Below are 43,605 nucleotides of genomic sequence, written 5' to 3'. Positions count from 1 at the left end.
CAAAACTAAAAGGATTGTCCCCTGTGCAATACAGAGTTCAATCCTTAGTAGCTGCTTAATATATTTGTCTAATTTTTTGGGTTCAGTTCACTTGTGATGGCGCTTTTTTTATTGAAGACTATATATTTCTTAAGGGGCTTCAAAATTTTTAAATTAACGTGCAGTATAGCCTCCATCAACAAGAAGTGTTGTACCGTTAACAAAACTAGCTTCATCACTTGCTAAAAATAAGACAGCTTTAGCGACTTCTTCTGGTGTTCCAAGTCTGCCTTGTGGATGAAGTGAAGCTAAATATTCTTTCTGTTCAGGATTAACACTACCAAGTAAAGGGGTGTCAATATAACCGGGGCACACCGCATTAATACGTATTCCATATTTAGCGTAGGCAGTACATAAATTTTGAGTTAATAGTTTCACACCACCTTTTGCAGAGGAGTATGCTGTTGGGGTAGGTAATGAAACAAAACTATGAATCGAACCAGCGTTAACGATGACACCACCTGTACCTTGTTTAAGGAATTGTTCAATCGAATATTTATTAGAAAGGAATACTCCAGACAAATTAATATCAATAGTTTTTTTCCACTTTTCATAGGATAATTCGTTTGCTGGTGCATCATCAGCAACGCCGGCATTGGCATACATAATATCTAATTTACCGTATGTACTTACTGTCTCATGAATTAGCTGTTTAATATCTGCCTCTTTTGTTACATCAGTTTTAATAAATAACGTATTATATCCATGTGCATTCAATTCATCTGATAGTTCTTTTCCACGTTCAGAAAAGTCAGCAATAACTACTTTTGCACCTTCTTCGATAAAAAGACGAACAGTAGATTCGCCAATTCCACTTGCTCCACCAGTTATGATTGCTACTTTGTCTTTCAATTTCATATAAACCTCTCCATTCATCAATGAATTTAAGTCGAATTTTAAAATCTGGTTATGTCACTATTAACCTTAAATAGTAAGTAGATAGAAGAAAAAGCTCGCGTTTACTTAATTGTGAGAGTGCTATTTTTTCTTTAGTGTACTTTTTGATACAGTTATGGACGAAAATATTAATTTGGTCAATCTTATCATTAGATTGAATATTTGGTAAAGAGCTCTCGAACAGAGCGAGTACGGATGCTGAAAAATTAAAATAAATATGAAGTATTATTTGTAGGGTAAGGAACAAGGGGAGAGAAGCATAACGAAAACTACTACTCTATTTAAATAGGAAAAAACCTTGCAGGGGGGCAAGGCTTTAAACAGGGTATTAAAAATTATTGATTTATTAAGAAGAACTTCTTCTTGTGAATAAACTAATTTTAGCATGATAACTCATATGTATGTGTTACGAATTTGTGAATAAAAACTCAATGATAAAAGTATGAGTGAAAGGAAATAATGTATTTGAAATATGTATTATTACAGAAAGTTTAGTTGAAATAGTGAGGAAAATAAAAAAGCGCAATGAGCAAAATAATTAAGAGACGAATTATATGAAAGATTAGTGGAACGCCTACTATTTAATTCTTTAGAACTGATTTTTAATAATGCATATAAGAATCGTATATTTTGAATTATTTAATAGAATAATATATATTTATATTGATTTAGTGATTTTAGTTTGTTAAAAATGGGGAAATCGATATGAAGGTTAAATTTGCCGTAATAAAAGATGAGAGCTTTGATTGTAGTTTATTGGAAACAAAATTATTGAAAACTTTTAAAGAAGTAGATTGTGAAGCAGATATTGTAAAGGTTGAGGATGAAATTTTTGAAAACAATGATGTACAAACACATTTATCAGAAATAACCATTCATGTTACTGGAAAAAATATCGGATATAGATCCGTTTCAGCCAGTATATTTATTGTTCTAGAGAGTTTATCAATACAGCTATTTCGTATTCATATTAGTATACTTTAAGCAGTTCAAAAATTGGCTTCTTCAGAAAATCATACTGATTATATGGAGTTGTAAATATGAAAACAATAGAAATTATCGTAGGTGCTTCCGAATGTTGGATTGCACCTTGTTTGTTGTTAAATAAACAAGGGGTTCCTTTTAAAATTTTAATGTATCTTAACGCTAATTTATAAATAGAAGAATAGAAACATGTGAGTAATTCAATTAGATTGTACAAATAATTTGGTACGCGGATATACGCAATGTATTCACAGGTAAGAGGGTTGTCTCATAATATATATAGATTTTTCTATTAAGATGAACAGAGGGTGTGAATATATGGAAGATGTTTACGCTAAAATTGACAGTCTCAAGGCGGAGCAAAAAGAAATTATGAGAGACATTCGAAATTTAGAAACGCGTACCACTATTAATGAGAAAGACATAGCAACAATCAATAAGCAATTAGAAAAAATAAGTACAAACACAACTTGGATTTTGCGAATTATTATTAGCGCGATAATAATGTCAGTTTTAGGATTAATATTAAAAGGAATGATTTAGTCTTGTGAAATAGGACGATATAAAAGAAAGAGGGGAACTCCCTCTTTCTTTATGTAAATGAGAAACTATAAATTTTCCGTTTCCTTTTCGTCTGCATACTTATCCTCTAAGGAAATTAATAGAGGGATTGATACGGTTACTAGAATGATTAAAGTAGTTATAAAAGATTTAGAAAGAGAAAAAGAACCTTCAATTAAAGGTGATAAAAACTTGAATGAAAGTATACTTGTTATTAAGGAAATTACTAAAAAGCTCAAAAGAGATATATTTTTATTCTTTATAGATGTCTCTATAAAGTCTTTAACACAGGTTATTACGACAAATATAGTTAATATGATAAGAGAAACAAAATAATGTGTTACATTTGTCATACTAATAGTAGGATCGTCTATTATGTAAGCAAGTAACTTAGATACTAATATTCCTCCAAACAATAAAATAATAAAAGCAAGTAATCCTTCCGATATATAAGTGCTGAAATTGTCTTTCTTGTTAAAGAGTTTATAGTTCAGAGTAGATTGGATTATTTGAATTAGGAATAGGCTAATAATCCATACATAATATACAAATGGTAATTCTCCTGAGAATAGAGAAATTAGGAAATTTAATACTGTCCTTAAAATTTCAATCATTACGAAAGTCCTCCTGTTTGTAAGCTTGTGACATTAAAATATGCTAGTCTATCGTTTAATAATTAAGGTTATGAATTCAAACTATTTCTAATTATTCCATAAAAAGGTGAATGCATCAAGTTATCTTTTTAACAATCCTCCAAGGCCGAGCACTAGTAAAAGAAACGCAATATGTAATATAATTGAAAAAGTATATTTAAAAATCGATGTTAATATTACCCTCCTATAAGTATTAACATACGTAATTGAGGTGTTTTCTTTGTTGTTTTATGACCGGATTTCTATAATGGCCCCTCCTGTTCCGTAGCTAAGGAAAGTCTTTTTATTTCTGAGATTTTCAAAGTTATAGGAGGGTATGAAAAATGAAAAAAGTCTCAGTACCATCACTTTTGTTAATGATTATTCTTGTCGCATTTCCGCAAATTAGTGAAACGATTTACACACCGTCGTTACCTGACATTTCAAAGGCGTTACATGTAAGTAATAATGAGGTGCAGTTAACGCTTAGTGTGTATTTTGCTGGATTTGCTTTAGGTGTATTTTTTATTGGATGGCTATCAGATATAATTGGGCGTCGCCCAGCAATGTTATTTGGAATTGTCGTATATGGCGCTGGGAGTTTCTTGTGCTTTATTGCAAATTCCATTGAAGTTTTATTGGTAAGTCGTTTTATTCAAGCGTTTGGAGCAAGTGCAGGATCAGTTGTGACGCAAACGATTCTTCGTGAAAGTGTAGAAGGGCATAAGAGGCATGTTATGTTTGCTCAAATTTCAGCAGTCATTGCTTTTACACCAGCGATAGGACCGTTAATTGGTGGCTTTCTTGATCAAATGTTTGGATTTAAAATAGTATTTTTAAGTTTAGTAGTTATGAGTATCGGTATTTTTCTGTATACGTTTGTTTCTCTTCCTGAAACAAAAACGGGCTCAGTAACGAATAAAATAAATGTATTTTCAGTCTTGAAGAGGTTAATTACAAATCCAAAAGTGGTAACATATGGGCTGTTAATTGGAGGAGCAAATGGTGTTTTATTTAGCTATTATGCAGAAGCGCCGTTTATCTTTATTGAATACTTTCAGTTATCGCCTAGTATGTATGGCTTTCTAGGAATTGTTGTAGCGTCTGCTTCTATTGTTGGAGCGAAAATTTCAAAACGTTTACTTGCTACTTATAAACCAGAGAAAATTATATATATCGGTTGTCTTGTAATGACAGGGGGAGCAGTCGCTTTATCTATTATTACTTCAGTTGGATCAAATCCAAATATAATATATATGATTGTATTTTTAATAGCGATGTTTATATTGCTATTAGGAATTGGAGTAGCGTTACCTAATTGTTTAAGTTTAGCGTTAGTAGATTTTCAAGATGTCATTGGTACAGCTGGTGCATTGTTTAGTTTAGGTTACTATGTAATTGTAACGATGACAATTTTGGGAATGAGTCAGCTGCATACAGGCTCGTTAATGGTGATGCCACTTTATTTTCTGGTTATTGTAGTTATAATGGCAGTGTTTACTAGGGTGTTTATCTTTGGTAAGCAAACTTCGAAATCGATTTAAATATGAAATCGTAAAAGAGTCTCATTTTTTAATGAGACTCTTTTATATTTTATCCCGTTGTTTTGAGGCAGAAAGGTTTCTGCCTCAAAATTTGGCTGGAGTAAAGAAGTTAGTAGTTTATTAATATATTAAATTTCTTATTGGTATATGAATCGAATGTGTGGGAAATTACGTTATCAACTATAAAGGTTGAAGTATTTGAGATATGAAACCGAGGAAGATAGCATCTCCTTGTTTATTTATATTGTAATAATATACATGTCGGAATCATATTGAATAGATGTATTTTATTGTTAATTTAGTTAAAAATTAATCAGACTTATGTATAATAATTTATTGAAAAAATAATTGAATTTTTCAGATTAATGAATTAATATAAGGTAAGTAATTTTAAGATTTATAGAATATTGGAAGATGAAAGGTTCTGAGAATTTTATTAGGAGCACAAAACGATTTTAGGATAGCTTTAAAGCTAGTGTAAAATGACGTTTGCTTCATCATTTTCAGGGTCGAAAGGAATTAGGGGAAAGCATCTTGTGTTAAAATGCGGCTATGAATCATCTAAGAGGGGGAAGTGAAGTGGCAAACAAAGAATTGAAAAGAGGTTTAGAAGCACGTCATATTCAAATGATTGCTTTAGGCGGAACGATTGGTGTTGGTTTGTTTATGGGATCAGCCAGCACAATTAAATGGACAGGTCCGTCAGTAATGCTTGCTTATGCAATTGCAGGTATTTTCATCTTCTTCATCATGCGTGCCATGGGAGAAATGTTGTATATGGAGCCAAGTACAGGCTCATTTGCGACATTCGGTCATAAGTATATTCATCCACTAGCTGGTTATATGACAGCGTGGAGTAACTGGTTCCAGTGGGTTATCGTTGGGATGTCAGAAATTATCGCGGTTGGAGCGTATATGCAATATTGGTTCCCGGATTTACCAGCTTGGATACCAGGTATAATTGCAATGGTTATTCTTGGTGTAGCTAACTTAATTTCTGTGAAGTCATTTGGTGAATTTGAATTTTGGTTCGCGATGATTAAAATCGTTACGATTCTATTAATGATTATTGCGGGATTTGGCCTTATTTTCTTCGGAATTGGTAACGGCGGAGAAGCGATTGGCATATCTAATCTTTGGTCAAATGGCGGTTTCTTTACAGGTGGTTTCTCAGGATTCTTCTTTGCTTTATCACTTGTAGTTGGTGCATACCAAGGTGTGGAATTAATCGGTATTACTGCTGGTGAAGCGAAGGATCCAAAGAAGACACTTACAAGAGCGATTCAAAGTACAATTTGGCGTATTTTAATTTTCTACATCGGTGCTATTTTCGTTATTGTAACTGTGTATCCGTGGGATCAATTAAGTACAATTGGTAGTCCGTTCGTAGCAACTTTTGCGAAAGTTGGTATTACGGCAGCAGCTGGATTAATTAACTTCGTTGTTATTACAGCAGCAATGTCTGGTTGTAATAGTGGTATTTATAGTGCGGGTCGTATGCTTTATACGTTAGGTGTAAATGGACAAGCACCGAAATATTTCACGAAACTTTCTGGAAATGGTGTGCCTTTATTTGGTACAGTTGGCGTAATTATCGGTCTGGCGGTTGGTGTTGTTTTAAGTTACATCGCACCGAAAAACTTATTCGTATATGTATATAGTGCGAGTGTACTTCCTGGAATGGTACCATGGTTTGTCATTTTAATTAGTCAAATTAATTTTAGAAAAGAAAAGGGAGCAGAGATGAAAGATCATCCGTTCAAAATGCCATTTGCTCCTGTTACAAACTATTTAACGATTGCCTTTTTAATTATGGTATTAATCGGAATGTGGTTTAACGATGATACTCGTATTTCATTAGTTGTAGGTATTATTTTCTTAGCTATCGTTACAATTAGTTTCTATGCTTTTGGAATAGGAAAGCGAGCTCCGTTAGACGTTCAAAATAATAAAGAGATTTCAAGTAAATAAAGAAAAGGCTGTTCATTTGGAACAGCCTTTTCTTATTGTTGTTATTTGTCGATAAATCGGCACACCTTGTCGAATTGTTGATATAATTTGATTTGTGATGGATATATTTGAAAAATCGTTGGTATAATTTCACATACTATCTGTCGCTATCATGATTAAAATTTCTCTAATACGATTTTCCCAATGGTGTGCCCGCTTTCAAGTAGTGTATGTGCTTTCTTTAAGTTTTCAGCGTTAATCGGTGTTAATGTTTCATTTAAAGTAAGAATCCTTTACTTCTATATTATAGATGGTGAAATACTGCTATGTAAAAAAATACCCTTTTTTTATGCAAGCTGTACTGATAGCCTAGAAGGAGTTTATTTCTAAAAAGAAGAATTTTTTACTGTATTACTTTATCCAAAACTAAATGTAAAGGTGGATACATAATGACAGTAAAGAAACTTTATTTCATCCCAGCAGGTCGTTGCATGTTGGATCATTCGTCTGTTAACAGTGCGTTAACACCGGGGAAACTATTAAACTTGCCGGTGTGGTGTTATCTTTTGGAGACGGAAGAAGGTCCTATTTTAGTAGACACAGGTATGCCAGAAAGTGCAGTTAATAATGAAGGGCTTTTTAACGGTACATTTGTTGAAGGACAGATTTTACCGAAAATGACTGAAGAAGATAGAATCGTGAATATATTAAAGCGTGTAGGGTATGAGCCAGACGACCTTTTATATATTATTAGCTCTCACTTACATTTTGATCATGCAGGAGGAAACGGTGCTTTTACAAATACACCGATTATTGTGCAGCGAACCGAATATGAGGCAGCACTTCATAGAGAAGAATATATGAAAGAATGTATATTACCGCATTTGAACTACAAAATTATTGAAGGGGATTATGAAGTGGTACCAGGTGTTCAAGTATTGTATACGCCAGGTCATTCTCCAGGCCATCAGTCGCTATTCATTGAGACGGAGCAATCCGGTTCAGTTTTATTAACGATTGATGCATCGTACACGAAAGAGAATTTTGAAGATGAAGTGCCGTTCGCAGGATTTAATCCAGAATTAGCTTTATCTTCAATTAAACGTTTAAAAGAAGTTGTGGCGAAAGAGAAACCAATTGTTTTCTTTGGTCATGATATAGAGCAGGAAAAGAGTTGTAGAGTGTTCCCGGAGTATATATAGTGCAAAAAGTCATGAGTTCGCGTGCTCATGACTTTTTCATTTAAATAATTTTTTTAAATAAATTATAAACTTTTTTTGAACTATCTTCGTTTAACTGATAGTACGTAAGGTTTACATCATCAGGAGTATCTTGCTGAGCAATCATCACTTCGCTGCTGTGATGATCAACTATCCATATGAAATATTTTTTATAAGTTCCATCCTCGAAAGTAATCCACATATCACCATCTATTAAATCTGATCCTTCTTCATCCAATGTTAATTTGCCTTTTTTTGCGGTATTCATACTGTTAATAAATGTTTTTAATTCATCTGTTTTTGTGAGAAAGATATCCTTTTTTGTTTTAATTGATTCTACATGTATATCTTTTATTTCCTGCTTTTCTAAAAAAACAGGGGGCTCATTTGGATCTCGCGAGCTTGAAATAATAGTAGCTTTCTTTTTCGGTTTGTTTGCAGTATAGAGATCTTGAATAGATTTTCCCGAGTTTACAAACCATACAATTCCACAAATAATTAATACGCTACCTAGCAATAAAATACTTTTTTTAATAGGATTTTCTCCTCTCTATTACTTCGTGTGAAGAGCTTTTCTATTAATATATGATAGGTAAGCGTAAAGTATTATAGTTGAACTTGGTTATGCTTCACAGTTTTTATCGGGCGATCTATGAGTAAATTGTAAGTGAGCCCAATTAATACGAAAATGCCACCGATAACTTTACCAATTGAGAGTTCATTTGTCAGGAAGAAATCAATAATAGTCCCCGCAAATAATTGTCCGATAAAGATGAGTAATGTTAAATAAAAGGCTGATATTTTAGGAGTAATATAGTTGGATAATGAAATAACGATAACGCCTACTAATCCGCCTAAGTACACAGCAATAGGAATAGATTGTAACGTCTGCATTGGAATATACAATGAATCTGAACTGAAAATTAAAAATAACATAGAGAAAAATAATCCAGTAATATAATTAAAAAACGTGCCTTCCCAATTTCCGATTTTCGCTGCTAAATTCGCGTTAATAATTCTAGCAACAACGATAGAAACACCAGCTAAAATAGCGATCGTAATATATAACATTTTCTTGCCCCCATTAATAAATTGTCATGATTATAATTCCAGAAGAGATGAAACATAATCCAATTAGTTTTTTCTTTTCAAACTTTGCAACTTTCATTCCTAATAAGCCGAAATGATCGATAATGATGGAAGCAATAGATTGACCGAGTAAACTTAATGCGATCGTAATAGAAGCACCAAGGACGGAGAAACTTATATTGTTAAAAAGAACAGTGAATACTCCAATCGCTCCAGCGCTATATAAAAAAAGTGGAATACTTTTATCGAAACGAATTTTATTTTTGTTTATAATTAAAATGAAGATAACTGCAATTAAACCGACAAGGTGAATGACAACGCTTGCTGTGTACTTGCCAATTAACTCAGATAAAATCCCATTCAGTGGAAGCATAACGGCGAGGAGCACACCAATAAAGACAGAAAGAAAGTTATACAATGTAATATCCCCTTTGTATTTCATATTTGTAATGACTGTATCATGCTGAAATTGTGTATTGTTATGACATATGTCATAGTGGAAGAAGAAAATTTTTATTACAATGGGGATGAGTTGTAAAGGTGGGAAACTATGAAGAAAGTATGTAATTCTATTAAATTAGCAGAGTATATGAAGAAAAATAATATTGATTCATTTTTTAGTCATGATATGAAGCCATATATGGAACTTATATTTTTTAAAAAGAATGAGTTTATTTGTAGAGAAAATGAAGAGATAGATTATTTATATTTCTTTGTTGAAGGAAAAGCGAAAGCGTTTAACACATTAAGTAACGGGAAATCCGTATTACTGTGTTTTTATGATAGTTTGCAGTTACTTGGAGATGTGGAGTTAATTCATTCCCAAAGGATTACTTCAAATGTACAAGTGATGGCAGATTCATATTGTGTTGGTTTACCATTAGGAAAAGTGAGAAATCAGCTATTTCATGATGCGAAATTTTTAAGATGTATTTGTGGATCGTTAGCACATAAGTTAAATCGACTTTCAAAAAATAGTACAATTAATTTATTGTATCCGCTTGAAAATAGACTTGCGAGTTACATGTTAGCAGCAGGGGAACGAGCAGTTCAGCATGAAAATAGAATTGTATTTAGTGGGAATTTAACGGAAATAGCGGAATTGTTAGGAACGAGCTATCGGCATTTGTCGCGTACTTTGAATCTTTTTTGTGATAAAAATATAATCAAGAAAAACAATGGTTGTTTTGAAGTAGTGAATGTAGAAGTTTTGAGGGAATTGGCTGCGGATGTTTATAAATAATATATTAAAGTAGGGATTAAGATGAAAATAGCTATAATTTCAGATATCCACGGAAATAGTCACGCTTTAAAATCGGTATTAAAAGATATTACACGTCGCAAGGTCGAAATGATAATAAATTTAGGAGATAGTGTGTATGGGCCGTTAGATCCTTTAGAGACAATTGAAATATTAATGAGTAGCGAGATGATACATATTAAAGGCAATTGTGATCGAATGCTTTGGGAACCTATACAAGAGCAATCTGCTACACTAACTTTTGTTCAAAATCAATTAACAAATTATCATATAGGTTGGTTAAAACAACATCCTTCACAATTTATTGTAGACGATATGTTATGTTGTCACGGTACGCCAACTTCAGATGAAGTGTATTTGTTAGAAGAGATGAATGAGAATGGTGCAATATTAAAGAATGAAAAAAATATAATGGATCAACTCCAAAATATAGAACAAAAAATAATAGTATGTGGTCATACACATATTCCTAGAGTTGTTTATTTTGCGAACGGAAAGATCATTATAAATCCAGGAAGTGTAGGACTTCCAGCATACAAAGATGAGTTACCTGTTATGCATAAAATGGAATCAGGAACTCCGCATGCAAAATATGTAGTGATAGAAAAGGTTTTGGGAGAATGGACAATTGAACAAATTTCAGTTCCTTATAATTGGGAAGAAGCTGCTGGATTGGCTGTTCAACAAGAAAGATATGACTGGGCACAGGCGCTAAAGACTGGGAAGATAGAATGAAGGGGAGTTTACTTTATGGTAAACTGCTCTTTTTTATTTTGAGTAGATATTGAATTATATAAAAATAAAATGTTATGATTATGGAAACGTATGAATATATGAACAAATATTCATATGTAAAAGAAGGAGGGATTAGAATGATAGACCTAATTATTATTGGAGCGGGTCAAGCTGGATTAACAATGGGATATTACTTGAAGCAAGAAGGGTATAATTTTTTATTACTTGAGGCAGGAAAACAAGTTGGTGATTCATGGAGAAATCGATATGATTCTTTGCAGCTTTTTACCCCAAGGTCTTACAGTAGCTTGCCGGGTATGGCGTTAATAGGTGAAAAAAATGAATTTCCATATAAAGATGAAATTGCAACTTATTTAGAAGAATATGCAAGACATTTTCAATTACCGGTACAATTACAAACGGAAGTTCTAAAAATAAAGAAAGAAAAAGAAATATTTGAATTACATACTCCTACAGAAGTTTTACAAACGAAAAAAGTTATTATCGCATCAGGTGGTTTTCAGCAACCGTTTATTCCCTCAGTTTCAGCAAATCTATCATCACATATTTTTCAAATACATTCATCACAATATAAATCACCATCACAAATTCCTAAGGGGAATGTACTAGTAGTAGGTGGCGGGAATTCAGGAATGCAAATTGCAGTAGAACTTGCAAAAACTCATGAAGTTACAATGTCTATCAGTCATCCTTTAACATTTTTACCGTTACGTCTTTTTAGAAAAAGCATTTTTTATTGGTTAGAAAAATTGGGTTTATTGTACGCCGAAGTAAATACTAAGAGGGGAAAATGGGTTCAGAAGAGAAAGGATCCTATTTTTGGTTTTGAAGGCAAAGAACTTATTCGTAATGGAGCAATCAAACTGCAAGAAAAAGTAGTAAGTGCATCAGGAAATAACATTATGTTTCAGAATGGTGATATTTATAGTGCAGAAAGCGTTATATGGTCAACTGGTTTTGTTCAAAATTATAATTGGATTGAAATTGAACAGGCAGTGAATGAGAAAGGATTTCCTAATCATATAAAGGGAATCAGTCCAGTAAAAGGATTGTATTATATCGGTTTACCATGGCAATCTCAAAGGGGTTCCGCACTTATTTGTGGTGTAGGAAAGGATGCAGCGTATGTACTTTCTGAAATCAAAAAAATAGATCAGTAGCGATAACTACTGATCATCCATATGTACATGAATTAGGAGAGGTCAAACATTTATTAACTTTATTATAATAGATTTTCATGGAATTAAAAACTGAAAATTCAAATTTAATGTTGAGAAAGTTTTTTGTATCGAAATATATGAAAAAATAGGGATTTTTATTGAAACAGAAAAAGATATTTCTATTTTAGTAAATTATGATATAGTCTAAATAAGCGTGTTTTTCCATAAATGTAATTATTTTCATTGTAGTTTCGTTTATATGAGGGAAGGAGAAGTAATTATGAAGTTTGATGATCAACGCTTATTAGGAGTCCGATTAGGTTCTGTACTTGTGACAGAGGAAAATCAATATTTAGTAATTAAGAAAAAAGATCATTATGCACTGTTAAATATACATAATTTAGAATGCACACATGTTGAAGTGCAGTTAGAACATTTGGAAGAAATGTTGCAGGAAGATTTTCAAGAAAGTATAACGGAGATTATCGCACCAGAACATATAAAAATTGTTGCCAAAAATGTAATATAAAGAAAGAAGCTGGAAGGAACAGCTTCTTTCTTTTCGTTAAAAGGATAACGTTTTTAACACGTCACCAATAATCCCTTCCATTTGATGAACGCCTAAGTCAGCGTTCGTCATTATAACAGCACCATTACCTCGGTATGGATAGCATATCATCATACATTGAAATCCAACGCCCCATCCAAGTGAATACATTTGTAAGTCTTTATTCGAATCATCTAGAAACACACCTAATCCAGTCCATTTTGAGCAACCTTGAGGAGAAATCATATCTTGTACTAATTTTTGAGAAAGTTTTAGTTTGCCCTTTCCTTGTAAGGAATGAATGATTTCAATTACTAAAGTTGATAAGTCTGTTGGTGTTGTCCAAATACCTGAAGCGGCTGCGAATGGATAAAATGGATACTTCTCATTTGTAACGGTGCCATCTTTATTATGCCCACAAGCAAAGGCCTCCATTTTATTTATATCTTTAGTAGAGAATAGCATACTATTTTTCAGTTGTAGTGGATGAAAGATATATTCTTCAAGTAAAAGATTGAATGGTTTTCCAGTTATATCTTCAAGTAGTAGTTCAATAATACAAAAGTTTGCATCAGAGTAGTGAAATTCGCTTTCTGGTTTATAAGTTATTTCTATCGGTACTGGACAATGTGATGTTTTACCGGCAAGGATTTCAGACATGTTTGGTCGCCCTTGTGCAAGTGTATAATGCTCAAAACTATTAGGAGGATCAATGATTCCAGATTGGTGGCTTAATAAATTTCGCAGGGTGACTTTTTTCTGTGAGGTAAATAGACTGGTAGGTATGTTCCAAGATGTGAGTCTATCATTTACGTCTGCATCTAAATGCACGATCTTTTGATCTGATAACGTTAGTACGAGCATTGTAGTGAAGAATTTACTAATAGAACAAGAATTAAATATGGAATTCGTAGTGACAGTTTTAGTTGTTCCAGATTCAAGTGTTCCGCAGGCAGTTGCTTCATCTAGTTTACCATCACGTATAACAGCAAGGCTTAAACCTTCAACGGAATATTGGTTCATTTTCTCGTATATAGTGTTATTTTTTAAGTTCATAGTGACTCCTTTCTTATGAAAGACAGAATATTAGTTCTATTATACAGTAGTTAATAGAAAGAATGAGAGAAAAAGAAAAAACTTCATCTTTTATCGATGAAGTTCTTTTAGTTAATTCGAAGTGAATGCTTTAAAAAATTTATCTCGGTACATGTACATTAGCCATGAGGTTGTTAGTAAAGAAATAATGATTTGTTTGTTTTGAATTGGCGCATTGAAAACAAGCCAGCCAACGATATCAAATAATAAATGTAGTGCAATTGAAAGAATTACAAATTGTAGTAACGTCTTAAAAAATCTTTTCATAAAGTATTCCCCTAAAATAAAAGGTTTTATCAACAGTGTTGTATATTACTATTATACATTAAATGGGTTTAATGGTAAAATTTACATAAGTTAGTGAAATAAAACAAATGAAAGCTAATGAGGAGGAATAGTCATGGAATTTTGGATGATCATACCGATAGCGGTCTTTGGGTTTATTTATATTGCTGAAAAATTAAATAGAATCGAAAAGAAAACGGATGCACGTTTAAAGAGAATTGAAGATATATTACAATTAATTACGAAAGAAATGGGAATTGTAGAAAGAGAACCTGAAATTAATAAAGAACTACGCCAGCTTGTAGAAGAAGGAAAAAAAGTTACAGCAGTTAAGAGAGTAAGAGAAGCTTTTGGTTTTTCCTTACTAGAAGCGAAGCAATATGTTGATAAATTATAAAAAAGATCATCCATTTGGGTGATCTTTTTCACTGCACCATGCGTGTATTTACATAAGCGGCGATAATAAAGTGTCCAATTATAATGATAGGAATAACGATCGTGACATTAGGAGTAGTGAAGACACTACCGATTGTGGCAATGACCCCAGCAACTAAATTATAAAGACCAACTATTTTTGATAACTTCACTTTATCAGGCACGCGGCGTTCATTGAATCCTGATAAGAGCCAAGTGTATTGTTTTACTCCAATGAAATAAGCTAGTGCAAATGAAAGGATTGCCACTATGAATAATGATGGGGAAGCGAAGAGAGTCATTGCAAACACCTCCGTTAATGGGCTATAAATAAATTATAGTCTGAATGTTATAATTTAACAAAATGCAATTTTGATTTTAAGTTTAATAGAAAAATAGAGTATTTGTGATAAGGGGAGATTAGGTATGAATATTGTGGAATTCCAGAGATATGTATCAAATTTCAGTAAAGAAAAAGGATTTCAAGATACAACAATTGAAGAGCGTACGATGTATGCGATGGCGGAATTAGGTGAATTAGCGGAAGTGATATTAAAGCGTGATGCAATACAGGATGCGAAAAGAGAGATTGGTTTAGAAATGTTTGATGTCATTTGGAATGTATGTGACTTAGCAAATAAGTTAGAAATTGATTTAGAGAAGGCATTTGAAGAAAAAATGAGGATTAATAAAAAACGTGAATGGTAAGTGGAATATTAATGTGTAAAGATGGGGGATACGAATGAAAAAGAAGCTTATTATAGGAGGAGTCTTTACCTTAATTAGTGTAATGAGTGTTTTCGCTTATTTAGTCTTTCAAGGCATATTTATTCCGAATCAAATAAGTGCGGATAAGTATGAAATAAAAGGTGTAGATGTTGAGTCATACCAAGGAGATATAGATTGGAGAGAGTTGGAAAAGCAAAATATGAAGTTTGCGTTTATAAAGGCTACTGAAGGAAGCTCTTTTGTAGATAAGTACTTTTCGGAAAATTGGACGAATGCGAATAAGACAGGTATGCGCGTCGGAGCGTATCATTTTTTTAGTTTTGATAGTAAGGGTGAAACACAAGCAGAGCAATATATACGAACTGTTCCAAAGTATAAACAAGCATTGCCACCCGTAATTGATGTTGAGTTTTATGCTAACAAAAAAGATAATCCCCCTAAGCGTGAAGATGTTGTGAAAGAGTTGTCGGTTATGATTGAAATGCTAGAAAAACATTACGGTAAGAAAGTAATATTGTATGCAACGCAAGAGGCGTATGATTTATATATAAAGGATGCGTATCCAAAATGTAATATATGGATTCGTAGTGTTCTTACAAAACCGAGTTTATCTGATGGGAGAAAATGGAAGTTTTGGCAATACACGAACCGCGGAAGATTAAATGGTTATAATGGAAAAGAAAAGTATATTGATTTAAATGTATTTTATGGGAATGAGGAAGAGTTTGAGAATTATGGAATGAAAGATTAAGTTTTAAAGTGTACAAAATTTTGTACGCTTTTTTTGTTAATTACATAAAAGTATGCAAATGAAGATGGAACAAACATTTGAGATGAATTGTCTAATATAGGTAATAACAATTTGGCTTGAAAGAAAGGGTTGATGACATGAAAAAGAATACGTTGTTAAAAGTAGGATTATGTGTAGGTTTACTAGGAACAATTCAATTTGTTAGCACAATTTCTTCTGTACAAGCATCACAAAAGGTAGAGAAAACAGTAATAAAAAATGAGACGGGAACCATTTCAATATCTCAGTTAAACAAGAATGTATGGGTTCATACGGAGTTAGGTTCTTTTAATGGAGAAGCAGTTCCTTCGAACGGTCTAGTTCTTAATACTTCTAAAGGGTTAGTACTTGTGGATTCTTCTTGGGATGACAAATTAACGAAGGAACTAATAGAAATGGTAGAAAAGAAATTTCAGAAGCGCGTAACGGATGTCATTATTACACATGCGCACGCTGATCGAATTGGCGGAATAAAAACGTTGAAAGAAAGAGGCATTAAAGCGCATAGTACAGCATTAACTGCAGAACTAGCAAAGAAAAATGGATATGAAGAACCGCTTGGAGATTTACAAACCGTTACAAATTTGAAGTTTGGAAATATGAAAGTAGAAACATTTTATCCAGGGAAAGGGCATACAGAAGATAATATTGTCGTATGGTTACCGCAATACAATATTTTAGTTGGAGGCTGTTTAGTGAAATCTACGTCCGCGAAAGATTTAGGAAACGTTGCGGATGCTTATGTAAATGAATGGTCTACATCGATTGAGAATGTGCTGAAGCGATATAGAAATATAAATGCAGTAGTGCCTGGTCATGGGGAAGTAGGGGACAAAGGATTACTTTTACATACATTGGATTTATTAAAATAAGAAATTGTAGAAATACAAAAGAGAGGAGAAATAATTTTCTCCTCTCTTTCTTCTAACTATATTTAAATGCTGAATCTGTTGATTACGCCAGCATATATTACTGAGATTTTAATTCCAAGTATACAAATACTAATACTGTCATAATTGCTATAACAACGTAAGTAGCATCAAGCATTATAAGTGTTTTTAAAGTTTCAGTCATCGTAATTCACCCCTGTTATAAAAATATAACATGATCTTTTTATTGATTAGAGTAAGAGATCATAAAGATAAAATGTATATGAAATTTCTTAAGTAGCTTCTATATAAATATATCATATAAATAATGTAAGTAATGTTAAGATAGTGTAAATGTATTGTAAATAAAAAGGTTTACAATAAAGACTTTAATAAAAAATGGTAGTTTCTTAAAATGAAAAATATGCTATTTTCATATGCGATGAATTGCAACTATTTGTATAAGGGATTCGAAAAATTTTTCGTTGTATATATTTCTCCAAATTAATTATTTAGCTATTTAAAAGTATTGAAAGATGTGTGTACACTAATGTACGTTTTTTAGTGTCAATAAAAATATTATGTCAACAATATGAGCTGTCACAAATCTTTATATATTATTGTGATGGAAATCACATCACTTTTTTTCAATGGGTATTATGCTTAAGGTGTAATGAATGATTGGGAGAGGGTGGGATGATATGTTTTGTTATCAATGTGAACAAACGCCAACAGGCGGATGTAAAGTAATGGGTGTGTGTGGCAAGAATGAAACGATTGTGAGTTTACAAGATACGATTGTGTTTGGGCTAAAAGGAATTGCAGCTTATCGCACACATGCTGCTCAGCTAGGGTATACGGATGCATTTGTAGATGCTACAACACAAGAAGCTTTATATATGACATTAACAAATTCTAACTTTAACGAACAAGAGCATATTGATATGGCTATGAAAGTGGGGAAATCAGCTTTACGGGTGATGGAATTATTAGATGAGGCACATACGAATCATTTTGGTGTGCCAGAGCCTGTACAAATTACACAAAATCGTGTAGAAGGTAAAGCAATTGTAGTTACGGGTCATAATTTATTTGCACTAGAAGAACTATTAAAGCAAACAGAAGGAAAAGACATTAATATTTATACACATTCTGAAATGCTACCAGCACACGGATATCCGCAGCTGAAAAAATATAAACATTTAAAAGGAAACATCGGTAAGGCATGGTATGATCAAAGACGCCTTTTTGAAAAATTTACTGGTGCCATATTAGCTACAACGAACGGTGTTATGCCAATTAAAGGATCGTACTCTGATCGATTCTTTTCATATGATATTGCAGGTTTAGAAGGTGTACAAAAAATTGAAAATGATGATTTTACACCATTGATTCAAAAAGCACTAGAACTTCCAGAAGTACATATGGAGTCGGATGAACAGTTAGTAACAGGGTTTCATCATAATACAGTATTATCATTAGCCCCAGAAATTATTGATGCAGTAAAAGAGGGGAAAATAAAGCGTTTCTTTGTTATCGCCGGTTGTGATGCACCGGGAAAAGGCGGAGTATATTATCGTGAATTAGCAACGTCACTTCCGCCAGAAACGGTTATTTTAACAACTTCTTGCGGGAAATTCCGCTTTAATGATGTGGATTACGGTGTTGTACCTGGTACGGAAATTCCGCGGTACATTGATTTAGGACAGTGTAATAATTCCATTTCTACAGTGAAAATAGCGGCTGCATTAGCTGATGCTTTCCAATGTGAAGTGAATGAATTGCCAGTAAGTATTGTGCTATCATGGTTTGAACAAAAAGCGGTTGCCATTTTACTCGGGCTATTTAGTCTTGGGATTCAAGATATTCGCATCGGTCCAAAGGTTCCTGAATTTATTTCACCTGGCGTGCTTGATGTATTACAAGAAACATTTGGTTTAAAACTAATTACAAATGCAGCAGAAGATATGGCTATGATGTTATCGTAACAAAAAATGATCTGTCTTATTAATAAGAAGAGCTAGCCATATTCATTAACTTTGGTATAGTATAGCGCCCCAAAATAAAAATGTAGAATTTTTGTTTTGGGGTATTTTCTTTTCTTAGTGGGATAGGTATGGGGCAAAATAAAAAAAGAAAATAGGCTGTATCGAATAGGTAATAGTTGATTTTAGAAAAATATAAAAATCGAGTTGACATTCATTGCTACTTAGTCATACAATGTACTTGTAATAAGCAATACTGAGTAGTGTTGTTTCTCAAAATATTTTCAGTAGACAATAGGTAATAGCGGATTTTAGAAAAAATTTGAAAATCAGTTGACATCTATCGCTACTTAGTCATACAATGTAGATGTAATAAGTGATACTGAATAGTATGAATTCAAAAAAACTACTCAGTAAAAAATTCGCCTTAGTACTCTGTAATACTGAATATAAGTCAGACAGAATAGGGGGTAAAGGAGGATCAGGACATGGAAAATTTAACTGAAATGCTGAAAGGTTCACTGGAAGGGTGTGTACTGGAAATCATTAGTCGCCGTGAAACGTATGGCTATGAGATTACCCGCCACCTGAATGATCTTGGGTTTACCGAAGTTGTGGAAGGTACGGTGTATACCATCCTTGTACGATTAGAGAAGAAAAAGCTTGTGAATATTGAAAAGAAACCATCAGATATGGGACCGCCTCGTAAGTTTTATTCATTAAATGAAGAAGGCCGCCAGGAGCTTGAATTGTTTTGGGAAAAATGGGATTTTGTATCGTCAAAAATTAACGTCTTGAAGTCAAAATAGGTTCATAAGATAAAATGTTCCGGCCGATACTTTGGGAATTTCTTGTTCGGTTTTAGAAAAAAGGAGGAAAATAAGATGTTAGAAATGTTTAAAAAGTTAATTGGTGATAAAAAAGAGTACAAAATGATGATGGCACGAGTTGAGGCTCTGCCAGAGGACTATCAGTTTGTATTTAAGAAAATTCAAAACTACATGTGGAATTTCTCAGCAGGTAACGGTATGGATATGTTACACATACAGTATGAATTAATCGATTTGTTTGAAGCTGGTGCAGTGGAAGGAAGACAAGTGCTTGACATTACTGGGGATGACGTGGCTTCCTTTGCTGACGAACTAGTGGCAAATGCTAAAACTTACGTCTCCAAGTATCGTGAAGATTTGAATGAAAGTATTATGAAGAAATTGAGAAAAAAATAAATGCAATAAGTAATACCGACTGATTAGCTGGTTACACAAATGAATTGCCATCATAGCTATTCAGTTATATTTTTAGCTCAGTACTAAGTGATACAGAATATCAGTGGTACTAAATAGATAGAGGTAAATAAATTATCTTCGCAAAATATTTTTATAGGGAGGAAAAATGTATGAGTCATGCAGCGATTTCTGTAAAAGGCTTGAAAAAATCCTTTAAAGACAAGGAAGTTTTAAAAGGGATAGATTTTGAGGTGCAGCGTGGAGAAATTTTCGCGCTGCTAGGCTCAAATGGAGCGGGAAAGACGACAACGGTCAACATCCTTTCGACGCTAATGAAGCAAGATGGCGGTGAAGTAAGTATTTGCGGATTTGATGTACAGCGTCAACCAAATCATGTACGTCAAAGTATCAGTTTGACAGGGCAGTTCGCAGCTTTAGACGGTATGCTGACTGGGAGGGAAAACTTGATAATGATAGCTAGGCTACGTGGTGTTTCCAATCCCGCTCAAGTTGCTGACAATCTACTTGCAAGATTTAGCCTGACTGATGCGGCAAACCAAAGGGCAGATCAGTATTCAGGCGGGATGAAGCGCCGGCTTGATATCGCGATGAGTTTGATTGGGGCGCCAGCAGTTATTTTTCTTGACGAACCAACGACTGGACTCGATCCTGAAGTGCGAATTGAAGTGTGGGATACAGTCAAGGAACTTGCTGATAGTGGTACAACTATTTTGCTTACGACTCAGTACTTGGAGGAAGCAGAACAACTGGCAGACCGTATCGCTATTTTGCATGGCGGAAAAATTATTACGACAGGTACTCTTGCTGAACTAAAAGAGATGTTCCCACCGGCAAAAGTGGAGTATATCGAGAAGCAACCGACATTGGAAGAAATATTCCTTGCGATCATTGGCAAAAAGGAGGAGATGTAAATGAAAAGTAAAACAGGTGTATTACTAGGTCGTTTAATGCGTAACATTATGCGCAGCCCGGATACAATTATTACAGTAGCGATTACACCGATTATGATGATGCTATTATTTGTCTACGTGTTTGGAGGCGCAATAAAAACTGGAACGGAAAACTACGTTAATTATTTATTGCCGGGAATTTTGCTAATGGCTATCGCATCCGGTGTAGCTTACACTTCTGTGCGACTCTTTACGGATGTAAAGAGTGGGCTGATGGCACGTTTCATTACGATGCCTATTAAGCGCTCGTCGATATTGTGGGCTCACGTTTTAACCTCTCTTATTGCTAATGTACTTACTATCGTGGTGGTTATTCTTGTTGCACTCTTAATGGGTTTCCGTTCCAGTGCTAATATTCTAGATTGGCTCGCGGTAGCTGGGATACTTGGGATGTTTACGCTGGCGCTAACATGGCTAGCTATCATTCCAGGATTGAAAACGAGGTCTATGGAAGGGGCGACTGCTTACTCGTACCCGCTAGTTTTTCTTCCATTTATTAGTTCGGCCTTTGTGCCTACCGAAACGATGCCAAAAATTGTTCGTGCGTTTGCAGAGAATCAGCCTGTAACTTCAATCGTGAATGCGATTCGTGCTCTTTTATATGAAGGAACTGTTGGAAACGATATTTGGATTGCGCTCGCTTGGTGCATAGGTATAATGGTCATCTCTTACTTTTTCGCCAGTAAAGCATTTAAACGTCAGTTAGGGTAAGAAACGAGATAAACGAAACCTTCAGGAATAATATATATTTAGAAAAGCACGGGAGATTTTCCGTGCTTTTATTATTTATCATGCTCTCATTGTAGTAAATGAAATGGTATTTAAAAATAGAATAATTGTCCAGTGATAAAGCTTAATATTTGAGGCTCACTGCTTATGGAATGTATAAGCACACTCGTTTTTGTAAATCTGCTAATACTTCATCGGGTATTTCTTTGATTTTAATATCCTTCCCTAGAAAAAGCAGCCAATTTATTATTTCCGTCACTTCATCGGGATTGTTAACATTAATAAAAGTTTTTAAAATGGCTGTGGATTGGTAAGGATTAGTATAAGATATTGAAATTTTTAAAGGATGGTATTTTTTGAACTGGGCAATTGCTGTGGGACCAAGTTCAAGTACAAGGTTAATTGCTTCAGCCTTCTTACTTAGTTTTTCTAAAATCTTTTTCTTATTGAGCCTTTTATTCGTCGTGTATGGTTCAATATTGATGAGATCATCGACAGGAAACATTAACTTCTTTTCTTCTTTTAAGTCAAATCCTTCAATAATCCAATGGCTTTTTTCTTGATAAAGGTGTAATAGATAAATTGGATAAGACTTAATTTTTTCATCTTCTTTAATGGTAATCAATAAATGGTTATCCAAAAGAAGGATTTGAATGAGTTTTTCTAACATAGGATGGGGGAGATCAGAAAGCTCAAGTAGATCGGGATTATGAGGATTAGTTCCTTGGAACAGCAAGAGTTGATTTAAAAGAACAAGGTCATCCTGCTGGGTTTCTGAGATGAGTCCTAGTAGTTTTTCGGCTAAAGATTGACGACTCTTTAGGTAGGGAAGTTGTTGATTCTTCGTAGCCATAAAGGCAATAAAAAGAGCTTTCACTTCATTATCAGTAAAGCGAACAACGGGCAGTATAGAATTATGCATAACAAAATATCCACCCGTTCTCCCAACTTCAGCGACAAGTGGCATTCCCATAGCTTCAATTTCTCTAATGTCTCTAATAGCTGTCGATCGTGATATGTTAAATTCTCGTATGATTTCAGAAATTGTAAAGTGGGAGCGGTTGTTAATATATCGCATAATTGTATTAATCCGTTCAACTTTTTTCATTTTGGTCTCCTAAACAGTATCATTTTTTGACATGGTTTAAAGATATTATAAACGTATCAGATGAAAAGATAAATCGTTTGATTAATAAAAAAAGAGGCAGGTTTTGTATATGAAAAATTATACTATAGAAGAAAAAGATAGCTTTATTGTGTTAGGTATTGGAACTGAAATTAAGAGTGAGTACACAGACTTTGCTGGAATAAATAAAGAAAAGGAAGACTTTTGGTCGGCTGTTAAAGAGGATGGAAGGCTGGACACTTTAAAAGCTTTAGCGACAAATGAATACATTTTTTCTGTGAGCGAAGCGGTGAATAACAAAATGATGTATTATGCGGGTGTCATGACAGAAGCACAAATAGAAGAAGAATCTAGAGTGATTCAGTTTCCGAGGGGAGAATACTTAGTAGTAAAAGGGGAAGACAAAACAGCTGAAGAGTTAAGTAAAAAGTTGACTGGCATCGCCTTCGGTCAAGCTTTACCAGATGCAAATGAATTTGCTTATGTTGGTGGACCAAATACGACGGTTGAGATGGGGAAAAGAAACGGCTTAGTGTTTGGTGAAATATGGATTCCAGTTGTAAGGAAGTAAAGTGATAAAAGATACGAATATGGAAAGTAGAGGCTAACAATCTTGGATTGTTGGCCTTTTTAACATGAATATAATATTCATGTGCTGCTACACAGTATGTTCTGATAAAATGGAATGAAAGGGAATTACTGTAAGGTGGTGGTGGGGTGAATAAAAAAAGGCTATTTGAGCTATTCATAGTAACGTTTGTTTTTCTATTCCTTCATGTAAGTACATTTACAAATGAGAAGTTTAACGATAAATTGGGTGCTTTTACTTACATTGTTTTATTTCTTATGCTTACTATCAACGCTATATTTATAGAAAGGTATTTTGGTGATATACAAAAGTGGATTCAAAATATTACATGTTGCTTTGCTTTATTCGTAGTGGTTTTAGTAGCTCTATGGATAGGTTATTTTTAGTCCTTACTTAAGAGAATGAGAAATATGTGATTACACTATATTCGATCCGATAATATTACTTAGCTGCATCGGTTTATATTAATTTTTTCTCTCCCCAATCATGATAAAATGTATAATAGGAAATTTTATGTAATATAAAGGGGGAAGGTTTATGGTCAGCTTGAGTACCTTGATAGCTTTTGCAATTGTTTCGCTTAGCATGGTTTGTTCACCTGGGCCTAATATGATTTATCTCATTTCCCGTTCCATTACGCAGGGACGTATGGCGGGATTTATTTCTTTATTGGGCATCATGCTCGGATTTGTAATCTATATAATTGCAACTATGTTTGGACTTACAGTTCTATTCCTTGAGGTTCCCACTGTATATGAAGCAGTAAAGTGGGCAGGTGCTGCTTACTTACTTTGGCTAGCTTGGAATTCGATTAAACCGGGTGCTATATCTATTATGGAACCTCGTACGATTTCTAATGAACCACCACGGAAATTATTTTTAATGGGACTCATGACTAATCTTCTGAATCCAAAGATTGCTATTTTGTATGTATCACTTTTACCTCAATTTGAAGATCCAGAGAAGGGATCGTTGCTTTTTCAAGGTGCAGTTTTGGGCCTTACGCAAATCACTGTTAGCTTTATAGTTAACCTTCTAATTGTATGTACAGCAAGTAAAATTGCGAAATGGTTTGGCACACGTCCAACGTGGCTGCGAGTGCAGCGTTGGCTTATGGCAAGCGTATTGACAGGTCTTGCAGTACGTTTAGCTTTTGAACGTCGACAGTAAGAGTATATAAAAAAATTAAAAATGCTTTTTAATGAAGAAATTAAATTTTATAGTGATGGTACAACAAGTACAGAAGCGAATCCTACCCACGTATATGGAGAAAAAGGAACATATAATGTGGAACTAACAGTGGAAGATAGTAGAGGAAAAGAAAGTAAAGAACAAACAAAAGTTACTGTAAAACAAGAACTGCAAACAGGTGGATCCCTCGAAGAGGAGAAGGACTTCCAATACGCTTGTAAAAGGGAATCTGATTACTCCTGATCAGACAGATGTTTAAACGTTTGATGTTATAGTTCTGAAAGAAGTAGTTATTTCTGTGATAAATGAACAAAATATTGGGATGACATGGGTACTTTATCATGAATCAGACATGTAAAATTACGTAGCTTGTGGTAAAGATGAAGGAAATACTATAAAGGGAAAACTCGTAGCGAAACAAGGAAAATATTATTTGAATGTGTATAAATCCGATGATAAGAATGGTGAATATTCATAAATTATACTTAATATCAGTAATTCATATAATTAGGAGTGGTTTCTATATTTAGAGAAAATACAAAAAGGATACTTCTGTCATTAGTAACAAATCCAATACTAATAATTGTATACGGGATCTTTTGCTATGAGTTGGCCTTATACTGTAAGTACGGAAGAATGAATTATAATATTTACATTTTGTTATTATGTATAGTACTTTTTATATCCATAACTACATTTACTACAATGCGGGTGATAAAAAATAGAGAATATGAATCTAAAAAATTAACAAATTCAATAGCATGGAGATCCATTTCTATTATCATTATTGTTGCAATTACATCATTTTATGGGATGCAGATTTATAAAAGTGCAATAAATTACAATGGTAAATTGGCATGGTTTATAGAAAAGTTAAAACATGAAAGGTCAGTTAAACTTAAACATAATAATATATATAAGTCTGGAGTAGAAGGTATTTTTGAAGATATAAATAAAAAATATCCTTTGCCAAAGAAATTGTATATGGCAACTGATTTTGATCTTACATTTCATTCAGATGGAACAATCACAGCGTTTGATACATTTGTTTATGGGAAAAATGTTGATGGGAAAGAAGAAACTTATTTAATCTCTTATAATAAGAAGAAATCAGAAGATATTACTATAATACGAGACGGATACGCAAAGCCTGATTATAATGATGATAAATTAGTAGAACCTTTAATTAAAACGGTTAAGGCGATTCCAGTTAAGAAAACGGTTAGAAAATGGAATGAAAGTAAGTATGGGTTGATTTATTATGGGAAAAGAAATTGGGGATCCAATACAGAGGGAATTATTAATATTACTGAGGATGGTAAGGGGCAGAGTCTTAAAGAAGCATCTTCTGATATCATTGGATATACTGTATCTATATTTGTCCCTGGAAAAGAGAAAGAGCTAGTCCCTGCTAGATATAATTTAATAAGTGACGCAAGTTGGAGTAAATCAAAGACGCCTCCAAAAGAAGATATGCTTAAAGAGAAGAAACAACAAGATTTAAAGAATGAAAAAGAACAGTTTTTCCTATCGAAAGAAATTGGTTATAAACTAAATATGACAGATAAAGCATTAGGGAGCGCTTTTTATTCATTAAGCAAGACTAGTGATGAAGGGAAAACATGGGAGGTTATCAATCCAGACCCATTTAATGGGGGGATTGGTAGTGTATCAGGAATCACTTTTATAAATGATAAACTTGGGTTTTTAGGAGCAATTAGGCCTTCTGGTAATGAAGGAGAGTTATATCGTACAGATGATGGGGGAGTATCTTTCAAAAAGGTAGAATATCCGCCGCATGAAGTGAAATTAGATCATACACAGTCCACAATAAGTCCTTTTGATTCACCTAGTATGCCATATGAGAAAGATGGGGTTTTTAATATGTTAGTTGGACAAGGGGCAGATGGAGACTACAATGGCGATAGTAGTGCACTTTATCAATCAAAAGATAACGGAGAGACATGGGAATTTGTAGAAGAAGTGAAAAAGAAATAATCAGAATGTTTTTTTAAAAATAAGGTAACTACTCAGCTATACATTTCATGACGGACAGGAAGAATTTACGAGTGAAATAATTAAAGTTCTTTCTCATGCTGGAGATTGGTTAATATGGTCTACTATTCTTGCATCTTCCATCATGTATACTGTTACTTTATATAAGAATCATCCAGATATCAGAAAAATTATACATGCTCGTTTTGAAGAAATAAAGCAACGAATAAAATATTAATGTAACTAATAAAAAACGTTATTCTTTCTAGTAATTTTGCTTATTTAGAAAGAATAACGTTTTTGTTTTTTAATACTCAAGTAATAGTTTACCTGCAGTTCCTATCATATAATTTATTGAATTTTAATATACGTTATGTATAACAGATATTTACCTTATAAAATAAGGGGGAATATTATGACTGAGACAAACGAATCTTTAGGAGTTAATTTGAAAAAAGATGTGAAGTTTTCTATTATAATTCCTGCACACAATGAAGAAAAGTACATTAGAAAATGTTTAGATTCAATTGCAAAGGCATCAGAGGCATATAAAGAGCAAACGGAAGTTATAGTTGTTTTAAATCGTTGCACAGATAAAACAGAGGAAATAGCAAAATCTTATAATTGTATTATATTGAAAAATAACGATAAAAACTTATCTAAAATTCGAAATGCAGGGGCTAAAATAGCCAGTGGAGAAATAATCGTTACTATAGACGCTGATACGATAATGACAGAGTCTATGTTGTCTAATGTAGATAAATATTTAGCTTCAGGTAAATACATTGGTGGTGGGGTGAATGGGAAGTTTGAAAGAATATCTTTAGGAATATTTCTCTCCGCAATGTTAATCATAATCCCTTTACTTTTTAAGTACGGAGCTATATCTGTAGGGATTTTTTGGTGCTATAGAAAAGACTTTATGGCAATCAATGGATTTAATGAAAACATGCTTATGGCAGAAGATGCAGATTTCGCAAAACGTTTAAAAGAGTGGGGAAAGAAAAATAATAAGAAATTCGGTACTATTAAAAATGGAATGATAACTTCATGCAGAAGATTTGATACATATGGAGACTGGACTTTATTTAAAAATCCAAAAGTAATTTTAGCTTATCTAAAAGGAAATGATAGAAAATACGCAGATAAGACATATTATGATAACCAAGAAAGATAAAAGTGGAGAAAAGCGGCAGAGGATAGCTAGTACTTTTTTTAGATATGATGAGAATCCAACTTAATTTAATAGATACTATAAGAAAACCATCAATTTGATTACCCTTTTTCAAATTGATGGTTTTTATTTTTGAAATAAATATGTATTTTTTTATAAAAATATTTTTTGACCCCCATAAAACTTTGTACTCCTCCGAATATGTATAGTGGAAAAAATAAATAGAAGAAAAATGACTATGAAAGAATATAGAAGTATTAATAAAATTACTAGATTAAGTGGGCATCCAAAGTAAAAGGATGAAATTACCAATTATATAGAAGAGAGTTATTCAAGGATTGCAGATAAAATAGAAAAAGAATAAGCAAAACGAACGGTAGAAAATAAGAAAGTAGATAAAAATACAAACTTAACTTTAGTGCCGAGAGAAAAGGAAAAATCATTAAGAAAACGTTAGACTCTAAAAATATAACTAACAGCAAGAAAACAAGACCGAAGAAAAGTACCAAGAAAATCTGGTTAAATGGTCACTTGTGTAGTGACCATTTTGCTATTTGAAGGAGGCTGGGAGATTACAAGTGTTGAGTTTAGTAATGAAGATCTTAAGAAAACCGAAAATAGAAGATATCGTATGTAACATATAAAACAACGAAGAAGATAAAGAAGCATTTATCGTACAGTATCAGCCTTTTATTAGAAAATCAATCTCATCTGTCTGCCGCCGATATATTACAGAACAGGATGATGAATATAGCATTGGATTGTTTGCGTTTAACGAAGCAATTGAACAGTATTCCTATACAAAAGGAAAATCCTTTTTAGCGTTTGCTGATCTTCTTATAAAAAGAGATGTAATTGACTATATACGTAAGGAGTCTAAACATAACTTTGTCTTTTTAAAAGAAGATGAGCAAGAGGAAATGTTAGAAATGCAAGTGTCGCTTACGGAGTATATGAAAGAGATGGAAAATAGTAACCGTAAGGAGGAAATTCTTCATTTTCAAAGTGTGCTAGCTGAGTTTAAAATCACATTCTCAGAGCTTGCTAAAGAATCTCCTAAGCATCGTGATACGCGTGAGCACTTAATAGAAATTGTGAAAATTATTATAAAAGAAGAGGAAATGATGGAAGAGCTGTTCCGAAAGAAAAAGTTACCACTTAAACATATTGAACCGCGTGTTAGGGTAAGTCGCAAAACATTGGAGCGTCATAGAAAATATATCATTGCAATGTGTATTATCTTTGCAAACAACTATACATACATTCTTGATTATATAAAGGGGGGAAAGCATGATGAATAAAGGAATTGTGATGGATATAAAAAAGCATAGCGTAGTTGTTTTAACACCAAATGGAGAGTTTATTACGTGTAAAAGAAAAGGGGATTCTTGCATAATCGGGGAGGAAATCTCATTTGATGAGCAAGAACAAAAAGTATCGTATTTTTCGATCCCTTCCTTTTTAAAGCCTGCATCAATACTTGTTGCTTGTTTTCTATTTGCAGTGCTGTTTTTCTACAACCAACCAGAAGAAAAAGTATTTGCTTACGTCTCAGTTGATATAAATCCAAGTTTAGAGGTGAGCGTAACAAAGGATTTTCGTGTTATAGATTTGCAGGCTTGTAATGATGATGGAAGGCGTATTTTAAAAGAATTGAAGCAATGGGAAAATAAACAATTGCAAGAAGTAATACGTACTATTATAAAGCAAAGTCAAGAGGATAAGTATTTAACGAATGATAAGCAAGTTATGCTAACAGCAGTTGCAAAGGACAAGGCACTAGAACCACTTTTGGAAAAGGAAATGAAAGAATTAAAGAAAGAATATGAGCTAAAACATATTACAGTTGAATATCAAAGTAGCACAATGCAAGTAAGAGAGAATGCTAGAAAAGCTGGAATTGGCACAGGTGTCTATATAAAGCAAGAGAATGAGAAGAACAAATCACTTACGCCTCCTGCCACCCCGTCTAATCCGGTGGAAAACGAAGAAGAGGTGCAATCACAGCCGGAGTCATCTCATGATACATCACTGGATTTGTCTCCTGTAAAAGAAAAAAAATATGAAAAGCAAGAGCAGAAAGAACAAAAGAAAACAGAGGAACAGCCATCCAAGCAAATAAAAGAAAACAATGGAAGAGGATCTCAGCAAGAAAATAGAGGGAATCAACAAGAGAATAACAGTAGAGAAGCTCAACAAGGAAATAATGGGAATCAGCAAGTGAACAACGGAAGAGGATCTCAACAAGGGAATAATGGAAATGGGCAAGTGAACAACGGAAGAGGATCTCAACAAGGGAATAATGGAAATGGGCAAGGGAACAATGGAAGAAATCCTCAACAAGGAAATAATGGGAATCAGCAAGGGAACAATGGAAGAGGATCCCAGAAAGAAAATGACGGAAACGAGCAAGGGAACAATGGTAGGGGGTCTCAACAAGAAAATAGAGGCCACCAGCAAGGGAATGAAAAGAAGAATCAATAGAATATGGAAGTGAGAGATTCATTTCAAAGCTAAAAGGATTTATTCCGCTATTTGCTGGGCAGCCCGATTGGTGAGGGCTGATGATTAGTGGGGGATGAACAAAACCCCCACTGATTAAAGTTGCACTTTATTATTCTATAGTTTTATTAAGAAGGAGTATGTGAAAAATATAATGGAGAAAAACATTCAACAAGAGAAAGATAAAGAAAAACCCGTTTTTTATGATCCGAAAGGAAGGAGAAACATAGCCTTTATTTGGTTTCTATGTATCTCAATAGTTAGTGTAAGTGTTGTATTTTATTTTTTCTTTCAAAGTATTTTTTCAACACCAGAAATTCCAAATATGAATACCGCTGTACAACAAGATACGAAACTGGTACCAATTAATCAAAAACTTAGTGATCAGCAGTTAAAGGAGGAAGCATTTAACCCAAATACCGAAACGAAGGATAATAAAAATTTGGTGAATCCGCCGAAGGATAGTAAACATCCTAAAGAAGTGTATGGTTTTTATATAAACTGGGATGAAAATAGTACCGCTTCTTTAAAAGAAAATATCGATTCATTAACCACGTTAGTACCAGAATGGTATCATTTAAAAGAAGATTTAACGATTAGAAGTGAGATAAAACCTGAGATTGTAAAACTAGCAAAAAAAAATCATGTGAAGATTATGCCGTTACTTACTAACTATACAGAAAAAGCTTCTGGCCCTGATAGTGAGCTTATCCATAAGTTACTGAATTCGCCGAATGATGTGAAGACGAAATTTATTAATAATTTAGTAAGCGAAGTTAAAAAGAGTCAGTTTTCAGGTATTAATATTGACTTTGAGTCCGTACCTGAAAGTGATAAAGAAAACTTAACAAATTTTATGAAAGAACTTACTACGGCCTTTCATAAACATGATTTGCTCGTCACACAAGATGTTCCAGCTAATGATAAGGCTTTTGATTATAGTGCATTAGGAAAAATAATAGATCGTATGATTGTAATGATGTACGATGAGCACTATGGAGCCGGGGAACCAGGACCAATTGCTTCAAATAAATGGTTCCAACATACATTAAAAGAACTGAATATTACGTCTGATAAACTTATAGTTGCTTTCGGTAACTATGGATACGATTGGGAAGTAAATAGTAAAGAAGCTGCGAAGTCTTTGACTTTCTCAGAAGTTATGGCAATGGCTCATGATTCAAATATAAAAATTCAATGGGATAAGATGAGTGGAAATCCGTATTTTAGATATAAAACAGGAGAGAAAGAACATACTGCTTGGTTCTTAGACGGTGTTACTCTTTATAATCAAGTGAAAATCGCAATGGACAATAATGCAAAGGGGTTTGCGCTATGGAGATTAGGAGCAGAAGATCCTACAATATGGAAAGTTTTAAAAAATCTTATTGAGGTACAAAAAAATCCTAATGTATTACATAGAATCAGTAGTTTAGATGAAGTGAATTATTCTGGACAAGGTGAAATTTTACAGATTGAGAATGAAAGAAAAAATGGATTGAGAGATTTTAAAGTAGGCAAAGATGGTTATATTACAGATGAAGTATATCAATCCTTACCATCTGCATATGAAGTGCAACGATATGGAAAACCAAATGGGAAACAAGTAGTATTAACATTTGATGATGGACCAGACCCGAAATATACGCCAGAAATTTTAGATATATTAAAAGAGAATCAAATAAAAGCTGCTTTTTTTGTACTTGGTGAAAACGCGCAACTAAATACTAGTATTGTAAAAAGAATATACGATGAAGGGCATGAAATTGGCAATCATACTTTCAAGCATCCTAACGTCGCTGATACGTCTTTACTACGAACAAAATTGGAACTTAATACGACGCAACGTTTAATTCAGGAAATAACTGGACATTCTACGGTTTTATTTAGACCGCCATATGAAGCCGATGCTAACCCAGATTCATCAAATGAAATATTGCCTATTTTGCGTGCACAAAATATGAACTATACAATGGTGGCGGAAAAAGTTGATCCTGAAGACTGGGCAACACCATCAACGAATGAATTAGTAAAGCGTGCTCTTACTCCCATTTATAAGGGAGAGGGAAATATTGTTCTTCTCCATGATGCGGGAGGGAATCGTGCCCATACGGTAGAAGCGCTTCCCATTATTATTAAAGAACTTAAAAAAAATGGATATAGTTTTGTAACAATTTCAGATTTAATGAATAAAGAACGAGATGAAATTATGCCTCCTGTTTCTTCTGAGGGGAAGCAATATTTACTTTACAATAAAGCTGTCTTTTCAGGGGCAGGATACTTTAAGCATATATTAACAACTATTTTTTATATTGCTATTGGATTAGGGATTTTTCGATTTTTATTCTTAATTTATTTTGCATGGAAGCAGAAAAGAAAAACGTTATCTCGCTATATTAATTCGTCCTATCAACCTTTTGTTAGTGTTGTCATAGCAGCATATAATGAAGAAAAGGTGATAGCCAAGACAATTCACTCAATTTTGGATAGTAATTATAGAGAATTTGAAGTTATTGTTGTGGATGACGGATCGACAGATGGTACGTCAAAAGTAATGAAAGAAACATTTTATAAACACCCTAAAGTTCGTTTCATTCAGAAAGAAAACGGCGGGAAATCATCGGCAATGAACCTAGGGTTTCAACAATCGCGAGGAGAAATAATTGTCACTTTAGATGCGGATACTATTATTGCGCAAGACGCCATTTCTCTAATGGTTAGACACTTTGAAGATCAGAATGTAGCTGCAGTTTCAGGTAATGTCAAAGTGGGGAATAGACGGAATTTGTTAACTACTTGGCAACATGTTGAGTACATTACAGGGTTTAATTTAGAACGTAGAGCTTTTGATGAGTTAAATTGTATTACAGTAGTTCCAGGAGCTATTGGGGCGTGGCGCAAAAAGAATGTAGTTGAATCTGGATATTTAAGCGAAGATACGTTAGCAGAAGATACGGATCTTACTATTACATTTTTACGTCAAGGGCATAGAATTGTATATGAAGAAAAAGCTCATGCTTTTACGGAATCACCTGAAGATGTGAAAAGTCTCATTAAACAGCGGTATCGTTGGTCATATGGTACACTTCAATGTCTTTGGAAACATCGAAAAGCGTTATGTAATCCAAAGCATAAAACATTAGGATTTATTGCACTGCCTAATATGTGGTTATTCCAATATGTGCTGCAATTCATTGCTCCTTTTGCAGATATATTAATGATTATAGGAATATTTAGTAGTAATCCGCTAAAAGTTTTAGGATTTTATCTTGTATTCTTTTTAATGGATCTTCTCGCTTCTCTGTTCGCATTTAAATTAGAGGAAGAGAACCCAAAACCATTGGCATGGTTAATTTTACAACGTTTTATTTATCGTCAATTTATGACTTATGTTGTCATTAAATCTATATTCTCATCGCTTCGAGGAGTAGCGGTAGGGTGGAATAAACTAAAGAGACTGGGGAGTGTTAAACATTCCACGGAACATAAGGAGGCATCATAAAAGGGCAGACTATCTGCTCTTTTTTTCATTGGTTTTAGTTAGTTGAATGTAGAGGTGTAGTATAAAAACTGCTGCTTCTATAATGAGATTCCTATTCATCATTAATGGTGAGACATTATGTTAAGCTAATCCTTTAGTTTCGGATTAAAGTTTTTTTATATTTTTTTTCAATGACGGACACAAAAACGCATATACCTTCGAATTATATATATGGATAACATAAATATGTATATAAAAGGGGAGAAATAAGATGAAAGAAAAAAAAGAAATGTTTCAAGAAATCGCTGAGGTGTTAAAGGTATTGGCGCATCCAGTTCGTCTATCTTTAGTAAAAATAATGCTTGCAAAAGGTCCTACTAATGTAACAACAATGTATGGGGATTTACAAATGCCTCAAAGTACAATTAGTCAACATTTATCTAAATTAAAAGCTGCTAAAATGGTTACAGGTACTCGGAAAGGATTAGAAATTTATTATGAGGTAACTGACAATCGCACAAAATCAATATTAGCATGTTTAGTTTAAATGATGATTTCTATTTCAAAATAAAAAGCGCTATTCTTTTCTATGATTTTACAGAGAGAATAGCGTTTTTTATTTTTAAGGAGTATCTTTTTATATGCCTATAGAATGGAGTGAAAGGTTTATGGGTTTAAATGTACCTACTATTACCTTAGGTTCTAATGCGTCTAATAATGAAAAAATTCTCGGTTTAGGGGTGCTTCTTTATAGCTTACGTACAATTGAGATTAGAAAAAGTAGAGCGAGCGTTTAATGAGGCTGAAGTAGTGTTTATATGCGAAACTTTATAGAAATCTCATTTTTCTAATTGTATCTTTTTAGATTGATGGATGTGGGGTCACGTCCATCAATCTAAGAAAACAAGTTAGCTAAAAAATGATGAAAATAAACTTTATAGAAATAAAAAATATGAACGTAGAGGATGAAACAAAGTATATAGTGCTTTTTTAGTCATGTAATCTTTTAATCTGATGATCTTTTCCCCATTCAAACAGATTATCCATTATTTGCATTAAAGATTTTCCGTATTCACTTAGTGTGTACTCAACCTTTGGTGGAACTTCTTGATATACGGTACGATAGATAATCCCATCAGCTTCAAGTTGCCGAAGTTGTTGTGTAAGAACCTTTTGTGTAATGTTTGGGATTTCTCGTTTAATTTCATTTGTTCGCATTTTTCCATCCGACAAAATACATAAAATATGAACTTTCCATTTTCCACCGATTACATCGAGTGTTGTTGCAATTGGGCAATTATCATTTTGATTCATATAACACCTCCACAGGTACTTTAAGGTTCCTATAGCACTTTAAAGTACGTACTTTTCAATTATATGTGACTCATTCATACTAATACGTAAAGGGTTGAATAATTTATAAAGGGGATGAAAAAAGATGAAAACACTTGTAATTGTAGCACATCCTGATATTGAAAAATCAAAAATTAATAAAAGATGGATTGAAGAACTTGAGAAATATTCGGATGAAATTACGGTGCATGAATTGTATAAAGTGGCACCGAATTGGGAGTTTAATATTGAAGAAGAGCAAAAGTTATTAGTAGAACATGACAGATATATATTTCAATTTCCGCTTTACTGGTACAGCTCACCACCATTATTAAAAAAATGGTTCGATGATGTATTAACATATGGATTTGCATACGGATCTAAAGGAGATAAAGTGAAGGGGAAAGAATTTGGTGTAGCTATTTCTATAGGTGGATTAGAAAAAGACTATGAAAATAGTAGAATTACAATGGATGAGTTGACGAAACCATTCCAAGCTACATGCTTATACACAGGTATGGAATTTATACCTTCCTTTTATTTATATGGTGCAGAATATAAACTAAGTGATGAAGAGATTGATAAAAGTGCACCTGAGTATGTGCAATATGTGATGAACAAGAAGTATTCTAATATATAATGGGAAATATCCATTTACTTGTAAAGTAAATGGATATTTTATATTCTTCTTATATTCACTAAGTGTAATCTTTAGTAAATTAATAGTTAATCTGGTAAAATAAAAAACCTAACATATATAAAGGGGAGTTTTACTTGAGAACGATGCGACAATTATTACAAAAGAGAGCAATGCAATCACCAAATTTGGAAGCGCTTGTAGGGGGGAAGAAAAGATATTCGTTTCAGCAATATAATGAACGAGTAAATCAGTTTGCACATTATTTGTTATATAATGGTGTGCAAAGAGGAGATCGTATAGGAATACTATGCAAAAATAATCACCCATTTCCAAGCGTTATGATGGCAAGTTTAAAAATTGGAGCGGTATTTATTCCGCTAAATCATCAGCTGACTGTTTATGAATTAGAAACGATTGTAAAAGAAGCGAAATTAAAAGTGTTAGTTATTGATGAAGAATTTAATGAAGTGTTATTAAAGGTTGATGCTGTTAAAGAAATTCCTTATGTAATTCAAACAACAAAAGAAGACTTTGGTTCATTTGAATTAGAGTTGCAAAAACAGCCAACGACAGAACCGAACGTAGAAGTTCATGAAGAAGACGATGCCATTTACTTGTTTACATCAGAAACGACTGGACAGGCAAAAGCATGTGTAATTGGACATAAAAACTTACATCATTATTTTGCTGAAATTGCGGGACAAAGAGAAATCCCAGCAGGTGAACGCTTTTTATCTGTGCATCCATTGTTTCATATGAGTGGCGTGCTTTCTATTTTAAATTGTATTTATCATGGCGTTACGATGATCTTCTTAGCTGATTCGAATCCTGCTCTTATTTGGGATAAGATTGAAGAAGAGAAAATTACTACGATGCTTGCTTTCCCAGCCGTTTATAGTTACATGCTTGATGAACTAAATAAAAAAGAACGTAACATTTCAACCTTTAAAGTAGCACAAAGCGGTGGTACAAAAGTGCCAGAAACACTCATTCAAAAATATATGGAAAAAGGCATATATATGGTGCAAGGCTATGGTAGTACAGAAGGTTGGGTTGTAACCTCATGGCATCCAATGATGGGAAAAGAAAAGATGTCTTCTGTAGGAAAGACCTTGAAAAATGTAGAGGTGAAAATTGTTCACCCAGAAACAGGACATGAACTAACAACAAATGAAGTTGGAGAGATTCATGTGAAAAGTCCATACATGTTTAAAGGATATTGGAATAATGAAAAGGCGACAAAGAAGGTAGTAAAAGATAACTGGTTTAACATGGGTGATGCTGGCATGATAGATGATGATGGATTCCTGCATATTATGGGAAGATATAAAGACGTTATTATACGCGGTGGTGACAATGTATATCCAGATCAAGTAGAAGATGTTATTCATGAAATACATGGTGTTTTAGAAGTTGCAGTAGTTGGAGTTCCAGATGACTTTTGGGGAGAGGTTCCAAGAGCTTACATTGTGAAGGATGGCGAAATAACATTAACAGAAGAAAGTATTATTCAGTATTGTAAGGAGAAGTTAGCAAGTTACAAAATTCCAGAAGTGGTATTCATAGATGAGTTACCGAAAAACGCTTTAGGGAAAGTGTTGAAGAGGGAATTACGAGATGCTGTTCTTGTGAAATAGAAAATTATGAAATAATGGAGAACCCAGTTATGTATAAAGCATGACTGGGTTTTTATGTATCAAAAACATAATAATTTACTAGATTTTGTATTTTGTGTAAGATAATAAAGAATATTCAATTAATAATTTGAGGGATGAAATTAAATGAAGCTAGAAGTAGAGACGGATAGACTCATTATACGTCCATTTCAAAAAGCTGATTATGAAAGTTGGTTAGATGGATTTTCTTATTGATTATAAAAATAAAGAAATGGACAAATAAGGGGAAAAGAAAATGAAGACTATAAATGTATTTCATTACGACGCATTTACGAATAAACCAAATAAGGGAAATCCAGCAGGTATTGTATTAGAAGCAGATGGATTAACGGAAGAGGAAATGCAAATTATTGCTGAAAAGGTTGGATATAACGAAACAACTTTTGTTCTTTCCTCAGAAGTAGGAGATATAAGAATGCGCTATTTTACCCCTGGTTTTGAAATGGATTTATGTGGTCATGGGACAGTAGGAACGATATATGCCTTGCGCGAAAAAGGTTTATTAGAAGAGAAAAGTAACCTTATGATTGAAACGAAGGCTGGGATTTTACCGATACAAATAGGTGTAAAAGAAAATGGAGAAACCTTTATTAAAATGAGGCAGGCAGCACCTCAGTTTAAAGAATTTACGGGTTCAAAAGAAGAATTAGCTCATAGTATCGGTTTAGAAGTAAATGATTTAGATGTAAGTTTACCGATTGTATATGGAAGTACTGGTAATTGGACAGTAATTGTACCGATTAAAAATCTAGATGCGTGTGAGAGAATGAAGCCTAACAATGAGATGTTTCCATCAGTATTAAAAGAAATACCTAACGCTTCTATTCACCCAATTTGTCTAGATACTTATGATGAACTAGCACAAATGCATGGACGTCATTTCTCATCGGCTTATGCTGGAACGATAGAAGATCCAGTGACAGGAACAGCTTCAGGTGTAATGGGGGCGTATTATGCGATGTATTTGGAAAAAGATTTTGACCATGAAATGGAGTTAATTGTTGAACAAGGACAGGAAATACATAAAGATGGTCGTGTAACGGTGTATGTAACGAAAGTTGAAGGGGATGCGAATTTACAAATTGATATTGCTGGAACAGCGGTGTATGTGAAAGAATTTGAAGTTTCAATATAAAAAAGAAAGCCCGGCATACATCCGGACTTTCATTATCTGTTCAATACTTCAATATACGAAGCATTTCCAGTTGTTCTTAAAGCAGAGCGAAAATTGTTATTTTCTAGCGTTTTAGCGACTTGTTGTAACTGCTGTGCATCATCATGATGGATAAGTAAGCTGTCAGCACCGCTTTCTTCTATATGAATGTGTTCGACATTTCCGATTGCATCATGTACAGCTTTTAAAAATTCAGGTTTCATATTGTCCTCCTATATGTATGTAACGTTGTAATTTAGTATTTCCTTATTTATGAAATATAAAAGTAAATGAAAGGAGAAATAAAAATGAATATAAAGCAGTTTAATGAACATATAACATCACTATTTGGAGAGCATCTTCATAAATATGGCGATGATGAATATGGTTTTACTTATATAAGTAAAGATGAATTTCACAAAATCGGTTACACAACAAATTTAACGTTAGAAACTATTGAAGAAGCGTATCGAAATGGAGTTGATATGATAGTTACACATCATGCGCCGTGGAGTTTTTTATTTGGTATGGAAGAGGCTTGTATTGAGAAATTGAAGCAATATGAAATGAATCATTTTTGGATTCATTTACCGTTAGATTTTGTAAAGTTTGGCACGTGTACATCGTTATTTAACGAAATTGGGATAGATACAATACTGGAATATTCAACCTATGAGGAAGAAGAACTACCGGGAATAGGAGAATATAAAGAAGCGATTCCTTTTTCAAACTTAGTTGGAAAACTTGAAGAAAAAATGGAAGAGAAAGTGAAGAGCTGGAGAAATCACGATAAACCAGTAAAACGGATTGCAATCTTAACCGGTGCAGGAAATAATACAAATTTGATTGAACGTGCATTAGAAAAAGGATGTGACACGTACATAACAGGTGAAAAAACATTATATACAGTGCAACATGCGAAATTTAAAGGAATTAATTTAATTGTAGGTAGTCATACGTTTACAGAAGTGTTTGGTATAGAAAGTTTGGCTCATAAATTACAAGACAGAGACCCTGCAATAGAAATTATTAGAGTATATGAAGAGCATTTAGAGTGATAAAATCACGTTATCATAAATGGAATATTGAAGAAAGTCATTGTAATAAAATAAAGTTGTTGTTTGTTATATCAGGGCGATTGAAAGGATTTTACTTTTGTTTGTCAAATAATAGTAAAGTTGTCTTTTGAATTAAGGAAATATTCGGAGTTGAAGGGTGAGAGAATGGACATTTCAATAATCACTGCACAACTAGTTAAGGAAAAAGTTATTTCACATTATCCAAATAGCGTAAAAGCATTAAACGGGGGAACGACAAGTACTATATATTTGTTAGATGAACAATACGTTATAAAGTTGAATGAATCGGATGTCATACGTGAAGAAGCTTATTTTCTTCAGTTTTATAAAAAGGACGAATTATTTCCAAAGCTTTTATATAAGGAACCTTTAAATCGCTATATTGTTTACTCATTCCTTGAGGGCACAACTTCTTGCAAACTAGGCCATAAACGGAGTGTTCTTAGTAAACTTGTAAAGGAAGTTATCAATAAGTATGAAGTAGCTACAGAGGTTGATGGCTGGGGATGGAAAGAAAGCCCAGTTCAATCTTGGAATGAATTTTTAACGACAAATGTGATGGAAGCTCATGAAAATGTAAGACGTTATATAAGTGAGGAAGAGTATAGAACGGTTTTTAAGTTAGCAAATAGTCCAAGTAGGGGGACTGGAATAAATGAGCCATTTTTATTGCATGGTGATCTTGGATTTCATAATTTTATATTTCAAGAGAATAAACTGCACGGTGTAATTGATCCTTTACCAGTGTTAGGAGATCCTATATATGATTTAATTTATGCGTTCTGTTCAACTCCGGAAGATTTAACAAAAGAAACGATTGGTTATGCGATGAAACAATGTGTATTTTATAAAAAAGACCGTGATTTATATGAAGAAATAGTCATAGGATTATATTTGCGTATAGATACATGTTTACGGCACCACCCGAAAGATTTAGAAGATTATTTAGCAGCTTGGCGTTATTGGATGGGTGAGGTTGAGGTGACTTTTTAGTACAAATATTTTGGGGGAGATAGTGAGATGAATGTTGCAGAAGCGAAAAAGGATTTACTGTAATTCCATTATCGGTTACAGTTGCCTATTTACTTACTTTTATAAGTTTATTAATTGAAAATAAAAAAGTAGATTATTATCAACAAAAATCAGCTTAATAAAAATATAGGGATAGGGGGAATTATGATGAAAAATTTCGTTTGTACAACGTGCGGTGTGCAGTATGCAGCGAGTGTAGAGGAACCGGTGAGTTGTCATATTTGTGATGAAGAGAGGCAATATGTGAATCCGAAAGGGCAGTCTTGGACGACTTTAGAAAATTTGCAAACAGATGATACATATAAAAATGAAATAATCAAAGAGGAAAATGGACTTTATAGTATTACGACAAAACCAGGATTTGCGATCGGTCAAACGGCATTTATAGTGAAAACAGAGTCATATCGTTTACTATGGGACTGCATTACGTATTTAGATGAAACGACAATTGCGAAAATAAAAGAGCTTGGTGGATTAGATGCAATTGCATTGTCTCATCCTCATTATTATTCAACGCAAGTAGAATGGGCAGAGACATTTGATGTACCAATTTATATACATGAAGATGATAAAGAATGGGTGATGCGCCCAAGTAGTCGTATTATTTATTGGTCTGGTGGGTCTTTACAATTAGCGGATGGGATTACTGTACATCGTCTTGGAGGACATTTTAGTGGTGGTTCTGTATTGCATTGGGAAGAAGGTAATGATGGAAAAGGGATTTTGTTAACAGGTGATATTATTCAAGTTGTAGCGGATGAGCGGTGGGTAAGTTTTATGTATAGCTATCCAAACTTAATTCCATTACCAGCGAGAAAAGTGGAAGAAATGGTGAACCGAGTGAAGCCGTTACAGTTTAATCGTTTATACAATGCTTTTCATCGAGTAGTAAAAGAAAATGCAAATGAGGCAGTTGAACGTTCTGCTGAAAGATATATAAAAGCAATAGAAGGAAAGTTGTTTCATACGTAAAAGGAGAGTAGCTTAATGAAAACGTTAGTGTGCTTTGGAGATAGTATTACAGCTGATGAAACATTTTTTGATGGAATGCCGAGATTAACACCACGTTTGCAAGAGATGTTTCCGAAGTGGAAAGTAGTGAATGCAGGTGTTCCAGGGGATAATACATTCGATGCGTTACATAGGATTGAAGAAGATGTAATATCATATAAACCAGATTTCGTAACAGTTTTTCTTGGTACGAATGATGCAGTTTCTTTTTCTCAAGTGTCATTACAAGCATATAAAGAAAACTTAGAGAAGATTGTGAACCATATTTCATCAGATAAAGTACTACTGATTAGTCCTGCACCAGTTGATGAAGAAAGACAGCGTAATAGAACAAATAGAGTGCTTGGTCAGTATGCAGACGTGGTGGAGAAAGTGGCGAGGGAAACAGGAAGTTATTTTCTAAACGTATTCGCTGAAATGATTCAAGAACGGGATTATAAAAGATTTGTAGAAAATGGTGAAAAAGATGGATTACACTTTGGACCAGAAGGCTATGAGTATGTAGCGAGGTTAATTGGTGAAAAGTTAAAAGGAATTTTATAAGGAGCAAAGCACTTAGTGTTTTGCTTTTTCTTGGTTTTTTGCAGTCTATAAACTTATTCACCGCTGTAATTTGCACAGATATTTTGTTTTTTTATATGCGTAAAAGGTTAGCTCTGTTTTAAAGTAATATAAATTTATTTTTAAAAATTTATATTTCGTAGTTGAAAATCAATAAAGGTGTAACTATAATAGTTACAGTTAGTTTGTTATTTTGAAATATACACATTGAATTACAAGAATGAAAGGAGTTTTTATGTAAATCAAAAAGTTATAAAAATCTATTAATTTTTATAATAAGATAAAAAGATTTTTGGTTCATACACATTATTAAATATGTTAATTCTAATAGAAAACTAGAGGTGGAAAGATGAAAAATTTTAAAGGTATGTTGGTATCATCACTTGCAATTACAACTTTTGCTGGGGTAGGTACGACATTTGTAACAAATACAGTACATGCTGCCAATAACGATTCTAGTAAAATACAATTTCGTTCTAATAAGAGTATAAACACAACAACTAGCTCGAGATTGCCTGTATTATCAATCAATCCTTATGATGAACCTAGATTTTCGAGACAGGGATATCTTGAAGAGGCACCTTTAGGAATTAATGCTCCTTATGCTTGGGGAATTAAAGGAGGAGATGGTCAAGGAGCAACCTTTGTAGATTTGGAAGAAGGCTGGTTATTAAATCATGAAGATTTAGTCGGTCAAAATATTGAATTTATGTCTGGAAAAATGAGTAATGATCTTTCTCACGGTACTTCAGTTCTAGGTGTTGTTTCTGCAGCTGACAATAGGATTGGGAACATTGGGATTGCACCAAAAGCAAAGGCAAAAGTAATTTCAGTGATCCGAGATAATGGGAGAATCGATGTAAGAGATGCTATTTTAAGTGCCGTAGATTCTTTACAGGCTGGAGATGTTTTATTAATAGAAGAATCCTTTAAATATGATGGATATGGAGATGACCCTTTACCAGTAGAAGTATACCCGAGTATATTTAACGCAATTCGCAAAGGTACAGATAAAGGCATTATTATTGTAGAAGCAGCTGGTAATGGTGGGATTGATTTAGATGAATTTAAAGACCGTAATGGTAAACAGATTTTAAATCGAAATAGTCCAGACTTTAAAGATTCAGGAGCTATTATAGTTGGAGCATCTACTGCAAGAGTTCCTCATAAACGTTTAGGTTTCTCTAACTATGGTAGTAGAATTGATGTATATGGTTGGGGAGAGTATGTTGATACATTAGGTAGGGTAAGTACCCAGCGCCTTATCATATTTCTATGATAGGTTTCCATGTACTCCCCCCCGAACCGTACGTACTTGTCTCCAAGTATA

At 33.5% G+C, this 43,605-nt stretch carries 45 protein-coding genes and 7 pseudogenes; 40 read left to right on the top strand and 12 right to left on the bottom strand.

Features of this window, described 5'->3' with window-relative positions:
* Positions 1–153: 153 nt before the first annotated feature.
* Positions 154–897: an SDR family NAD(P)-dependent oxidoreductase gene (locus MR169_RS21200; protein ID WP_242319979.1), complete on the bottom strand. Its 744-nt coding sequence runs from the start codon at positions 895–897 to the stop codon at positions 154–156.
* Between the two features lie 744 nt (positions 898–1,641).
* Between MR169_RS21200 and MR169_RS21195 the strand changes: the two genes are divergently transcribed.
* Together MR169_RS21195 and MR169_RS21190 are read left to right on the top strand one after the other, a co-directional pair.
* Positions 1,642–1,920, top strand: coding sequence for a hypothetical protein (locus tag MR169_RS21195; RefSeq protein ID WP_000865018.1), 279 nt, complete (start codon positions 1,642–1,644; stop codon positions 1,918–1,920).
* Between the two features lie 318 nt (positions 1,921–2,238).
* A complete protein-coding gene (locus MR169_RS21190; RefSeq protein ID WP_000390462.1) occupies positions 2,239–2,463 on the top strand; it encodes a hemolysin XhlA family protein in 225 nt (74 codons plus the stop codon).
* Positions 2,464–2,528: 65 nt separating this feature from the next.
* On the opposite strand, the gene MR169_RS21185 is transcribed toward MR169_RS21190, so the two are convergent.
* On the bottom strand, positions 2,529–3,095 hold the full coding sequence (locus tag MR169_RS21185; protein WP_000570029.1) for a DUF5823 family protein: 567 nt from the start codon (positions 3,093–3,095) through the stop codon (positions 2,529–2,531).
* Positions 3,096–3,457: 362 nt separating this feature from the next.
* On the opposite strand from MR169_RS21185, the gene MR169_RS21180 reads away from it, so the two are divergent.
* The gene (locus MR169_RS21180; protein WP_086423482.1) at positions 3,458–4,657 is read left to right on the top strand and encodes a multidrug effflux MFS transporter; all 1,200 of its coding nucleotides are present in this window, start codon (positions 3,458–3,460) and stop codon (positions 4,655–4,657) included.
* Between the two features lie 579 nt (positions 4,658–5,236).
* The gene (locus MR169_RS21175) at positions 5,237–6,628 is read left to right on the top strand and encodes an amino acid permease (protein WP_242319978.1); all 1,392 of its coding nucleotides are present in this window, start codon (positions 5,237–5,239) and stop codon (positions 6,626–6,628) included.
* Between the two features lie 155 nt (positions 6,629–6,783).
* Here the strand turns inward: MR169_RS21175 and MR169_RS21170 are convergent.
* Positions 6,784–6,891, bottom strand: a pseudogene (locus MR169_RS21170) (zinc-binding alcohol dehydrogenase family protein); the annotation flags it as partial.
* Positions 6,892–7,056: 165 nt separating this feature from the next.
* Between MR169_RS21170 and aiiA the strand changes: the two are divergent.
* Entirely contained in the window at positions 7,057–7,809 is a 753-nt protein-coding gene (aiiA, locus tag MR169_RS21165; protein WP_074595573.1) for a quorum-quenching N-acyl homoserine lactonase AiiA, read from the top strand.
* Positions 7,810–7,849: 40 nt separating this feature from the next.
* Here the strand turns inward: aiiA and MR169_RS21160 are convergent, their stop codons facing one another.
* The 3 genes from MR169_RS21160 to MR169_RS21150 form a co-directional block, all read right to left on the bottom strand.
* A complete protein-coding gene (locus MR169_RS21160; RefSeq protein WP_242319977.1) occupies positions 7,850–8,344 on the bottom strand; it encodes a hypothetical protein in 495 nt (164 codons plus the stop codon).
* 89 nt (positions 8,345–8,433) lie between these two features.
* Positions 8,434–8,898 (bottom strand): DMT family transporter, encoded by a 465-nt coding sequence (locus MR169_RS21155; RefSeq protein WP_000965802.1) that lies wholly within the window; start codon positions 8,896–8,898, stop codon positions 8,434–8,436.
* Between the two features lie 13 nt (positions 8,899–8,911).
* On the bottom strand, positions 8,912–9,358 hold the full coding sequence (locus tag MR169_RS21150) for a DMT family transporter (protein ID WP_242319976.1): 447 nt from the start codon (positions 9,356–9,358) through the stop codon (positions 8,912–8,914).
* A 108-nt stretch (positions 9,359–9,466) separates the two neighbouring features.
* Between MR169_RS21150 and MR169_RS21145 the strand changes: the two genes are divergently transcribed.
* The 4 genes from MR169_RS21145 (at position 9,467) to MR169_RS21130 (ending at position 12,622) form a co-directional block, all read left to right on the top strand.
* Positions 9,467–10,159 (top strand): cyclic nucleotide-binding domain-containing protein, encoded by a 693-nt coding sequence (locus tag MR169_RS21145; protein WP_086391375.1) that lies wholly within the window; start codon positions 9,467–9,469, stop codon positions 10,157–10,159.
* A gap of 21 nt (positions 10,160–10,180) precedes the next feature.
* Positions 10,181–10,912: a metallophosphoesterase family protein gene (locus MR169_RS21140; RefSeq protein ID WP_000684252.1), complete on the top strand. Its 732-nt coding sequence runs from the start codon at positions 10,181–10,183 to the stop codon at positions 10,910–10,912.
* 137 nt (positions 10,913–11,049) lie between these two features.
* Positions 11,050–12,093: a flavin-containing monooxygenase gene (locus MR169_RS21135; RefSeq protein WP_242319975.1), complete on the top strand. Its 1,044-nt coding sequence runs from the start codon at positions 11,050–11,052 to the stop codon at positions 12,091–12,093.
* A 280-nt stretch (positions 12,094–12,373) separates the two neighbouring features.
* The gene (locus tag MR169_RS21130) at positions 12,374–12,622 is read left to right on the top strand and encodes a hypothetical protein (protein ID WP_086391376.1); all 249 of its coding nucleotides are present in this window, start codon (positions 12,374–12,376) and stop codon (positions 12,620–12,622) included.
* Positions 12,623–12,658: 36 nt separating this feature from the next.
* Here the strand turns inward: MR169_RS21130 and MR169_RS21125 are convergent, their stop codons facing one another.
* Entirely contained in the window at positions 12,659–13,696 is a 1,038-nt protein-coding gene (locus MR169_RS21125) for a serine hydrolase domain-containing protein (RefSeq protein ID WP_086391377.1), read from the bottom strand.
* A 111-nt stretch (positions 13,697–13,807) separates the two neighbouring features.
* Positions 13,808–14,002, bottom strand: a complete 195-nt coding sequence (locus MR169_RS21120; protein ID WP_086391378.1) for a hypothetical protein — start codon at positions 14,000–14,002, stop codon at positions 13,808–13,810.
* 133 nt (positions 14,003–14,135) lie between these two features.
* Here MR169_RS21120 and MR169_RS21115 point away from each other — a divergent pair, with 133 nt between their 5' ends.
* Positions 14,136–14,417, top strand: coding sequence for a hypothetical protein (locus tag MR169_RS21115; RefSeq protein WP_086391379.1), 282 nt, complete (start codon positions 14,136–14,138; stop codon positions 14,415–14,417).
* A 28-nt stretch (positions 14,418–14,445) separates the two neighbouring features.
* Here MR169_RS21115 and MR169_RS21110 read toward each other — a convergent pair whose 3' ends face one another.
* Positions 14,446–14,736 (bottom strand): DUF3784 domain-containing protein, encoded by a 291-nt coding sequence (locus MR169_RS21110; RefSeq protein WP_000171769.1) that lies wholly within the window; start codon positions 14,734–14,736, stop codon positions 14,446–14,448.
* Between the two features lie 124 nt (positions 14,737–14,860).
* Here MR169_RS21110 and MR169_RS21105 point away from each other — a divergent pair, with 124 nt between their 5' ends.
* The 8 genes from MR169_RS21105 (at position 14,861) to MR169_RS21070 (ending at position 21,715) form a co-directional block, all read left to right on the top strand.
* Positions 14,861–15,142 (top strand): MazG nucleotide pyrophosphohydrolase domain-containing protein, encoded by a 282-nt coding sequence (locus tag MR169_RS21105; RefSeq protein ID WP_001028137.1) that lies wholly within the window; start codon positions 14,861–14,863, stop codon positions 15,140–15,142.
* 34 nt (positions 15,143–15,176) lie between these two features.
* On the top strand, positions 15,177–15,914 hold the full coding sequence (locus MR169_RS21100; protein ID WP_242319974.1) for a glycoside hydrolase family 25 protein: 738 nt from the start codon (positions 15,177–15,179) through the stop codon (positions 15,912–15,914).
* A gap of 137 nt (positions 15,915–16,051) precedes the next feature.
* The gene (gene bla2, locus MR169_RS21095) at positions 16,052–16,825 is read left to right on the top strand and encodes a BcII family subclass B1 metallo-beta-lactamase (RefSeq protein WP_000742468.1); all 774 of its coding nucleotides are present in this window, start codon (positions 16,052–16,054) and stop codon (positions 16,823–16,825) included.
* 698 nt (positions 16,826–17,523) lie between these two features.
* Positions 17,524–18,810, top strand: coding sequence for a hydroxylamine reductase (gene hcp / locus MR169_RS21090; RefSeq protein WP_242319973.1), 1,287 nt, complete (start codon positions 17,524–17,526; stop codon positions 18,808–18,810).
* A gap of 485 nt (positions 18,811–19,295) precedes the next feature.
* Positions 19,296–19,616, top strand: a complete 321-nt coding sequence (locus tag MR169_RS21085; RefSeq protein WP_000429487.1) for a PadR family transcriptional regulator — start codon at positions 19,296–19,298, stop codon at positions 19,614–19,616.
* A gap of 75 nt (positions 19,617–19,691) precedes the next feature.
* Positions 19,692–20,033, top strand: a complete 342-nt coding sequence (locus MR169_RS21080; RefSeq protein ID WP_195755580.1) for a DUF1048 domain-containing protein — start codon at positions 19,692–19,694, stop codon at positions 20,031–20,033.
* A 170-nt stretch (positions 20,034–20,203) separates the two neighbouring features.
* Positions 20,204–20,965 carry an ABC transporter ATP-binding protein gene (locus tag MR169_RS21075; RefSeq protein ID WP_242319972.1) on the top strand — a complete coding sequence of 254 codons (762 nt, stop codon included), beginning with the start codon at positions 20,204–20,206 and terminating at the stop codon, positions 20,963–20,965.
* Positions 20,966–21,715, top strand: a complete 750-nt coding sequence (locus MR169_RS21070; protein WP_242319971.1) for an ABC transporter permease — start codon at positions 20,966–20,968, stop codon at positions 21,713–21,715.
* A gap of 163 nt (positions 21,716–21,878) precedes the next feature.
* On the opposite strand, the gene MR169_RS21065 is transcribed toward MR169_RS21070, so the two are convergent.
* Positions 21,879–22,841, bottom strand: coding sequence for a helix-turn-helix transcriptional regulator (locus tag MR169_RS21065; RefSeq protein ID WP_242319970.1), 963 nt, complete (start codon positions 22,839–22,841; stop codon positions 21,879–21,881).
* Between the two features lie 109 nt (positions 22,842–22,950).
* Here MR169_RS21065 and MR169_RS21060 point away from each other — a divergent pair, with 109 nt between their 5' ends.
* From MR169_RS21060 to MR169_RS21005, 12 genes and pseudogenes are all read left to right on the top strand, one after another.
* Positions 22,951–23,430 carry a GyrI-like domain-containing protein gene (locus MR169_RS21060; RefSeq protein ID WP_242319969.1) on the top strand — a complete coding sequence of 160 codons (480 nt, stop codon included), beginning with the start codon at positions 22,951–22,953 and terminating at the stop codon, positions 23,428–23,430.
* 146 nt (positions 23,431–23,576) lie between these two features.
* A complete protein-coding gene (locus MR169_RS21055; protein ID WP_086391382.1) occupies positions 23,577–23,834 on the top strand; it encodes a DUF3963 domain-containing protein in 258 nt (85 codons plus the stop codon).
* A gap of 151 nt (positions 23,835–23,985) precedes the next feature.
* A complete protein-coding gene (locus tag MR169_RS21050; protein ID WP_137070308.1) occupies positions 23,986–24,618 on the top strand; it encodes a LysE family translocator in 633 nt (210 codons plus the stop codon).
* A 24-nt stretch (positions 24,619–24,642) separates the two neighbouring features.
* A pseudogene (locus MR169_RS28375) lies at positions 24,643–25,117 on the top strand (PKD domain-containing protein); the annotation flags it as partial.
* Positions 25,118–25,152: 35 nt separating this feature from the next.
* A complete protein-coding gene (locus MR169_RS21040) occupies positions 25,153–26,637 on the top strand; it encodes a WD40/YVTN/BNR-like repeat-containing protein (protein ID WP_086391383.1) in 1,485 nt (494 codons plus the stop codon).
* A gap of 40 nt (positions 26,638–26,677) precedes the next feature.
* A pseudogene (locus MR169_RS21035) lies at positions 26,678–26,872 on the top strand (hypothetical protein); the annotation flags it as partial.
* Between the two features lie 177 nt (positions 26,873–27,049).
* Positions 27,050–27,811 (top strand): glycosyltransferase family 2 protein, encoded by a 762-nt coding sequence (locus MR169_RS21030; protein WP_016118353.1) that lies wholly within the window; start codon positions 27,050–27,052, stop codon positions 27,809–27,811.
* A gap of 575 nt (positions 27,812–28,386) precedes the next feature.
* Positions 28,387–29,109: pseudogene (sigI, locus tag MR169_RS21025) on the top strand (RNA polymerase sigma factor SigI).
* Positions 29,099–30,292 carry an anti-sigma-I factor RsgI family protein gene (locus tag MR169_RS21020; protein ID WP_242319968.1) on the top strand — a complete coding sequence of 398 codons (1,194 nt, stop codon included), beginning with the start codon at positions 29,099–29,101 and terminating at the stop codon, positions 30,290–30,292. Before sigI ends, MR169_RS21020 begins: the two are co-directional and overlap by 11 nt.
* Before the next feature lie 172 nt (positions 30,293–30,464).
* Positions 30,465–33,812, top strand: a complete 3,348-nt coding sequence (locus MR169_RS21015; RefSeq protein ID WP_242319981.1) for a trifunctional glycoside hydrolase family 18/polysaccharide deacetylase/glycosyltransferase family 2 protein — start codon at positions 30,465–30,467, stop codon at positions 33,810–33,812.
* Between the two features lie 250 nt (positions 33,813–34,062).
* Positions 34,063–34,338 carry an ArsR/SmtB family transcription factor gene (locus MR169_RS21010; protein ID WP_000660066.1) on the top strand — a complete coding sequence of 92 codons (276 nt, stop codon included), beginning with the start codon at positions 34,063–34,065 and terminating at the stop codon, positions 34,336–34,338.
* A 94-nt stretch (positions 34,339–34,432) separates the two neighbouring features.
* A complete protein-coding gene (locus MR169_RS21005; protein WP_001121202.1) occupies positions 34,433–34,588 on the top strand; it encodes a hypothetical protein in 156 nt (51 codons plus the stop codon).
* Between the two features lie 193 nt (positions 34,589–34,781).
* On the opposite strand, the gene MR169_RS21000 is transcribed toward MR169_RS21005, so the two are convergent.
* Positions 34,782–35,105, bottom strand: coding sequence for a winged helix-turn-helix transcriptional regulator (locus MR169_RS21000; protein WP_001072981.1), 324 nt, complete (start codon positions 35,103–35,105; stop codon positions 34,782–34,784).
* A gap of 124 nt (positions 35,106–35,229) precedes the next feature.
* Here MR169_RS21000 and MR169_RS20995 point away from each other — a divergent pair, with 124 nt between their 5' ends.
* From MR169_RS20995 to MR169_RS20980, 4 genes and pseudogenes are all read left to right on the top strand, one after another.
* Complete coding sequence (locus MR169_RS20995; protein WP_000855232.1) at positions 35,230–35,763, top strand: NAD(P)H-dependent oxidoreductase; 534 nt, start codon at positions 35,230–35,232, stop codon at positions 35,761–35,763.
* 143 nt (positions 35,764–35,906) lie between these two features.
* A complete protein-coding gene (locus tag MR169_RS20990; protein WP_242319980.1) occupies positions 35,907–37,400 on the top strand; it encodes a class I adenylate-forming enzyme family protein in 1,494 nt (497 codons plus the stop codon).
* 144 nt (positions 37,401–37,544) lie between these two features.
* A pseudogene (locus tag MR169_RS20985) lies at positions 37,545–37,628 on the top strand (GNAT family N-acetyltransferase); the annotation flags it as partial.
* A 46-nt stretch (positions 37,629–37,674) separates the two neighbouring features.
* Entirely contained in the window at positions 37,675–38,574 is a 900-nt protein-coding gene (locus tag MR169_RS20980) for a PhzF family phenazine biosynthesis isomerase (RefSeq protein WP_000849320.1), read from the top strand.
* 32 nt (positions 38,575–38,606) lie between these two features.
* Here MR169_RS20980 and MR169_RS20975 read toward each other — a convergent pair whose 3' ends face one another.
* Positions 38,607–38,816 carry a hypothetical protein gene (locus MR169_RS20975; protein ID WP_000801654.1) on the bottom strand — a complete coding sequence of 70 codons (210 nt, stop codon included), beginning with the start codon at positions 38,814–38,816 and terminating at the stop codon, positions 38,607–38,609.
* Between the two features lie 84 nt (positions 38,817–38,900).
* On the opposite strand from MR169_RS20975, the gene MR169_RS20970 reads away from it, so the two are divergent.
* From MR169_RS20970 to MR169_RS20950, 6 genes and pseudogenes are all read left to right on the top strand, one after another.
* Positions 38,901–39,650, top strand: coding sequence for a Nif3-like dinuclear metal center hexameric protein (locus tag MR169_RS20970; RefSeq protein ID WP_001022447.1), 750 nt, complete (start codon positions 38,901–38,903; stop codon positions 39,648–39,650).
* 165 nt (positions 39,651–39,815) lie between these two features.
* Positions 39,816–40,664, top strand: coding sequence for an aminoglycoside phosphotransferase family protein (locus MR169_RS20965; protein WP_000355249.1), 849 nt, complete (start codon positions 39,816–39,818; stop codon positions 40,662–40,664).
* Positions 40,665–40,705: 41 nt separating this feature from the next.
* Positions 40,706–40,822, top strand: a pseudogene (locus tag MR169_RS28520) (DUF7010 family protein); the annotation flags it as partial.
* 25 nt (positions 40,823–40,847) lie between these two features.
* Complete coding sequence (locus tag MR169_RS20960; RefSeq protein ID WP_242319967.1) at positions 40,848–41,675, top strand: MBL fold metallo-hydrolase; 828 nt, start codon at positions 40,848–40,850, stop codon at positions 41,673–41,675.
* Positions 41,676–41,690: 15 nt separating this feature from the next.
* Positions 41,691–42,257 carry an SGNH/GDSL hydrolase family protein gene (locus tag MR169_RS20955; RefSeq protein ID WP_000855198.1) on the top strand — a complete coding sequence of 189 codons (567 nt, stop codon included), beginning with the start codon at positions 41,691–41,693 and terminating at the stop codon, positions 42,255–42,257.
* 367 nt (positions 42,258–42,624) lie between these two features.
* A pseudogene (locus MR169_RS20950) lies at positions 42,625–43,533 on the top strand (S8 family peptidase); the annotation flags it as partial.
* Between the last annotated feature and the right edge of the window lie 72 nt (positions 43,534–43,605).

The organism is Bacillus cereus group sp. BfR-BA-01349 (assembly GCF_022663795.1).
GTDB lineage: Bacteria > Bacillota > Bacilli > Bacillales > Bacillaceae_G > Bacillus_A > Bacillus_A cereus.
The sequence above is the reverse complement of the archived record's forward strand: the minus strand, read 5'-3'. Positions and strand labels throughout refer to the sequence as shown.

What these genes read in the sequence shown, in the direction of transcription:
- MR169_RS21080 (WP_195755580.1), top strand. Translation starts at nt 19,692, where the DNA reads ATGTTAGAAATGTTTAAAAAGTTAATTGGTGATAAAAAAGAGTACAAA.
- MR169_RS21185 (WP_000570029.1), bottom strand. Translation starts at nt 3,095, where the DNA reads ATGATTGAAATTTTAAGGACAGTATTAAATTTCCTAATTTCTCTATTC.
- MR169_RS21010 (WP_000660066.1), top strand. Translation starts at nt 34,063, where the DNA reads ATGAAAGAAAAAAAAGAAATGTTTCAAGAAATCGCTGAGGTGTTAAAG.
- MR169_RS21105 (WP_001028137.1), top strand. Translation starts at nt 14,861, where the DNA reads ATGAATATTGTGGAATTCCAGAGATATGTATCAAATTTCAGTAAAGAA.
- MR169_RS20980 (WP_000849320.1), top strand. Translation starts at nt 37,675, where the DNA reads ATGAAGACTATAAATGTATTTCATTACGACGCATTTACGAATAAACCA.
- MR169_RS21030 (WP_016118353.1), top strand. Translation starts at nt 27,050, where the DNA reads ATGACTGAGACAAACGAATCTTTAGGAGTTAATTTGAAAAAAGATGTG.
- MR169_RS21180 (WP_086423482.1), top strand. Translation starts at nt 3,458, where the DNA reads ATGAAAAAAGTCTCAGTACCATCACTTTTGTTAATGATTATTCTTGTC.
- MR169_RS21020 (WP_242319968.1), top strand. Translation starts at nt 29,099, where the DNA reads ATGATGAATAAAGGAATTGTGATGGATATAAAAAAGCATAGCGTAGTT.
- MR169_RS21065 (WP_242319970.1), bottom strand. Translation starts at nt 22,841, where the DNA reads ATGAAAAAAGTTGAACGGATTAATACAATTATGCGATATATTAACAAC.
- MR169_RS21050 (WP_137070308.1), top strand. Translation starts at nt 23,986, where the DNA reads ATGGTCAGCTTGAGTACCTTGATAGCTTTTGCAATTGTTTCGCTTAGC.
- hcp (WP_242319973.1), top strand. Translation starts at nt 17,524, where the DNA reads ATGTTTTGTTATCAATGTGAACAAACGCCAACAGGCGGATGTAAAGTA.
- MR169_RS21075 (WP_242319972.1), top strand. Translation starts at nt 20,204, where the DNA reads ATGAGTCATGCAGCGATTTCTGTAAAAGGCTTGAAAAAATCCTTTAAA.
- MR169_RS21120 (WP_086391378.1), bottom strand. Translation starts at nt 14,002, where the DNA reads ATGAAAAGATTTTTTAAGACGTTACTACAATTTGTAATTCTTTCAATT.
- MR169_RS21190 (WP_000390462.1), top strand. Translation starts at nt 2,239, where the DNA reads ATGGAAGATGTTTACGCTAAAATTGACAGTCTCAAGGCGGAGCAAAAA.
- MR169_RS21145 (WP_086391375.1), top strand. Translation starts at nt 9,467, where the DNA reads ATGAAGAAAGTATGTAATTCTATTAAATTAGCAGAGTATATGAAGAAA.
- MR169_RS21085 (WP_000429487.1), top strand. Translation starts at nt 19,296, where the DNA reads ATGGAAAATTTAACTGAAATGCTGAAAGGTTCACTGGAAGGGTGTGTA.
- MR169_RS21135 (WP_242319975.1), top strand. Translation starts at nt 11,050, where the DNA reads ATGATAGACCTAATTATTATTGGAGCGGGTCAAGCTGGATTAACAATG.
- MR169_RS21005 (WP_001121202.1), top strand. Translation starts at nt 34,433, where the DNA reads ATGCCTATAGAATGGAGTGAAAGGTTTATGGGTTTAAATGTACCTACT.
- MR169_RS20965 (WP_000355249.1), top strand. Translation starts at nt 39,816, where the DNA reads ATGGACATTTCAATAATCACTGCACAACTAGTTAAGGAAAAAGTTATT.
- MR169_RS20970 (WP_001022447.1), top strand. Translation starts at nt 38,901, where the DNA reads ATGAATATAAAGCAGTTTAATGAACATATAACATCACTATTTGGAGAG.
- MR169_RS21155 (WP_000965802.1), bottom strand. Translation starts at nt 8,898, where the DNA reads ATGTTATATATTACGATCGCTATTTTAGCTGGTGTTTCTATCGTTGTT.
- MR169_RS21115 (WP_086391379.1), top strand. Translation starts at nt 14,136, where the DNA reads ATGGAATTTTGGATGATCATACCGATAGCGGTCTTTGGGTTTATTTAT.
- aiiA (WP_074595573.1), top strand. Translation starts at nt 7,057, where the DNA reads ATGACAGTAAAGAAACTTTATTTCATCCCAGCAGGTCGTTGCATGTTG.
- MR169_RS21125 (WP_086391377.1), bottom strand. Translation starts at nt 13,696, where the DNA reads ATGAACTTAAAAAATAACACTATATACGAGAAAATGAACCAATATTCC.
- MR169_RS21060 (WP_242319969.1), top strand. Translation starts at nt 22,951, where the DNA reads ATGAAAAATTATACTATAGAAGAAAAAGATAGCTTTATTGTGTTAGGT.
- MR169_RS21150 (WP_242319976.1), bottom strand. Translation starts at nt 9,358, where the DNA reads ATGAAATACAAAGGGGATATTACATTGTATAACTTTCTTTCTGTCTTT.
- bla2 (WP_000742468.1), top strand. Translation starts at nt 16,052, where the DNA reads ATGAAAAAGAATACGTTGTTAAAAGTAGGATTATGTGTAGGTTTACTA.
- MR169_RS21140 (WP_000684252.1), top strand. Translation starts at nt 10,181, where the DNA reads ATGAAAATAGCTATAATTTCAGATATCCACGGAAATAGTCACGCTTTA.
- MR169_RS21015 (WP_242319981.1), top strand. Translation starts at nt 30,465, where the DNA reads ATGGAGAAAAACATTCAACAAGAGAAAGATAAAGAAAAACCCGTTTTT.
- MR169_RS21200 (WP_242319979.1), bottom strand. Translation starts at nt 897, where the DNA reads ATGAAATTGAAAGACAAAGTAGCAATCATAACTGGTGGAGCAAGTGGA.
- MR169_RS20975 (WP_000801654.1), bottom strand. Translation starts at nt 38,816, where the DNA reads ATGAAACCTGAATTTTTAAAAGCTGTACATGATGCAATCGGAAATGTC.
- MR169_RS21070 (WP_242319971.1), top strand. Translation starts at nt 20,966, where the DNA reads ATGAAAAGTAAAACAGGTGTATTACTAGGTCGTTTAATGCGTAACATT.
- MR169_RS21195 (WP_000865018.1), top strand. Translation starts at nt 1,642, where the DNA reads ATGAAGGTTAAATTTGCCGTAATAAAAGATGAGAGCTTTGATTGTAGT.
- MR169_RS21100 (WP_242319974.1), top strand. Translation starts at nt 15,177, where the DNA reads ATGAAAAAGAAGCTTATTATAGGAGGAGTCTTTACCTTAATTAGTGTA.
- MR169_RS20960 (WP_242319967.1), top strand. Translation starts at nt 40,848, where the DNA reads ATGATGAAAAATTTCGTTTGTACAACGTGCGGTGTGCAGTATGCAGCG.
- MR169_RS20990 (WP_242319980.1), top strand. Translation starts at nt 35,907, where the DNA reads ATGCGACAATTATTACAAAAGAGAGCAATGCAATCACCAAATTTGGAA.
- MR169_RS20955 (WP_000855198.1), top strand. Translation starts at nt 41,691, where the DNA reads ATGAAAACGTTAGTGTGCTTTGGAGATAGTATTACAGCTGATGAAACA.
- MR169_RS21130 (WP_086391376.1), top strand. Translation starts at nt 12,374, where the DNA reads ATGAAGTTTGATGATCAACGCTTATTAGGAGTCCGATTAGGTTCTGTA.
- MR169_RS20995 (WP_000855232.1), top strand. Translation starts at nt 35,230, where the DNA reads ATGAAAACACTTGTAATTGTAGCACATCCTGATATTGAAAAATCAAAA.
- MR169_RS21000 (WP_001072981.1), bottom strand. Translation starts at nt 35,105, where the DNA reads ATGAATCAAAATGATAATTGCCCAATTGCAACAACACTCGATGTAATC.
- MR169_RS21110 (WP_000171769.1), bottom strand. Translation starts at nt 14,736, where the DNA reads ATGACTCTCTTCGCTTCCCCATCATTATTCATAGTGGCAATCCTTTCA.